This is a genomic window from Mesorhizobium australafricanum (assembly GCF_033977265.1).
Classification (GTDB): Bacteria; Pseudomonadota; Alphaproteobacteria; order Rhizobiales; family Rhizobiaceae; genus Mesorhizobium; species Mesorhizobium australafricanum.
Map to the genome: position 1 here is coordinate 54,848 of NZ_JAVIIT010000009.1, position 56,666 is coordinate 111,513.

The window sequence follows — 56,666 nt, forward strand, 5'->3', positions numbered from 1 at the left end:
CCGCCGGCGGCACGGTCTTGGAAGTCTCCGAAAAGGTGCTGGCGGCAATCACCCGCCGTGAAAACCCGCAAATGGTAGTCGGTGTCTTTGCGCAGCAGACCGTACCGCTGAAGGATATCCGCGCCAGGGACGGCGATGTCTGGGTCGCGCTCGACCGCGTGCGCGACCCCGGCAATCTCGGCACCGTGATCCGCACTGTCGACGCCGTCGGCGCCAAGGGCGTCATCCTGGTCGGCGACACCACCGACCCGTTCTCGCTGGAGACAGTGCGCGCCACCATGGGGTCGATCTTCGCCGTGCCGGTCGCCAGGGCGACCGAGCAGGCCTTCCTCGCCTGGCGGCGTGATTTTTCGGGTCTAGTGGCCGGCACACATCTCAAAGGCGCGGTAGACTACCGCTCCGTCGACTTCTCCAGAGGCCCGGTTTTGCTGCTGATGGGCAACGAGCAGCAGGGTCTGCCGGACAGCCTTGCTGAAAGCTGTGACCGCTTGCTCCGGATACCTCAGGCCGGACGCGCCGACTCGCTCAATCTGGCCGTCGCAACCGGCGTGATGCTGTTCGAGATCCGGCGCGGCGCGTTGAAGCTCGAGCCCGCCAACGACATGCGATGAGGACTGCCAATTGAAATCCTGGTCCCCTTACGTGGTGCTGGTCGTCATCGCCATTGCGCTCGACCAATGGATCAAGCAGCTGGTCGAGAACGGTCTCGCCTTTCAGGAGAAAGTCGACCTCCTGCCGTTCCTGGCGCTGTTTCGCACCTATAACACCGGCATCGCCTTCTCGATGTTCTCGTCCTTCGGCGATATTAGCCTGGTGGTCATCGCCGTGCTGGTCGTCGCCTTCGTGCTCTATCTCGCCACGCGCACGCCGGCCGGTCATATCGTCGCCCGCACCGGCTTTGCCCTGATAATCGGCGGCGCGCTCGGCAACCTCATCGACCGGGCCGTCTACGGCCACGTCATCGACTACATCCTGTTCCATACGCCCGTCTGGTCCTTCGCGGTGTTCAATCTCGCCGACGCCTTCATTTCGGTCGGCGCAGCGCTGGTCGTCTTGGACGAACTGATCGGCTGGCGGCGCGAAGTGAAACCCCAGGATCCAGGCAATTGACCTCAGCCGGCGACCGCCGCAAAGTCATTTCTGAAGCAATTCTAGGAAAAGTGTCCAGCGGTTTTCCGTCCGGAATTGCGTGAAAAACAAATCGCCATAGCGTGGAGAAAAAAGTGTCCGACACCTTCAAAGCCATCCTCGTTTCGCGCGATGCGGAGAAGAAGCAGTCGGTCGATATCGTCGACCTCACCGAGGCCGACCTGATGGAAGGCGATGTCACCGTCGCTGTCGAGGCAACGACGGTGAACTACAAGGATGGGCTCGCCATCACCGGCAAGGCGCCGGTCGTGCGGCGCTGGCCGCTGGTGCCCGGCATCGACTTCGCCGGCACGGTGATCTCCTCTTCGCATGACGACTGGCGCAAGGGCGATCAGGTTATTCTCAACGGCTGGGGTGTCGGCGAGACGCACTACGGCGCCTATGCCGGCCGCGCCCGTGTCAACGGCGACTGGCTGGTGCCGCTGCCCCAGGGCATGAGCGCGCATGATGCAATGGCCGTCGGCACGGCGGGCTACACGGCAATGCTGTCCGTCATAGCGCTGGAGCGGCATGGTATCGTGCCGGACCGCGGCCCGGTGGTGGTGACGGGCGCCGCCGGCGGCGTCGGCTCGGTCGCCATCTCGATCCTCTCCAGCCTCGGTTACCATGTCATCGCCGCGACCGGCCGCAACGCCGAAAGCCCCTATCTGATCGACCTCGGCGCGGCCGAGGTGATCTCGCGCGAGGAGCTCAGCCAGCCGGCGAAGCCGCTCGCCAAGGAGCGCTGGGCGGGTGGCGTGGACTCGGTCGGCAGCAACACGCTCGCCAACATCTTGTCGATGACCTCCTATGGCGGCGCGATCGCCGCCTGCGGCCTGGCCGGCGGGATGGACCTACCGTCGAGCGTCGCGCCCTTCATCCTGCGCGGCGTTTCGCTGCTCGGCATCGATTCGGTGATGGCGCCGAAGCCGATCCGGCTCGAAGCATGGCGTCGCATCGGCACCGATCTCGACCTCAAGAAGCTGTCGGCATTGTCGCGCACGATCGGCTTCGACGGCATTATCGCTGCCGCGCGCGACATCGTCGAAGGCAAGGTCAGGGGCCGCGTCGTCGTCGATATGTAGCTGGAGCAATGCCAGGAAAAGAGCCTGGCGGTTAGGCTCGGCGACTTCGCCGTGGCCTTCCGCCCGGAATTGCGTAAAACAACAAGCCAGAGCAGCCACCCTGGAGAACTCTGGTTTCGTCCATGCGGGCGACCAGAACCCGCGCAATCGCTAAAATTCGAACGATCCGCCGCAGCCTTCCATAATCTCTGTCTGGCATGGTCTGCGCATGGTCGCGGACTCCGACATCAGACAGGGCAGTAAAGCCGCGGACGCTGACAGGCTCATCCCGGATGCGCCGAAGCGGCAGGTCCTTGTCGCGCCGCCGTTGGCCCCCGAATTACCGGCCGCGAGCGCCAGCCATGAAGGCTTGCCATTCCTGACGATCGTCGCCATCGCCGTGCTGGCGGGGCTGGCGCATCTCACCGGAGCGCCGATCATCGTAACCATCGGCCTCGCCGCCGCGGCGCTTGCCGGCCTTGCCATGCATCTGCGCAGCCGTCGCGACGAGCGGCGCACAGCCGAGCTACTCCACGAGACCGCTGCTCGCAGTCGCGCCGAGATCGAGACCCTGGCCGACCGCATGTGGGAGATGCAGGAGAGCGAGGAGCGCTTCCGCGGCCTGATCGACGCGCTGGGCGACCTCGTCGTCCATCGCGATCGCGATGGCCACATCGCTTATGCCAACAACGTCTTTGCCTCGCTTGTCGAGATCGATCCGCGCGATCTCGCCGGCAAGACCTTGTCCGAGCTTGGTATCGATGTCGGCATCGTTCCCGATGCCGCCTTTTCCGATCATGAATGCCTGAGCTCCACCGACGTCGCGATCCGCACGCCGAACGGGCCGCGCTGGTTCTCCTGGATCGAATTGTCGGTGCGCGACAAGGACACAGGCGCGGTATCGCACCGGGCGATCGCCCGCGACATCACCGCCCGCAAGCGCGCCGAATCCTCGCTGATCAGCGCGCGCGAACGGGCCGAATATGCCAGCCAGGCCAAGTCACGCTTCCTCGCCACCGTCAGCCATGAGATCCGCACGCCGATGAACGGCATCATGGGCATGGCCAAACTGCTTGCGGACACCGACCTGTCGCCTGAACAGCGCACCTATGTCGGCGCTGTTTCCACCTCGGCCAGTGCGCTGCTCGCGCTCATCGAGGACCTGCTCGACTATTCCAAGATCGAGGCCGGCCGCTTCGAGCCCGAGCCGCAGCCGACTTCGCTGCGCGAAATCGCCGACAACATCATCGAGCTTCTGGCCGCAAAGGCCTTCGCCAAGAACATCGGCCTCGGCTGCCATGTCGAGCCCGACGTGCCGCAGATGATCACCGCCGATCCCGGCCGCTTGCGCCAGGTGCTGCTCAATCTCATCGGCAATGCGGTGAAGTTCACCGATACCGGCGGCGTTCTGCTGACCGTGGCGCGCGCCCGCACCGAAACCACCGACCGCATCTGCTTCACCGTCGCCGACACCGGCCCCGGGCTGCGTGAAGAGGACATGGAGCGCATCTTCGAGGAGTTCGAGCAGTCCGACGGAACCTCTACCAGGGTGCATGGCGGCGCGGGCCTCGGCCTTGCCATCTCGAAGCGGCTGGTGACGGCCATGGGCGGCACGATCTCGGTTTCGAGCCGGCTCGGCGAAGGATCCGAATTCGTCCTCGAGATCCCGGCGGTCGCGGCAACCGAACCACCGCCGCACCGTCACAACATCCTTGCCGGCCGGCGGGCGATGATCGTGTCGAAGAACGCCATCGAGTCCGATGCCATCGCCCGCGCGATCAGAGCCCATGGCGGCATTGTCGAGGTCGCGGCGACACCAAGCCAGGCCGCTCCGTTCGCTGCCGGCTGCAACGTGCTCCTGATCGACGCCGCGCTCGAAAACAGCGACGGGAGACTGCTCAAGCGGCTGCGTGACTCAGGCTTTGCCGATTGTGAGGCCATCACCCTGATTGCGCCGACGGACCGCGGCATGCTCGGCGAATTCCGCGCCGGCGGCTACGCCACCTTCCTCGCCAGGCCCGTGCGCGGCGAAACCCTTTTGCGGGTGCTGTTGACCAGCCATGGCTCCGCGCTTGCCCAGCCGCAGCCGAAGCCGCGCGGCGCCTCCTCGGTGCGCAGGCGCGATCAGGGCCTGTCGGTGCTGATCGCCGAGGACAACGATATCAACGCCATGCTCGCCCGCGCCACGCTGCTCAAGGCGGGGCATCGCGTCAAGGTTGTCGGCAACGGCAAGGCCGCGGTCGAGGCCGTTACCGATGCCGGCCTCAAGTTCCGCTTCGATGTGGTGCTGATGGACCTGCACATGCCTGTCATGGACGGCCTGGACGCGATTGCAGCCATCCGTCGTCATGAAGAGTCCTTGGCCATGCCGCCGATCCCGATCATGGTGCTTTCGGCCGACAGCCAGGAAAAGACCCGGCACGCCGTGCTTGCTCACGGCGCCAGCGGTTTCGTGACCAAGCCGCTCGACCCAGACGCGCTCGTCCAGGCGGTCGAGGGTCAGGTTGCCGCCTGAGGAAATTTTTAACGCTTGAAAGCCGTGGGTTGCTTGGCTTTCGCCGCCGTAAGATAGCCGGTTGAGGGTATTGTCCAGCCGACAAAGTATTGCCGGCCACGTCGTATCACGGTACTGTCACAATCCTGTTGCACCTACACCGTATCCCCGTGCCAAGAGGGATGGCTCGAAGGAGAATCACTCGTGCATACAGTCATGCCTGAATGTGACACTCGGCCGAATGCCGGCGGCGCCCTTCTCGCCGCCCGTAATGCCGACGCCGTCGCAACCGGCGCACCGCTGGGCCGCATCGGCAACCTCGAAGTGCGGCTCGCCCGCAACGAGGCCGAGATCGCCGCCGCCCAGGAAGTCCGCTATCGGGTATTCTACGACGAGCTTGGCGCGAGGAAGGACCTGTTCCAGGCGCAGGACCGGCGCGACGCCGACCGTTTCGACCCGCTCTGCGATCACCTTCTTGTGTTGGACACCTCCCTTCCCGGCCCTGAGCATCGCCGCATCGTCGGCACCTACCGCTTGCTGCGGCAGGAGATTGCCGCGACCGCCGGCGGCTTCTATTCCGAGGGCGAGTTTGAGCTCACCAAGCTGATCGCGCGGCACCCCGGCCAGCGCTTCCTCGAGCTCGGCCGTTCCTGCGTTCTGCCGGAATACCGCTCCAAGCGCACCATCGAGGCGCTCTGGCAAGGCATCTGGGCCTATATCAACCATTACAACATCGGTGTGATGACCGGCTGCGCCTCTTTCCACGGCATCGTGCCGGCGGCGCATGCCGAGGCGCTGACCTATCTCGCCCATCATTGCCGCACCAATTCCGCCTGGGATGTTCGCGCGGTTCCGGGACGCTACTGCTCCATGGACCTGATGCCGATCGAGGCGGTGAACACCAAGGCCGCGATCGCCGCCATGCCGCCGCTGGTCAAGGGTTATCTGCGCGTCGGCGCCCGCATCGGCGACGGCTGCGTCATCGACCACGAATTCTCGACCGTCGACGTCTTCGTCGTCATGCCGGTCAAGGAGATCGGCGCCCGCTACGTCAACTACTATGGCGGCGAAGGCCAGCGCTTCGCGGCGTGACGCCAGCGAATAGCGAATAGCGAATAGCGAATAGAACGCTATCTCGGGTAGTCCCTATTCGCTACTCCCTACTCGCTATTCGCTCATGGAATATCCTCCGGCCTTCGCCCGGGCCGGCTCTTATAGGCCGCAAACGACCAGCCGAATCTAAGCGCCCCGCCGCGCACGACGAATGCGCCCGCGAAGCCGAGCAGGCTGGACGCCAGCGCCGGCAGCCCGGCAAGATCGCCAAGGGTGAAGATGGTGGCACCGGCAAGGGCGGCCGTGACATAGATTTCGGGCCTGAGCAGCACCGAAGGCTCGCCGGCAAGCAGGTCGCGCAAAATGCCGCCGAAGGTCGCCGTCAGCACGCCCATGATGACCGACACGACGGGCGAGCCGGTGATCGCCAGACCCTTGGCCGCGCCCATGACCGCAAAGGCGGCGAGCCCGATGGCGTCGAGCCAAAGCAGCAATTTGTATCGGGATTCGACCCGGTGGGCGCTGAAGAAAACCAGCACGGCGACCACGGCGCAGATCAGCACATAACCGCTGTTGGCGACCCAGAACACCGGCAGGTTGAGGATGACGTCGCGCAGCGTTCCGCCGCCGATGCCGGTGACGCTGGCCAGGAAGAGGAAGCCGATGATGTCGAGCTGCTTGCGTGATGCGGCAAGCGCACCCGTCGCCGCAAAGACGGCGACGCCGGCATAGTCGAGCAACGCGATGGGATTCATGAGTGAGCGAATAGTGAGTAGCGAATAGTCAGTAGGGAAATAGCACGAAGCCGCGGATAAATATCAGTCCCCTACTCACTACTTCCTATTCGCTACTCACTATCACGCATCCTTCTCGGCCTGCTCGTTCACCGGGCCCGGCTCGACCTTCGCCTCGGTGGCCGTCTTCGGGCCACCCTTGGCAACGCCGACCATCGCCGGCCGCAGCACGCGCTCGCCGATCGAATAGCCCGGCTGCACCACCTGGACGACGGTGCCGGCCGGAACCTCCGGATTGGGCACCTCGAACATCGCCTGGTGGAAATTCGGATCGAACTTCTCGCCTTCCGGCGCGAGTTTCTTCACGCCGTGGCGTTCCAGGGCCGAAAGCATGGCGCGCTCGGTGAGATCGACACCTTCGATCAGCGACTTGAAGCCGGCGTCGCCGCCAGCCTTCGCCTCAGCCGGGATCGCGTCCAGCGCGCGACGCAGATTGTCGGACACCGACAGCATGTCGCGCGCGAAATTGGCGACAGCATAGGCGCGGGCGTCCTGCACGTCGCGCGCGGTGCGCCGCCGCAGATTCTCCATTTCGGCCGCGACGCGCAGCGCGCGGTCCTTTAGTTCCTCGTTTTCCTTCAGCAGCCGCACCAGCGCTTCGTAGTCGCCGTCGACGCCACCTTCCGCACGCTCGCCGGAAGCCTGGGTGGCTTCCATATCTTCGGGCGTGCGTTCGTCTTTTGTCTGGTCGCTCATCGCGTTTCCCGTCATTCGGATTGGTCTGGATTTGCGCCCGATATCGAGGTTTGGACGCCAAAAATCAAGGGGTAAGCGCAACCGCGGAATATCGATCATCGTTCCAAATTAATTCAAATTTTACCGTATCACGCAGCTTTGCTTGCCCTCGAACGCTTGTGCGGGAACCATGAGCCGCTGCAGGAGTTTCGAAGCCGACACAGGATTTTGGGACGATGAACGGCAACAATGGCAACAGGCGCGGCGAACTGGCCAACGATATCAGGCGGCAGGCGGGCAACGAAGCGACGAAGCGCTTTCTGCGCACGTTGCCGGGGTTTCGCCTGGAAAAGGAAGTGCCTCGGCGGCTGAGCGATCTGCTTGACCGCCTCGATGACGCCGAGGCGAAGACAGCGGGCGCGCCGCGGTAGAGCAATTCCAGGAAAAGTGCGTAGCGGTTTCCCCTCCGGAATTGCGCAAAAACAAATGCTGGAGCAGGCCGGCGATCATATCAAACACCGAACTGCTCCAGCGGAGCCTAAGCCGCCTTCCTGTCGTCGCGCATCAGCGCTTCGCCGTGGCGGATCTCGGTGCCGAGTACCTTAAGGCATTCCCGCATGAAGGCGGCAAGGCCCGGCCAGCCCTTAGCTGAAACCAGATTGCCGTCGACATGCGCTCCGGTCGGAGCGACATCGATATAGATGCCGCCGGCGAGCGTCACTTCCGGCTCGCAATAATGCAGCGCCGCGACTTCCTTGCCGCGCACCACGCCATCGACCGCGATCAGGATCTGGGCACCATGGCAGATGGTGAAGATCGGCTTGCCGGTTTCATGGAAATGCCTGACCAGCGCCTGCACGCGCTTGTCGATGCGGATATATTCCGGCCCGCGCCCGCCCGCCGCGTAGACCGCGTCGTAGTCGGCCGGGTTCACCTCGGCGAAGGTCTTGTTGAGGATGTAATCGTGGCCGAGCTTTTCCGTATAGGTCTGGTGGCCTTCGAAGTCGTGCAACGAGGTCTTTAGCACGTCGCCCGCTTTCTTGTCCGGGCACACGACATGGACGGTGTGGCCGACCGCGTGCATGGCCTGCTCAAAGACGAAAATCTCGTATTCCTCGCTGAACTCGCCAACGAGCATCAATATCTTCTTGCCTGCCATGCCGTTCCTCCCTTTGCTGGCTATTTATTTCGGAGCACGAAATAATAACCCTATCCTAAGGGCAAGACGATCGAAGGGGAAGCGTAAATCGCATAAGTGGTCTGACCAGACCGATTCAATCCGATCGGCAAATAGAATAACGCGGCGCCGCCGATAAAAAATCGATGAGGCTGGTCCGACCACGACAGCAAGATGAGGTCGCTGCCCGGCAAGCGTCGAGCCGGCGGAACCGCCGCTGGCGATGACATAGTCGTAGCGCATCCTCACCTCCGGCGGATGTTTCCGTCCCTTCTCCCGAGAGAATGCCTGCCGGCGTGCCTTGTAAAGATGCCGCGGCGTCAGCTGGGGCGCTTGCGCCGCCAGGAGTATTTCGGACCCTTGGGCTCCGGCTCCACGGCCGGCTGATAATAGACCGGCAGGCCGCCGGTGCGGCCCTGCTCCAGGCGCTTCAGCAGTACCGGATTCGAAACCTCGAACTCGTCGAAGCCGAGCCGCAGCATGTGCGGCAGTTGGTCGACCAGCACCTGGCCGGTGGCGCGCACCGGACCCTTGAAATGATGCCGAGCGCGCAGCAACTCGCCTTTCGAGAAGGAGCGGCCGTCATTGAACGCCGGGAAGGCCAACGCCACCAGCGACAGCTGGTCCAACAGCCCGGTTATCTTGTCGAGCTCGTCGCCCGGCTGCAGCAATACGCCGATGCGCTCGCGCGCCGACTTGCGAACCTCGTCGTCGAGGCCGAGAAAGGTCTGCAGCGGCAGGATGAAGCGGCCATTGCCGGCTAGCGCCTCGGCGCTCTCCGCATGGGTCCACTCATCCTCGCGAAAACCGTCTGGGGTCCAGAGGCGAGTCCCCGCTGTCGTCGATCCAGTCATCAAAAATTCCTAAAGTCCCAAATTGCCCAGCGAGCCGGCAGCCGTCAGCGACCGGGAGCCGCCGCTGGTGGGCGGCATCACGTGAACAGCGATATACCCTAAAGTGAAGCGTCGGTCAGCGACTTCTCCAAACCGGAGAGATGGATACCGCACTCGGTCTTGGCGTGCCCCGCCCAGCGGCCGCTGCGCGCATCCTCGCCCGGCTGCACGGGCTGCGTGCACGGGAAGCAACCGATCGAGAGATAGCCATAGGCGACCAGCGGATTTTCGCGCAGCGCGTGCGCACGCATGTAGTCGGCCTGGTCCGACGTCGTCCAATGCGCCAGCGGATTGATGCGGATGCGCGCGCCGACCGCCTCGAAGACCGGCAGTGCCGCCCGCGTCGAGGCCTGGAAGCGCTTGCGCCCGGTGAACCAGGCGCGAAACGGTTCGACGCCGCGCGCCAGCGGCTCGACCTTGCGCACGTTGCAGCAGGAATCGGTGTCGGCCTCGTGCAGTCTGCCGGTCGGATCGACGCGTTCGAGCGCGGTCTCGTCCGGCTTGATCACCCTGACATCGGTCAGGCCGAAATCGGCGACCAGAGCATCGCGATAGCCGAGCGTCTCCTCGAAATGCTTGCCGGTATCGAGGAAGATCACCGGCAGCGAGCGGTCGACCTTGGCGATCATGTGCAGCAGCACGGCGGAGTCGGCGCCGAACGAGGACACGGCGGCGATGCCGCCGTGAAAGAATTCTCGAGAAGAGCGCTCGATGATCTCGAGCGGGCTCAGGTGGCCGTAGAGCGCGTCGAGCCCTGCCGCCTCGGCGGCGACGCCGGCCTCGACATCGACGACCCGGTCAAGCGGCCTTGGTTTCGCCAGCATAAAGCGCCTCCTTGAACGGCGCGGGACCGACTCTGCGGTAGGCGTCGATAAAACGTTCACTAGGACTGAGCCGAAGACCGAGATAGGTGTCGACAATCTGCTCGATGGCATCGGTGATCTCTTCTGAACTGAAGCCACGGCCGATGATTTCGCCGACCGAGGTGTTCTCGTCGGCCGAGCCGCCAAGCGTCACCTGGTAGAGCTCGGAGCCCTTCTTCTCGACGCCAAGGATGCCGATATGGCCGACATGGTGGTGGCCGCAGGCATTGATGCAGCCGGAGATCTTGAGCTTCAATTCGCCGATCTCGCGCTGCCGCTCCAGCGAAGCGAAGCGAAGCGAGATTTCCTGCGCAATCGGAATGGAGCGCGCCGTGGCCAGCGCGCAATAATCGAGCCCGGGGCAGGAGATGATGTCGCTGATCAGGTTGGAATTGGCGGTCGCCAGACCGATCTCGACCAGCGCGTCATAGACCGCCTTGAGGTCGGCGCGCGCCACATGCGGCAGGATCAGGTTCTGTTCGTGGCTGACGCGCAATTCGTCGAACGCGTATTTCTCGGCGATGTCGGCGACGGCTTCCATCTGACTGTCGGTGGCGTCGCCGGGAACCTCGCCGATGCCCTTGAGCGAGATCGTCACCGCCGCGTAGTCGGGATGGCGATGGGTCACGACATTCTGGTCGAGCCATTCCGAAAAGCTCTTGGAATCGAGCCTGGCCTGTTTCACCGCATCATCGCCTTCGGGCCGGGAAACCAGGGCCGGCGGCGCGAAATAGGCGTTGATGGCCTCGATGTCGGCCTCCGGCAGTTTCAGCTCGGCGTCCTTGAGCTCCTGCCATTCGGCCTCGATCTGGCGGGTGATCTCCTCCACGCCGGTCTCGTGCACCAGGATCTTGATGCGCGCCTTGTACTTGTTGTCGCGGCGGCCATAGAGGTTGTACACGCGCAGGATCGCCGTGCAGTAGGACAGAAGATCGGCTTCCGGCAGGAAGTCGCGGATTTTTCTCGCCACCATGGGCGTGCGACCCTGGCCGCCGCCGACATAGACTGCGAAGCCCAGTTCGCCGGCCGCGTTCTTCTTCAGATGCAGGCCGATGTCGTGCGTCTGGATGGCGGCGCGGTCGCGCTCGGCGCCCGTCACCGCGATCTTGAACTTGCGCGGCAGGAACGAGAATTCCGGGTGCACCGACGACCATTGGCGCAGGATTTCCGCATAGGGGCGCGGATCGGCGACCTCATCGGCGGCGGCTCCGGCGAAATGATCGGCGGTGACGTTGCGGATGCAGTTGCCGCTGGTCTGGATGGCATGCATCTCGACGCTGGCGAGGTCGGCCAGGATAGCCGGGATGTCGGACAGCGCCGGCCAGTTGAACTGGATGTTCTGGCGCGTGGTGAAGTGGCCGTAGCCCTTGTCGTATTTGCGCGCGATATGGCCGAGCATGCGCAATTGCCGGCTGTTCAGCGTGCCGTAGGGCACGGCGATGCGCAGCATATAGGCATGCAGTTGCAGATAGACGCCGTTCATCAGCCGGAGCGGCCGGAACTGGTCCTCGGTGATCTCGCCGGCAAGCCGGCGCTGCACCTGGTCGCTGAACTCGGCGACACGGGCGTGAACGAAATCCTGGTCGAACTCGTCGTAACGGTACATGCTTCGTCTTTCAGGGCGCGTCCGCCCGCTCTTCAATTCTTTGTTGGAGCATGATCTTCTCCGAAAACCGGTTCCCGCCTTTTCGGGATCATGCTCAAAAACCTATGCCGCCCGGACGGTTTCCGGACTCGCCTGCTTGCCGAGATCGGTGCGGATGGTGGGCCCCGCGGCGCGGATCTTTTCGCGCAGCCGCACCGGCTCGACCAAACCATCGACTATCACGACGTCGATCAGGTTGACGTCGACCACCTCATTGTTGGCGGCGGCCGCGGCGCCGATCGCTTCGAGCCGATCCTCCGCCGCCTTGTCATGCGCGATATCGGCATGACCGACGGTTTCCGCCCAGCCGCCATCGGCGTGCCAGACGGCGATGCCATCCGAGAGCCTGTTCGCGGTCAGAACCTTCATTGCCCAACTCCTTCGGCGACGGCTGAAGCCGCGCCCTCATGCTTATGTGCCGCGAGCGGCTCGGATTGTTCAAAATTGGCGCCGGCGACCGCATCGCCGATGATCGTCATCACCGGACCGGTAAGGTCGGCGCGAGCCTCCAGCGACGGCAGGTCTGCGAGCGTCCCGTGGAAACGGCGGCGGTTGCCGAGGCTGGCATTCTCGACGACGGCGACGGCAGTGTCCGGCGACAGCCCCGCTTCGATCAGCCGGCCGGCGACTTCGGCAGCGACCGAACGGCCCATATAGACGGCAACGGTCGCGCCCGAGATGGCGAGCTTTGCCCAGTCGGGCAGCGAGTTGCCCTTGAGATCGTGCCCGGTGGTGAACACCATCGAGGACGAGACACCGCGCAGCGTCAGCGGCAGTTCGAAATCGGCGGCGGCGGCAAAGGCGGCGGTGACGCCAGGCACCACCTCATAGGCGATCCCGGCCTCGCGCAGTGCCGCCATCTCTTCGCCCGCCCGGCCGAACACCAGCGGATCGCCGGACTTCAGCCGCACCACGCGCTTGCCGGCGCTGCCGAGCTCGATGAGCAGCGCGTTGATTTCTTCCTGGCTCTTGGAATGGCAGCCCTTGCGCTTGCCGACCGGCAGGCGCTCGGCATCGCGGCGGCCCATCGCCACAATCGCTTCCGGCACCAGTGCATCGTATACGATCGCATCGGCTTCCATCAGCAGGCGGTGTGCGCGCAACGTCAAAAGGTCCTCCGCGCCCGGACCGGCGCCGACCAGCGCGATGTGCCCCTCGGCCGGAGCGCTCGAAGCCAAAAGGTCGAGCGCTGCACCACGCGCCTCGGCGAGCTCCCCGGCTTCAATTGCCCTGGCCGGCGCACCGGCGAAGAAATCGTTCCAGAACCGCCGGCGGCGATTGCCCCTCGGCAGCTTTTCGGCGGCAGCACGAAACGACGCGGCAAGTGCCGCCAGCCGGCCGAGCGACGGCGACAGCATGCGGTCGATGCGGCTGCGCAGCATCTGTGCCAGCACCGGTCCGGCGCCCTCGGTGCCGATGGCGATGGCGACAGGCGCGCGGTTGACCAGCGCAGGCGTGAAGAAATCGCAAAGCTCCGGCCGGTCGACGGCGTTGACCGGGATGCTCAGGCGGCGTGCGTCCTCGACCACGCAACGGTCAAGCGCCTCATCGCCGCTGGCCGCGAACACCAGGGCGGCACCTTGGAGATGAGCGGCCTCGTAGGCCGCCTTGATGTGAACGGCGCCCGTCGAGGCGATGAAGTCCAGCAGGCCGCCACCGGCATTGTCGGCAACGATGCGCAGCATCGCGCTCGACTGCGAAAGCAGCCGCGCCTTGGCAAGCGCCTCCTCGCCATTGCCGACGATGGCTACGGCTTCGCCGTCGACCCGCATGAAGACGGGAAAGGCATTGAGCTTGGCATTGGCTGGCGACATGGCGATCAGCAATATTGGAACAGTTTGGCAGTTTTACGCGGCCACGCCAAAAACCAGAAGGCAAGCACTCGCGCGCCGTCGAACAGCAGGCAATCGCTTTTTCGCAACCGCGAAGGACAAGGGAAAAAAATTCTACTTTGAGAATGAGGCGGCCAGCATCGCATTAGAAACCGCCTTGATCCGGCGTAATTTTTACCGCCGCGCAAGGAAAGCAGCAAAATAGTTTTTTCTAAATTCTACTAAGTTAGTAGATTAAAGCCGACCGTGGCGGTTCGGCGCCCGGCCCTGGCTGCCGGGAGCGATCGAGACGTCACCGCCGATCGGAACAATCATGCTTCGCGGCTCGTTTGGCTAGCAGTCCATTCTGTCGATCCTAAGCTCGACCGATCGGCAATCATGCAAGCAAGGAGGAACGCCATGAGCATCAGGCTGAAACACGGATTGTGGGTCGTCGTGGCCGACGGCGAGAAGGCGCTCTTCCTGCGCAACCAGGGCGACAGCAAGTTCCCGAACCTGGAAGTGGTGCACGAGATGGAGCAGGAGAATCCTCCCACACGCGAGCAAGGCACGGACAAACCGGGCCGGTACGCGGAAGGGCCACGCAGCGCCGTTGAAGACACCGATTGGCACCGTCTCGGCAAGGAGCGCTTCGCCGTCGACATCGCCGATCGGCTTTACAAGCTCGCGCATAGCGGCGAGTTCGACGCGGTCGTGCTGATCGCGCCGCCGCAGGTGCTTGGCGAGATGCGCCAGAAACTGCACAAGGAAGTCGGCGAGAAAGTGCAGGCGGAAATCCCGAAGACGCTCACCAACCACACGATTTCGGATATCGAGAATCTGCTGCAGGCGGCATAAGCGGGCAAAAACTTAGCGGCTTCGAGGCCGGATTGCGGCTCGACGCCGCCTCTTTGGCGGCGCAGCGCCGATTTTCCGCGCCGCGCCCGCCGTTCGGCGTCGATTTCTGCGCCGCGACGGTTGCATCATCACCGCCCCCTCCACCATATTGCCAAAGGCGACAGCCTTGGCGGGCGCCCATCAGACATCGCAATTTTCGAAAGGCGCTCCATAGACAATGCCGCATGACACGCCCCTTATCGCCACCATCGCCGCCGGTCTGGGGCTGGCTTTCATCTTCGGGGCTTTAGCCAACCGTTTCCGCATCCCGCCGCTTGTCGGCTATCTTGTCGCCGGCGTCCTGGTCGGGCCGAACACACCGGGCTTCGTCGCCGACGCCAGCCTTGCCACCGAACTCGCGGAAATCGGCGTCATCCTGCTGATGTTTGGCGTCGGCCTGCATTTTTCGCTGAAGGATCTTCTGTCCGTCCGCGCCATCGCCGTGCCGGGCGCCATCGTCCAGATGGGCGTTGCGACCCTGCTCGGCGTGGGGCTTGCCTGGCTGCTCGGCTGGTCGCTGGGTGCCGGCCTGGTCTTCGGCCTCGCGCTCTCGGTCGCCTCGACCGTGGTGCTTTTGCGCGCCCTGCAGGAGCGGCGGCTGATCGAAACCGAACGCGGCCGCATCGCCGTCGGCTGGCTGATCGTCGAGGATCTCGCCATGGTGATGGCGCTGGTGCTTTTGCCGGCGCTCGCCGGCGTGCTCGGCGGCCAGACGCCGGTCGCGGACCATGCGAGCCTGCTCTCGCTGCCCGCCAGCTACGGCATATGGGGCGTGGTCGGCATCACGCTGGCCAAGGTCGCGGCTTTCGTCGTCGTCATGCTGGTGGTCGGCCGCAGGGTCATTCCATGGATCCTGCATTACGTCGCCCATACCGGCTCCCGGGAACTGTTCCGGCTCTCGGTACTTGCCATCGCGCTCGGCGTCGCCTTCGGCGCGGCAAAGCTGTTCGGCGTCTCGCTGGCGCTCGGCGCGTTCTTCGCCGGCATGATCATGAGCGAGTCTGAGCTCAGCCACCGCGCGGCGGAAGAATCGCTGCCGCTGCGCGACGCCTTCTCGGTGCTGTTTTTCGTCTCGGTCGGCATGCTGTTCGACCCGTTCAGCCTCATCAGCAACGGCCTGCCGATCCTCGCCACCTTAGCCATCATCGTCATCGGCAAGTCGATCGCGGCTTTCGTCATCGTGATCGCCTTCCGCTATCCGATTGTGACCGCGCTGATGATTTCGGCGAGCCTTGCCCAGATCGGCGAATTCTCCTTCATCCTGGCCGAGCTTGGCGTCGGCCTGAAATTGTTGCCTGAGCAGGGCCGCGACCTGATCCTCGCAGGCGCCATCCTGTCGATCCTGCTCAATCCGCTGATATTCCTGATGGTCGACTGGATGAAGCCGTGGCTCGAGAAGCGCGCAGGCAAACCTGCCGCGCCCGAGGAGACCAGGCCTGTCGGCCCGGCGACCGAGCCCGGCCGGGTCGCTTCGGTCCAGGCAGTTCAGGGTGGGGAAGATGGCCCGCCGCCAAAGACAACGCTTGCCGGCCATTCCATCCTGATCGGCTATGGCCGCGTCGGCAGCCTCGTGGGCGTCGCGCTGAAGGAGGCCGCCCTGCCCTTCCTGGTCATCGAGGATGCCGACAAGACGCTGGCGAAGCTGAAGGCCGACGGCGTCGAAACCGTCGCCGGCAACGCCGCCAACGTGGACGTCTTCTCAGCCGCCAATCCGGAAGGCGCCAAGCGCCTGATCCTCGCCATCCCCAACGCCTTCGAGGCCGGCCAGATCGTGCTTCGCGCCCGCGCCGCCAATCCGGTGATCAACGTCATTGCCCGCGCCCATTCCGACGCCGAGGTCGAGCACCTGAAGGGACTGGGTGCCGACACCGTGATCATGGGCGAACGCGAGATCGCGCGAGGGATCTTGGAGGCGGTGACCGGCAAAACCGACGATTCGACCGGCCCCGCCGGGGAGATCATTCCGCAGCCCGCCTGATGCATTAGTGCATGTCGCCCAGAAGCGGTTCTGAGACAAAATCTAAAGCGCGTCGGCTGACGCGTTAGGCCATGAAAGCGGAACCACCGTGCTGCGTGATGTCGCTGAGGTATTTCGCCGGTGGCTTGCCCAGCGCCTTCTTGAACATGGTGATGAAGGCGGTGACGGATTCATAGCCGAGGCCGCCCGACACCTGCTGCACGCTGGCACCGGAAGACAGTTCCCGCAGAGCCACGATCAGATGCAGCTGCTGGCGCCAGCGCCCGAACGTCAACCCGGTCTCCTTGACCACAAGGCGCGCCAGGCTGCTCTCGCTGAGCGCGACATGGTCAGCCCATTGCGCCAAGGTGCGTCGGTCAGCTGGATCCTCGGCCAAGGTTTCGGCGATCCGGCGTAGCCGCGGCTCGGCCGAGATCGGCAGGTGCAATTGCTGAACCGGCATAAGCGGCAGTTCGGCGAGCAGGACCTTTCCCAGGAAATCGCACCGCGTATCGTCCGGCGCGCAGTCCGACAGTTCGATAATCAGCTCGCGCAGCAGTGGTGAGATCGAAAGCGTGCAGCACCGATCCGGCAGGTCGGCGGCGCCCGGCTCGACGTAGATGAAGAAAATCCGCGCATTGGCCGTCGCGATATTGCTGTGTCGCATGCCGCCGGGAATCCACACGCCGCAATGCGGCGGCACCATCCACAGGCCACCGGGAACGCGGCAGGTGACCCCGCCGCCGAGCGCGAAGACGAGTTGTGCCTTGCGATGCCAATGCTCGGGCACCTCGGCCCTGGTCTCGGTCACGTCGACGCGAACGGCGATCGCCGGCGAGAGCACGTCATCGACATCGAAGTCCAACCAGGGCCAGCGGAGCGGTTGTCTCATGATTGACTGCTTTTAGCGACTAAATGCCATGATAGCTAAATTCTTCGAACGGAGAAGTCGATAGACTCCGATTTGCGTATGACGAGCAGCAGTTCGTTGGCGCCGTGCAAACCAGCAAGAAGGTCCGACCCCATGCTCGCCCTGGTCACGTCTCCCGACAGCGCCGCCGGCCTGAGGCTCGCAGAGTTCGAGGAACCTCGGCCCGCGGCGAATGAGGCGCTTGTCTCGGTCCACGCAACCTCGTTGAACCGCGGCGAGCTGCGCCTGCTCGCCATCCGTCCGAACGGTTTTGTGCCCGGCCAGGACGTCGCAGGAATTGTCGAGCGCGCAGCGGCCGACGGCTCCGGCCCGGCCGCGGGCACACGCATTGCGGCTTTGATCGATCAGGCCGGCTGGGCCGAACGTGTCGCCATTCCGACCGACCGTCTTGCCGTCCTGCCCGATGGCGTCGGCTTCACCTCCGCCGCCACGCTTCCCGTGGCTGGCACGACCGCGCTGAGGACATTGCGCCATGGCGGCGACCTCGCCGGTCAGCGGGTCCTGATCACCGGAGCAAGCGGCGCGGTCGGTCGGTTCCAGGTCCAGATCGCCCGTGGACATGGAGGGTTGGTGACCGCGGTCGCCGCCTCCCGGCATAGCGAGGATCTCCGTGGGTTAGGAGCCGAACAGGTAGTCGAGTCGATCGAGCTGGCCGAGGGGCCGTTTTCGCTGATCACCGAGTCGGTCGGCGGCAAAAGCCTCGCCGACGCGATCGAACGCGTCGCGCCTGGCGGAACCATCGTCATGTTCGGTTCGAGCAGTGGCGAACTGACCCCAGTCGGATTCCGTCAGTTCGTTCCGGGTCACGAGGGCGCGAGGCTTCAGACCTTCGCCTATTACACGTCCGGTTCAGCCATTGGTGCCGACATCGCCTCGCTGCTCGCGCTGGTCGCGGCCGGCCGGCTGGAAAGCCGTGTCGCCTTGACCATGCCGTGGACGGAAATCGCCCAGGGCCTGGAGGCGCTGCGACAGCGCAGCATCAGCGGCAAGGCCGTTCTCACCATAACCGTATGAGAAATGCTCGGACCTGGATCGGCAGCTTAATGCATGTCGCCCAGACGTGTGCGCGGTTCTGGGACAACGACATGCATCAAGACAAAGACCTAAAGCGCGTCGCCTGAATCCGTTTCAGCGCGATGCGCTTTAGACGTGCTGGCCGCCATTGATGTGGATTTCCGAGCCGGTCACGTAGGACGACTGGCCGGAGCACAGGAAATAGATGATATCGGCGACTTCCGACGTGGCGCCCAGCCTTCTCAGCGGGATCGTCTCGACGATCTTGTCGGTGCCCGGCGAAAGGATCGCGGTGTCGATCTCGCCCGGCGCGATCGCGTTGACGCGGATGCCGTGCGGGCCGAAGTCATGCGCCATCTCGCGCGTCAGCGAGCCGAGCGCGGCCTTGGATGTCGCATAGGCCGTGCCGGCGAACGGATGCACGCGGGTGCCGGCGATCGAGGTGACGTTGACGATCGACCCCTTGGCGGCGGCGAGTTCCTTGAACAGCCCCCGTGCCAGCATGATCGGCGCGAAGAAATTGACCTGGAACACATCGCGCCAGACATGCATCGGCGTGTCGATGGAGTTCATCCGGCTGCCGTCTTTCAGCTTTGGCGAGATGCCGGCATTGTTGACCAGCGCATTCAATTGGCCGCCATGCTCCTCAAGCCGGTGACGGATTTCCGAAACGGCGATGCCGACATCCTCCTGGTCGGCGAGATCGACCTTGATATGGTCCTCAGGCCCGGCCGGCCAAGGGCAATCCTCGGCGAAAGCCTGGCGCGAGCAGGTGATGACCCGCCAGCCCTCGCGCGAAAAGCGCTTCACGGTCGCATGGCCGATGCCGCGGCTGGCGCCGGTAAGCACGATGGTTCTTCTGCTGTCGGTCTCGGCCATGGCTTTGATCTCCGGCCGGACATGTAGCCGAAGCCGGCCGTGGTGGCGAGAGGCGAGTTAGCCTCCGCCCAGAATGCTGAGGATCGAGGTCTGGCGCTTTTTGGTCGGACCGCCGACATTGCCGGGTGGCACCGGATGCTTGATCGAGCCGGTCTCTCCGCTGTCGCCAGGCATGTCGAAGCCGCCGCCGGCATCGACGGTTTCGGCCGGTCGTGTGGTCCGCACCTGGCGTGCGGGTGCCGGCGCCTGCGCGACCGGCGCCGACTGGCCGACGGCTGCGGGCGGCGCTGGCGGCGGCTGCGAGGCGTCCGCCGACGGGATCTCGTCCGGCACGATCGTATCGGACGGCGTCGACTTCCAGGTGCCGGGCAGCGGCCTGACCGGAACGCCTTCATGCGCGGCCACCATGAACTCATGCCAGGCCTGCGCCGGCAACGCGCCGCCGGTAACTTTCTTCATCGCGCTGCCGTCGTCATTACCGAACCACACGCCCGTCGTGAGATTGGCGGTGTAGCCGACGAACCAGGCGTCGCGCGAGTTCTGGCTGGTGCCGGTCTTGCCGGCCGAGGGCCAGTTGAACGCCGCCTTCTTGGCGGTGCCGACCTCGACCGTGCCCGTCATCATCGAATTCATCATGCCGACGATGTCGGCCTTGATGACGCGCGGCGCGCTGCCGCCATTATTCTCGTAGAGCACCTTGCCGGCGGCCGTGGTGATGCGCTGGATGAAGTGGATATCCGGCTTGTAGCCGCCATTGGCGAACGGCACATAGGCGGAGGTCAATTCCAGCGGCGTCACTTCCGATGTGCCGAGCGCGATCGAGGTGTTGGCCTGCAGGTCCGACTGGATACCCATGCGATGCGCGGCTTCGACCACGGCGTCGGGTCCGACCTCCATGGTAAGCTGTGCCGCCACCGAGTTGAGCGACTTGGCCAGCGCCGTCGCCAGCGTGACCTTGCCGTAATATTTGCCGCCGTAATTGTCGGGCGTCCATTTGCCTATCTTGATCGGCGCGTCGTTGCGTATGCTGTCGGGCGTGCGGCCGGCCTCGAGCGCCGCCATGTAGACGAAGGGCTTGAAGGCGGAACCGGGCTGCCGGCGCGCTTCCGAGGCCCGGTCGAACTGGCTGGTCGAATAATCATAGCCGCCCACCATGGCGCGCACGGCGCCGGAATCGTCGATCGACACCAGCGCCCCTTGCGTGACGTTGAGCTTCTTGCCGCTCTCGTCGATCAGCCGGCGGATCGACTGTTCGGCAAGCTTCTGCAGGTTCAGGTCCACGGTGGTGTTGATGACGATGTCGCCGCGCAGGTCGCCGACAAGGTCGGGAAGTTCGTCCATCACCGTATCGGCGACATAGTTCTCCGAGCCGGTCCAGTAGGAGGGCGCGCGCGTCGCCGGCGCGCTCAGCGCCACCTTGTATTCCTTGTCGCTGATCTTGCCTTCCTCGCGCATGGCCGCGAGCACGAGCTGCGCCCGTTCCTCGGCGGCCTTCGGGTCGCGCGCCGGCGAAAGCTTGGACGGCGCCTTGAGCAGGCCCGCCAGCAATGCGGCCTCCGAAAGGCTCACGTCGCGCGCGCTCTTGCCGAAATAGCGCCGCGACGCCGCTTCCACGCCATAGGCGCCCGAGCCGAAATAAACCCGGTTCAGATACATTTCGAGGATCTGGTCCTTGGTGTGCTTGTGCTCCAGCCATAACGCCAGGAGCACCTCCTGCACCTTGCGCTCCAGCGTGCGGTCCGGCGTCAGGAACAGGTTCTTCGCCAGCTGCTGCGTCAGCGTCGAGCCGCCCTGCGAGAAATGGCGCCCAAGCAGGTTGGTCACCATGGCGCGCGACAGGCCGATCGGGTCGATGCCGAAATGCGAATAGAAGCGGCGATCCTCGATGGCGACGACGGCCTCGGGGATATAAGGCGACATTTCATGCAGGCCGACGGCCTCGCCGCCCGACATGCCGCGATTGGCGATCAGCCCGCCATCGACCGAGACGATCTTGATATTGGGCGCGCGGTCGGGGATCGACCATGTCGTCGCCGCCGGCATCTTGGCGCCGTAATAGACGACGATGCCGGCCACCGCGATGCCACCCCAGATGCAGAGCACGAAGCACCAGTAGACCAGGCGGGTGGCAATGCCGAGCAGCCCGCGCCGGTTGCGATCGCGGCCGCGACCGCGTGATTTCGCCTTGGCGGACTTGCCTTTTGCAGCGGATTTGCGGGTGCGCGGCACGACGCGATCTTCCTCGCTCACCGAAAAGCCATCGGAGGGTTTCGCGCGCGGCGAGCCCTCGAAGCTTGGTTCGATGCGACTGTCTCTGCGGTTCGCCATGCGCTCTTGCTTGCCTGCCCCGGTGCCGATGGCGTTCGGGTTTAAGAGTAGATGCGGCGGTTTAAGGGCGGGTTAAGTGCGGAAAAATCGATGTGATTGAAAATCAAATGCTTGACGATCGCACGCGGCCGATTTCACGGTCGCATCGTGGTGACCTCAATTCTGCTGGATCGAAATACCCTTGTCGTCGATCTTGAGCTCAACACCTTTTGGCTTGGTCTGCTCGCGATAGACGTAGATGCCGAGCGTGATGACCACCACGACCAGCGCCCCGATGATGAGATAGAGCGTGTTCTGCCTCATTGCGTCCCCTCGTTTCGGTCGAGACCCGCTTTGGAGCTTGCAGGCCGCGGGCGCCTACTGGTCGTCGTCATCGGATGCCGGACGCCAGCTCGTCGGATCGACTTTCTTCTGCGTATCGCTGTCGGTGTAGACCCACCAGCCGCCGTCGCGATATTGCCCGACGGATTCGTTGACGACACCGTCGCCGTCCTTCCACATGATCGTGACTTTGGAGCCGTCCTTGGGCGCGCTCGTGATCGGTTTGCGTTCTGCCATCTCACTCCCTCCCCAATCCTACGCCTCATCGGGCTGGCGGAAACGTCCCGCGCGGCTCCGGGTTCCGTCAGCTATGCGCGAAGATATCTTCCTCCGCCCAGCCCATCAGGTCCAGCTTGGCGCGCGTCGGCAGGAAACGGAAGCAGGCGTCCGCCTCCTTGGTGCGGTTTTCGCGCGCCAGGCGCGCCGCAAGCACCTCGCGCAAGCGGTGCAGATAAAGCACGTCGGAGGCGGCATATTCGAGCTGTTCGGGCGACAGCGTTTCGGCTGCCCAGTCCGAGGATTGCTGCGCTTTGGACAGGCCGATACCGAGCAGTTCGTTGCAGAGGTCCTTCAGCCCGTGGCGGTCGGTGTAGGTGCGGGTGAGCCGCGAGGCGATCTTGGTGCAGAACACCGGCTCCGCCATCACGCCGAAGGCGTGGTAGAGCACGGCGACGTCGAACCGGCCGTAGTGAAACAGCTTGGTGACATTGTTGTTTCTCAAGAGGCTGACGAGATTCGGCGCCTCCTTCTGGCCCGGCGCGATCTGGATGACGTCGGCGCTGCCGTCGCCGGGCGAGATCTGCACCACGCAGAGCCGGTCGCGATGCGGGTTCAAGCCCAGCGTTTCGGTGTCGATGGCCACCGCCCCGACATTATAGAGGGACAGGTCAGGCAGATCGTTTTTGTGGAAACGGATATCGGTCATTCTCTTCTCCGGGTCGCACCTGCGGCGCCGCGCATCCTCGCGATGCGCAAAGGACGCCGCAGCACTCGCGCTAAAGCGCGTCGCGCTGAACCGGATTCAGGCGACGCGCCTTAAGTCTTTGTTTTGATGCAAGTCGTTGTCCCAGAACCGCTGCACACTTCTGGGCGACATGCATTAGCTAATTCGTCCTCGCCGCGATCCGGAGAAAAATCAACAGAAAGTTGAATCTCACTTCTTTCGTGATTTTCGTCTCAGCGGGTCAGCGCATCGAGAATGCGCGCCCAGGACCGCTGCCCCTTGTGGAAGGAGGACAGCTCGTATTTCTCGTTCGGCGAATGGATGCGGTCGTCGTCGAGGCCGAAGCCGACCAGCAGCGATTCCATGCCGAGATAGGTCTGGAAATCGCCGACCACGGGGATAGAGCCGCCGCCGCCGGTAGTGACCGCCTGCTTGTCCCATTCGTCGGACAGTGCGTCTTTCGCCTTGGTCAGGAACGGCGAGTCGTAGGAAAGCTGAATCGCCGGCGAACCGCCATGCGGGTGGAATTCGACCGAGCAGTCGCCGGGAATGCGTTCGCGCACGAAGGCCTGGAAGGCGGCGCGGATCTTCTTCGGATCCTGCTTGTGGACGAGCCGGAACGACACTTTCGCCGACGCTTCCGCCGCGATCACCGTCTTGAACCCCTTGCCGGTATAGCCGCCGATGATGCCGTTGAATTCCGCCGTCGGCCGCGCCCAGGTGAGCTCGAGCAGCGAGCGCCCCTTTTCGCCGGCCGGAATGGAGAGGCCGACCGGTCCGAGGAAGGTTTCAGCGGTCTCGCCGAGCCCTTCCCAGGACTTCAGCACCTGCGAAGGCGTCTCCTCGACGCCGTCATAGAAGCCCGGAATGGTGACGTGGCCATCCTTGTCGTGGACATCGGCCAGGACCTTGGCCAGGATGCGGATCGGATTGGCGGCTGGGCCGCCATAGAGGCCCGAATGCAGGTCGCGGTTGGCCGCCTTGACGGTGACCTCCTCGCCGACCATGCCGCGCAGCGACACGCAGATCGACGGCGTCTCGCGGTTCCACATGCTGGTGTCGCAGACCAAAGCGAAATCCGCCTTCAGCTCGGCGGCGTTCGCTTCCAGGAACGGCTTCAGCGACGGCGAACCGGATTCCTCCTCGCCTTCGAACAGGATGGTGACGCGGCATGGCAGATTGCCATGCACCTGCTTCCATGCGCGGCATGCCTCGACGAAGGTCATCAACTGTCCCTTGTCGTCGGCCGAGCCGCGGCCGGTGATCACCTTGCGGCCGGGCTCGATCTCCTTGATCGACGGCGCGAACGGATCGGTTTCCCACAATTCGATCGGATCGACCGGCTGGACGTCGTAATGGCCGTAGAACAGCACATGCGGCGCGCCCGCCGGTCCCTCGTGATGCGCCACCACCATCGGATGTCCGGGCGTGTCGCGCACGCCGGCGTCGAAGCCGATCAGCTTGAGCTCGGCGACCAGCCATTCGGCCCCCTTGCGGCAGTCGGCGGCAAAGGCCGGATCGGTGGAGATCGACTTGATGCCAAGCAGGCCGAACAGCCGCTCCAGGCTCTGGTCGAAATTCTGGTCGAGACGGTCGAGGACGGGGGAAATTCTGGACATCATGGGCCTTTCGATTTTCAGGCCGACCCTAAAGGTCCGGACCGGAAACGAAAAGCCGCGATCGTTAGACCAAGCGCGGGAATGCTACCGGAAGATAAAAGAAGACCGCCGTGGTGGAGGGGGAACCACGGCGGTCTCTACTCGAAACGATGCGGCAGCCCGGAGAGGGGGGATAGGCTGCCGCAGGTTGCCCGGGATAGGCGGGGGACGGGCCTTACTCCGGACTTCGGCGAAAACTGCCGATGAGGTGTATTTGGGTCTGTGAACATGGCGATTCAAGGGCACGAAAATTACACTTTTGTAACGTAGCTGTGATCGCCCAAAAGCCGGCGGTCAGCTTCTGTCAGGGTGTTGCCGGAGCAGCGTGGTTTGTTAAGCCTTTGGCATGGACCGCGAAGCCCGGCCGCGCTATCCCTGCCGGCATGAAAAAAGGCGATCACCTCTTCCTCGTCGATGGTTCCGGCTACATTTTCCGCGCCTACCACGCTCTGCCGCCGCTCAACCGCAAATCCGACGGTCTGCCGACCAGTGCAGTGCTCGGCTTCTGCAACATGGTTTGGAAGCTGGTGCAGGATGCGCGCAACACCAATGTAGGCGTCGTGCCGACGCATTTCGCCGTCATCTTCGACTATTCCTCGAAAACCTTCCGCAGCGATCTCTACCCCGAATACAAGGCGAACCGCTCAGCGCCGCCGGAGGACCTGATCCCGCAATTCGGGCTGATCCGCCAGGCGACGGTGGCCTTCAACCTGCCCTGCATCGAGGTGGAGGGTTTCGAGGCCGACGACATCATTGCCACCTATTGCCGACAGGCCTGCGAGGTCGGCGCCGATACCACCATCGTCTCCTCCGACAAGGACCTGATGCAACTGGTCGGCCCGACGGTCGGCATGTACGACCCGATGAAGGACCGCCAGATCGGTATTCCCGAGGTGATCGAGAAATGGGGCGTGCCGCCCGAAAAGATGATCGACCTACAGGCGCTGACCGGCGACTCGGTCGACAACGTTCCAGGCGTGCCCGGCATCGGCCCGAAAACCGCCGCTCAGCTCCTGGAACAGTTCGGCGACCTCGACGGGCTGTTGGCGCGCGCCGGCGAGATCAAGCAGGACAAGCGGCGCGAGACCATCATCGCCAATGCCGACAAGGCGCGTATTTCGCGCGAGCTGGTAACGCTGAAAAACGACGTGCCGCTGAAGGAGGGGTTGGACGACCTCGTCCTGCATGAGCCGGATGGGCCGAAGCTGATCGGCTTCCTGAAGACGATGGAATTCACCACGCTGACCCGACGTGTCGCCGAGGCGACCGCGACCGAGATCGGCGACGTCCAGGCTTCCGCCGTCACCGTCGAACGGGCCGATGCCGCGCATGGCCCCGATGTCGGCGCCGGCGCGCCGCCGTCGCAGAGGCCGGCCGCGCCCACGCAAAACGACGCGGCGAAGCCAGCCACAAGAGGCGAGGACGCTCCGCCGCAGGGCGACACCCCTTCCCTGCTCTCTGCGCTGCGGCTGGAACAGGCGGCGGCGCGCAAGATCGACCCTTCGGCCTATAGCGCCATTCGCGATGCGGCGGCGCTCAAGGCCTGGATTGCCCAAGCCCGCGAAGCCGGCATTCTCGCCCTCGACGCCGAGACCACTTCGTCCGACCCGATGCAGGCCGATCTCATCGGCCTCTCCATGGCGATCACGCCCGGCCGCGCCATCTATGTGCCGTTCGCCCACACGAGCGGCAATGGCGACCTGCTCGGTGGCGGCCTGCTGGAGAACCAGATGCCGGTCCGCGAGGCGCTGGCGCTGCTCAAGCCGCTGCTCGAGGACCGGTCGGTCCTGAAAATCGTCCAGGACATGAAATACGACATCGTCGTGATGAGCCGGCACGGCATCGATGTCGCGCCGTTCGACGACACGATGTTGATTTCCTACGTGCTGGACGCAGGCACCTCAGGCGGTCACGACCTCGCCTCGCTGTCGGAGAAGTGGCTCGGCCACGCGCCGGCCGCGAAAAAGGAACTCGCAGGTTCGGGCAAGAACGCCATCGGCTTCGACCAGGTCGATATCGAGCGCGCGACGCGATACGCTGCAGAACAGGCTGACATTGCGCTGCAGCTCTGGCAGGTGCTGAAGCCGAGGCTCGCCGCCAAGGGCCTGGTTTCCGTCTACGAACGGCTGGAAAGGCCGCTGGTGCCTGTGCTTGCACGGATGGAGCAGCGCGGCATTTCGGTCGATCGCCAGATCCTGTCGCGGCTGTCGGGCGAATTGGCGCAGGGAGCGGCCCGCGTCGAGGAAGAGATCTACGGGATTGTCGGTGAGCGCATCAATATCGGCTCGCCGAAGCAGCTCGGCGACATCCTGTTCGGCAAGATGGGCCTGCCGGGCGGTTCGAAGACCAAGACCGGCCAATGGTCGACCTCGGCGCAGCTTCTGGAAGACCTTGCAGCCGAAGGCCACGAGCTGCCGCGCAAGATCGTCGACTGGCGCCAGCTCACCAAGCTGAAATCGACCTATACCGATGCGCTGCCCGGCTTCATCAACCCCGGCACCAACCGCGTTCATACCTCATATGCGCTCGCCGCGACGACGACCGGGCGGCTGTCGTCCTCCGATCCCAATCTGCAGAACATCCCGGTGCGCACGGCCGAAGGCCGCAAGATCAGGACCGCCTTCATCGCCGAAAAGGGCCACAAGCTGGTCTCGGCCGATTACAGCCAGATCGAATTGCGCGTGCTTGCCCATGTCGCCGAGATCCCGCAGCTCAAGCAGGCCTTCGCCGACGGCGCCGACATCCATGCCATCACCGCGTCGGAAATGTTCAACGTGCCGGTCGAGGGCATGCCTTCGGAAGTGCGCCGGCGTGCCAAGGCGATCAATTTCGGCATCATCTACGGCATCTCGGCCTTCGGCCTCGCCAACCAGCTGTCGATCCCGCGCGACGAGGCCAGCGCCTACATCAAACGCTATTTCGAGCGCTTCCCGGGCATCCGCGACTATATCGAGGAGACCAAGGCCTATGCGCGCGAATACGGCTTCGTCGAAACCATTTTCGGCCGCCGCATCCACTATCCGGAGATAAGGGCATCCAACCCATCGGTCCGCGCCTTCAACGAGCGCGCCTCGATCAACGCAAGGCTGCAGGGCACCGCGGCCGACATCATCCGCCGCGCAATGGTGCATATGGAAGAAGCGCTGGACAAGGCAAAGCTATCCGCCCGCATGCTGCTGCAGGTGCATGACGAACTGATCTTCGAAACGGTGGAAGCGGAGGTCGAGGCGACGATCCCGGTGGTGCGGAGCGTGATGGAAAACGCGCCGATGCCGGCGGTCTCGATGTCGGTGCCGCTGCATGTCGACGCGCGGGCCGCCAACAACTGGGACGAGGCGCATTAGACCTGTCTTAGCTTCAGCTTCGAGCTATTCTTCCCAAAAAACACGCCAATTCGAATTATATGGATTTGCCCTCGAAGTTCCCATAAGGTTATTTCCTATATATGAAAGATCAATTCTGATCTGTAATAACCTTCATCGTCAATAGATCTGGAAATTCTCCGATCTCAAATTCATAGACATCGTCAGAATTCAGTGACTTTAAAGTCTCGCGCACCAAAAACGTCATAACCTGATATTCCACACCTCAAATGGGTGACGGGTTATCCCGTTAGCTCCGGAACCCCAATATTTTGTAGTTTACAGTCAGGCCTAGGCCGTTGCGGACATGCACTGGAGTATCCGAGTCGCGGAGGAGGGGGCACTTCGCGCTAGGGCGGGGACGTTAACGCTTTTTAAGATACGGCCATGTCACCACCGATTTCCGAGCGGAGGGCCGTGCAATGGCGCTGAGGATGGAGGGGCAGCCTCTCCTTTTGCAACTGGCTGTGTGGGCTTGCGTCGTCGTGTACGTCGTAAGCTTCCTTACGGTGCTCTACTCCATCTTCATCGTACTCTGGAGGACCAACGGACTTGTCGATCGGGCAGAAGATCGGGAACTTGGTTGGGGAGAACGGCAGGGGCGCAAGTTCAGCCGTGTCAGCAGGTTTCTTGTCGCTGACGAGTTCAGATCAGTGCGCATGTTAGCTTTCGGCGCGTGCGCAGGCGCAGCCATGTCCTTTGGGCTTCTCGTGTTGCTGGTCGTGTCGTTCGGGGAGCAGATGCCCAAGTAGGCTGTCACGATGCGAGGACCTACGGCTAGAGGGATAACCCATCATAACCCATAATGGGCAACGGCTCGACCCGAGTTTCAGGCCGCTTCCGCCCGACATTTGGCGCAAACCCCGCGAAATTCGATCACCGCTTTCTTCGCGGCAAAGCCCGTCGAGCGCACCCATTCGTCCAGCCGATGGTCGACATCGTGGTCGGACATCTCGGTGACCTGGCCGCAATTGTCGCAGATGGCGAAGGCGGTCATCGAATGGCTGTGGTCATGCGGCTCGGCGCAGGCGACGAAGGAGTTGAGGCTTTCCAGCCTATGCACGAAGCCCGACTTCACCAGCGTGTCGAGCGCGCGATAGACCTGCAGCGGCGCGCGGAAACCACGCTCGCGCAACTGGTCGAGCAGCGTATAGGCGCTGAGCGGCCCGCTGGACGCCTCGAGCTTCTCGAGCACGCAGAGCTGGTTCTTGGTCAGCGCATCTCTTGCAGTCATCTTGTTGGTCCGATCGACGCTCGCACGCGACCGCGCATGCGAAGGACTTTAATTTCCCCTGAGATAGCGACGAACGAGTGATTTTGCCACTGTTTCCGGAGCGCGTCGCCCTTGGCGCGCGGTGGATGGCAATGGTTCGCCGGCTCATCGCTACTTGCGCGGCGGCCCCTTGCGCTCGGCGGAAGCGGCCCACAGGTTGATGTCGGACTCGCGCGCGTAGCTGTCGATCTCGGCAAGCTCGGCATCGCTGAAGTCGAGCGCCTTGAGCGCGCCGACGCAATCCTCGACCTGTTCCGGCCGGCTGGCGCCGATCAGCGCCGTGGTCACGCGGCCTTTGCGCAGCACCCAGGCCAGCGCCATCTGCGCCAGCGTCTGCCCACGCCGGCCGGCGATGGCGTCGAGCGCCTTGATGTTGGCGATCGATTTGTCGTTGATGAAAGCCGGACGCAGCGACTTGCCTTGGGATGCGCGGCTGCCCTCCGGAATGCCGCCGAGATATTTGTCGGTGAGCATGCCTTGCGCCAGTGGCGAGAACACGATCGAGCCGATGCCCAGTCCCTCCAGCGTGTCGAGCAGCCCGTCTTCCTCGACCCAGCGGTTGAGCATCGAATAACTCGGCTGGTGGATAAGGCAGGGCGTGCCGAGCCGCCTCAATATGTCCGCCGCCTCGCGCGTGCGCTGCGAATTGTAGGAAGAAATGCCGGCATAAAGCGCCTTGCCCGAGCGCACGGCGTGGTCGAGCGCGCCCATCGTCTCTTCCAGCGGCGTCTCGGGGTCGAAGCGGTGCGAATAGAAGATGTCGACATAGTCGAGCCCCATCCGCTTCAGGCTTTGGTCGAGGCTCGCCAGCACATATTTGCGGCTGCCCCATTCGCCATAGGGGCCGGCCCACATCTCGTAGCCCGCCTTGGTCGAGATGATCATCTCGTCGCGATAGGCGGCGAAATCGGTGCGCATGATCTCGCCGAACGCGGTCTCGGCCGAGCCGGGCGGCGGGCCGTAATTGTTGGCGAGGTCGAAATGCGTGATGCCGAGGTCGAAGGCCTTGCGCACGATCGCCTGCTTGGTCTTGTGGGGCGTGTCGTTGCCGAAATTGTGCCACAGCCCGAGCGAGATTGCCGGCAGCTTCAGGCCGGACCGTCCGCAACGGTTATAGATCATTTTCTCGTAGCGGTTCTCGGCAGCGACATAGGGCATGTGAATCCTCGGGATCGGGCGGCGCAGCGATCGCCGCAAGAGAAATTGAATCGATGCTTGCCCCTCATCCTTACCCTCTCCCCGCCAAAACGGGGAGAGGGGTTGCCACCTACTTTTTGGCCAGCAGCGCCTTCGCATCCTTGATGCCGAGTGCGGCCGGCCGCTCGCAGGTCGTCTGCATAGCGATATATTTGCCGCTTTCGCCCGAACGCAGGATGCCGGTCATCACATCGACGGCGTGCAGCGCCAGTTCCATCGAACAGCGGTGCGGCCGCCCCTCGGCGATCGCGACCGCCATGTCGGCCAGGCCGGCGGTGCGGTAATTGGCCATCATGCCTTGGCCATGCATCTCGTTCGGCACACCGAACGGATGGTTCCACTTGGGCAGCTTCTTCACCGGCTTGGCGCTGTCGGTGAAGCGCATTTCGCCGCCGAAGAAATTCGGATCCGGCACAAAGACCGTGCCCAACTCGCCATAGAGCTCCATCGGCGCGTGGCCGTGGCTCCAGACGTCCCAGCTGGTGTTGAGCGTAATCACCGCGCCATTCGCGAACTCGAGCAGCGCATGGATGGTGGTCGGCGTGTTCACCGGGATTTTTTCGCCCGCGCGCGGCTTGGAGCTGATGATGCGTTCTTTCGCTGGCGTCGTCGCGAAAGCCGCCACCTGTTTCACCGGCCCGATCAGCTGGATCAGGTTGGTCACGTAGTAGGGACCGATATCCAGCACCGGACCGGCGCCCGGCTGGAAGAAGAAATCCGGGTTGGGATGCCAGTGCTCCATGCCGTGGCCCATCACATGACAGGTGCCGCTGGTAATCGCGCCCAGCTTGCCGCTGTCGATCAGGTCGCGGACCAGTTGGTGCGCGCCACCGAGGAACGTGTCCGGCGCCGAACCGATGCGCAGGCCCTTCTTCTCGGCGCGTTTCTTGAGATCGAGCCCTTCCGCGATCGACAAGACGAACGGCTTTTCCGAATAGACATGCTTGCCGGCGTCGAGCACCGCTTTCGACACCTCATAGTGAACCGCGGGAATCGTCAGGTTGACGATGATGTCGATCTCGTCGTCCTCGAGCAGGTCGTCGACCGTCTCGGCGCGCAGCTTGAACTCCTTTGCCCGCGCTTTCGCCGCATCCATGCTGATATCCGCGCAGGCGCGCATCTTGATGCCGCGGAACAGCGGCGCCAGCGAGAAATACGCCTTCGATATGTTGCCGCAGCCGATGACGCCGACGCCAAGTTTCTCTGCCATTTCGATTACTCCTGCCAGCTCTTGGCTGCGGCGATCGAGCGCCGGGCAAAGCGCTCGATGTCGTTCGGATTGTCCTGCTCCATGATGAAATACTGCGCGGCGCTTTTAGCCCGCAACGCCTTGAACAGACCAGGCCAGTCGATCGTGCCATGGCCGACATCCGACCAGCCGTCCTCGTCAAGCCCCTCGCCGGGCTTGGCTATGTCCTTGACGTGAACCGACGCAATGCGCTTGCCGTGCTTTTCGATCCAGGGCAGCGGGTCGGCGCCGCCGCGCACCACCCAGGCGACGTCCATTTCCCAGCCGATATCCGGCGCCGAGGCCAGGATGTGGTCCTGCGGCAGCGAGCCGTCGGCAAGCGCCTTGAACTCGAAATCGTGGTTGTGCCAGGCAAAGCCGTATCCGGCCTTCTTGGCGGTCTCGCCAACCTTGGCCAGCCTTTCGCCGAAGCCGCGCCAGCCGGCGGCATCGCCGGGGCGCTGATCGGGCATCAGATAGGGGCAGATCAAGAGCGTGATGCCGAGCGCGTCGGCTGTTCTGCGCACGCCATCGAAATCATTTTCCAGCGCGTCGATCGAAAAATGCCCGGTCGGCATCGCCAGCCCGTTCTTGTCGAGTTCGGCGCGGAACGCTTTCGGGTCGTCATAGACGCCGCCGAAACCCTCGACCTGGCTGTAGCTGAGCTCGCCGAGCATTTTCACCACGCCGTTCCATGGCTGAAAATTGCGGGCGCTGTAGAGTTGGAATGACCAGTTCATCTGTCCTGTCCGTTCTGCTTGGGGGATGATTTTTCGAGGTTAGAGGCGGCTGTCGGTCTCGGCGTCGAACAGCGAAGCGCGCGCCGGATCGAAGCCGATGCGGATCGCCTCGCCGTTGCGCAGCGTCTTGTCGGCTTCGACGCGGAAGGAAAGGATTTGGCCGCCGAGCGTGGTCCATACCAGTGTGTCGGAGCCCATCGGATCGACGATCTCGACGGTAGACTCGGCGGTGAACGGCATGGTCCTCGCCGCTTCGCCAAAAGCGATATGCTCGGGCCGGATGCCGAAGACGCAGGGCTTGGCTGTGCGCCCCCCGTCGCTGTCGAACTGATAGCGGCCGAGCGGTACCGACATGCCGTCGGCCTTGAACACCGGCGCCTCGCCCGCTTCGAGTCGTCCCTTGAGGAAATTCATCGCCGGCGAGCCGAGGAAGCCAGCCACGAAGCGATTGACGGGGCGGTTGTAAATGGTCTGCGGCGCATCGAGCTGCTGGATGACGCCGCCCTTCATCACCGCGATGCGGTCGGCCAGCGTCATCGCCTCGATCTGGTCGTGGGTGACGTAGATCATGGTGTTTTGGAGATTGCGGTGCAGCAGCTTGATCTCGACGCGCAACTCCGAGCGCAGCTTGGCGTCGAGGTTGGAAAGCGGCTCGTCGAACAGGAAGACGTCGACGTCGCGCACCAGCGCGCGCCCGATCGCCACGCGCTGGCGCTGGCCGCCGGACAGCGCCGAGGGCTTGCGCTGCAAGAGCGGCCCAATCTGCAGGATCTCGGCGGCGCGCGCGATGCGTTTGGCGATCTCCTCCTTCGCCACGCCGGCGACACGCAGGCCGAAGGAAAGGTTCTTCTCCACCGTCATCTGCGGATAGAGCGCGTAGGACTGGAACACCATGCCGATGCCGCGGTCCTTCGGCTCTTCCCAGGTGACGTTCTTGCCCTTGATGAAGATGCGCCCGTCCGAAATGTCGAGCAGGCCGGCGATGCAGTTGAGCAAGGTCGACTTGCCGCAGCCGGACGGTCCGAGCAGCACGATGAACTCGCCCTCGGCAACGTCCAGGTTGAGCGTTTGCAGCACCGACACCGCGCCATAATTGAGCGACAGGTCCTGGATCGAAACGCTGGGATTGGCGATTGCTGCTTCCATCATCATCCTTTCACCGCGCCGGCGGCGATGCCGCGCACGAAGAGCTTGCCGGAAATGAAGTAGACGATGAGCGGAACGAGACCGGTCAGGATGGTTGCGGCCATGTTGACGTTGTATTCCTTCACGCCCTGCACCGAGTTGACGATGTTGTTGAGCTGCACCGTCATCGGATAGGTGTCGGGGCGCGTGTAGACGACGCCGAACAGGAAGTCGTTCCAGATGCCGGTCACCTGCAGGATGATGGCGACGACGAAGATCGGCAGCGACATCGGCAGCATGATGCGCAGATAGATGCCCCAGAAGCCGGCGCCGTCGACGCGCGCCGCACGGAACAGCTCCTCCGGCATCGATGTGAAATAGTTGCGGAACAGCAGCGTCAGGATCGGCATGCCGAAGATCGAATGCACGATCACCAGGCCGGTCAGCGAACCGTAAATGCCGATCTCGCGCAGGATGATGACGATCGGATAAATCATCACCTGATAGGGGATGAAGGCGCCGACGATCAGGATGATGAAGAAGGTGTCGGCGCCCTTGAAGCGCCAGTTGGCCAAGGCGTAGCCGTTCACCGAGGCGATCGCGATCGACAGGATCACCGACGGCACGGTGATGCGCACCGAATTCCAGAACCCACGCGAGAGCCCATCGCAGTTAAGGCCGGTGCAGGCGGTCGCCCAGGCTTTCACCCAGGGCTCGAAGGTGATCTCCACCGGCGGCGAAAAGATGTTGCCGAGGCGGATTTCCGGCATGCCCTTCAACGACGTCACGATCATCACGTAGAGCGGCAAAAGGTAATAGAGCGCCACGACGATCAGTGTGCCGTAAAGGAAGATATTGCGGCGCGACAACACGTGCCGCGGCTTCGGCCCGCTCGGGCCGGCGGCGTCGCGCCGCAGCGCTTCGGCGCCGGTCGACAGGGAGGCGACGTCAACCACGCTTGCGGCCTCCGAATTCGAGATAGGCCCACGGCACGATGACGATCACCACCGAAAGCAGCATCATCGTCGAGGCGGCGAAACCCTGGCCGAGATTCTGGGCGAAGAACATGTAATCATAGACATATTTCGCCGGCACCTCGGAGGCGATGCCCGGGCCGCCGCTGGTCTGCGCCACGACCAGGTCATAGACCTTGACGATGCCGGCGGCGATGATCACCAGCGTGGTGATGAAGACCGGCCGCATCATCGGGATGACGATGAAGAGATACGTTTTCCACATCGGTATCCCGTCGACCCGCGCGGCCTTCCAGATGTCCTCGTCGATGCCGCGCAGGCCGGCAAGCATCAGGCACATGATGAGCCCCGTGCCTTGCCAGAGCGCCGCGATCGAGATGCCGTAGATGACGATGCTGGAATTATAGAGCGGGTCGAAGCTGAAGCTCGTCCAGCCGAGGTCGCGCACAACGCGCTGGACGCCGAAATCCGGATTGAGCAGCCATTGCCAGACCAGTCCGGTAACGATGAAGGACAGTGCGAAGGGATAGAGGAAGATGGTGCGGAACGTATCCTCGAAGCGGATCTTCTGATCGAGAAGAGCGGCAAGCAGGAAGCCGATCACCAGCGAGAACACCAGCGAGATCGCGCCGTAGATCAGAAGGTTCTCGATCGAGACCAGCCAGCGCGATGTCGACCAGAGCCGATGATACTGGTCGAGCCCGACGAAGTTGAGCCGCGGCAACAGCTTCGAGTTGGTGAAGGAATAGAGCACCGTCCACGCCGTGCCGCCGACAAAGACCACAAGCGCGGTCAGGATCATCGGGATCGACGCGATTTTCGCGTTGAGGTTACGGAAAATCTGGTTGGGGCGTTCGCTGTTGCTCATCTCGGCAGCCGGGCTGGGACAATGAGGACATCACGCTCCCGACCCCGGAAAGGCAGGGGCCGGGAGCTGGCGGGGGGTGCCGTTGATCAGTCGGCCGAGGCGATGATATCGGCGAAGCGCTTCTGCGCCTCTTCGAGCGTCATGTCGGGCTTGGCGAAGAATTCGGAGAACAAGTCCTCCTTCTGCTTCTGGCTATCTTGCGAGAGCAGCTGGTCCGTCCACGGGATGACCGCGCCCTTGGCAAGAATGGCGAGACCCTTCTTCATGCAGTCGTTCGCCGTGTTGAGATCGACGTCGCCGCGCACCGGCAGCGAGCCCTTCTTGAGGTTGAAGGCGACCTGGGTCTTCGGATCGAGCAGCGTCTCGGCCAGAACTTCCTGCGCCTTGGATTTGTCGGCATCCTTGAGCAGCGGGAAGTAGAAGGCGTCGCCGCCGGTGGCGATGACCTCGTTCAGGCCGAGGCCGGGCAGGCAGGCGTAGTCCTTGCCGGCGGTCTTGCCGGCGACCTGGAATTCGCCCTGTGCCCAGTCGCCCATGATCTGGCCGCCGGCCTTGCCGGTGATGACCAGATTGGTCGCCTGGTTCCAGTCCTGCACATTGGTGTTCTTGGCCATCTTGCGGGCATCGTCCGCCGCCTTGAACACTTTGGCGATCTCGGGACCGCCGGCGAATTTGGCGTCCTTTTCCTTATAGACCTTGAGGAAGGCGTCCGTGCCGCCGACCGCGGCGAGCAACACGTCGAAGGCGCCCGATGCCTGCCAGGGCTGCCCGCCGACCGCGAGCGGGATAATGCCGGCCTTCTCCAGCGCCGGAGCGGCGGCCACGAACTCGTTCCAGTCCTTCGGCATCGGCACGCCGGCCTTCTGGAAAGCCTCGCTGGAGAGCCACAGCCACTGCCAGGAATGGATATTGACCGGCACGCAATAGATCTTGCCGTCGATGGTGCACGAGTCGAGCAGGCTCTTCGGCCGCACGATCTCGGTCCATTTACCCTTGGTGGCGATATCGGTGAGATCGCGCATCAGCCCGGCCTGCACCAGTTCCTCCGCCTGGCGGCCGTGGTTGAACTGCGTGGCGCCCATCGGATCGCCGCCGGTGATGCGGCTGATCATGATCGGCCGCGCCGTGCCGCCGGAGCCGGCGATGGCGCCGTCGACCCAGTGATTGCCCGTCGCGTCGAATGCCTTGGCAAGCTCGGCCACCGCCGCCGCCTCGCCGCCCGAAGTCCACCAGTGGGTGACTTCCAGGTCGGTCGCAGCCGCCGGACCGGCGAAGTTGAGCGCAGCCGTCGCGGCAAACGCGGCGGTCAGGAATTTGTATCGCATTTCGGCTTCCTCCCAGAATCTGAAACGTTACAGATTTTCGATACGGCAAATGACCCGCACAAGCAACCCCTCGCCTCAAAGCCGATGAAGATTTTTTCGAGGCGCAAACAAAATCCTTCTTCCGTGGCGGCGATGTCAGCGTCGAAGCGGATGATTGGTGCCGAAAATAGGCCCAAACCAATATTTCTTTGTGATTCCAGCGACTTTCGGTTCTCTCCACACCCGCAACGCAAGGGTTCGCGGCCTTGCCGGCCACTCACCGATATTGGCAATCTGTAACGTTTCAGTATACTGGACCAGGCCGCAGGCCAAGGGTCGCGCAAATCTCAACGCCGCACGATTGCCGGTCAGCCCCGCGGCTGCTATGCGCCTGACGGGCGGGACGAATGGATAGACGGATAACGAAGAAGGACGATGACGCGTCGGGCAAGGAGCGGCCGACGCTGAAGACGCTTGCCTTCATGACCGGGCTTGGCGTCACCACCGTGTCGCGCGCCCTGAAGGACGCACCCGAGATCGGCGCCGAGACCAGGCGCCGCGTCCAGCTCGTCGCCAAGCAGATCGGCTATCGCCCGAACCGCGCCGGCGTACGCTTGAGAACAGGCAAGACCAACGTCATCTCCCTTGTGCTGAACACCGAGCACGAGCTGATGAGCTTCGTTTCGGACATCATCTACGGCGTCACCGAGGTGATCGCCGACACCCCCTACCACCTGATCGTCACGCCCTATTCGCGCTCGCAGGATCCGCTGGACCCGGTGCGCTATCTGGTCGAGACAGGCTCGGCCGACGGGGTGATCATCTCGCGCACCCAGCCCAACGACCCGCGGGCGCGCTACATGCTGGAGCGCGGCATTCCCTTCGCCACGCATGGCCGCACCGACATGGGGCTGGTGCATCCCTACCACGACCTCGACAATTACGCCTTTGCCGGCGAAGCCGTCCGCTATCTCGCCGGCAGGGGCCGCAACCGGCTTGCCCTTGTGACGCCTCCGGTTGGCCTCACCTATTACGGCCATACGGTGAACGGCTTTGCCGACGCGCTGAGCGAGGTCGGCGCCAGCGAAGTGCCGTTCAATACCGTCTCCATCGACCACACGATCGAGCAGATCAGGATGCGTACCGCGCAATTGATGCGCCGTGACAATCGCCCGGACGGCATCGTCAGCAGCGCCGCCGCCGCGACGCTCGCTGTCGTCGCCGGCATCGAGGATGCCGGGCTGAAGCTGGGCCGCGACGTCGACGTGGTGTCGAAACAATCGTCGGACCTGCTGCATCTGTTCCGGCGGGAACTGCTCGTCGTCAACGAGAACTTCCGGCTTGCCGGCTCCGAGCTCGCCCGCGCCGTGCTCGGCTGGATCGGCGGCAAGGAACCCGGCTCGCTGCAATCGCTGAGCAAGCCGAGCGAGGTTCTGCCTTATCGGGGTTAGAGCAATTCCAGGAAAAGTGTAAGCGGTTTTCCGTCCGGAATTGCGTCAAAACAAGGAGATAGAGCGGTTCGCCGTTTCCGTGAAACGGTGAAACGCTCTAGTGTCCTGCGCCGCTGCCCCACGGGCCGTGGAACGCCCCCTCTTCCCCGATGCGCTCAAAACCGTGCGCGCCGAAGAAATCGCGCTGCGCCTGGATCAGGTTCGAGGTGCCGCGGCCCTGGCGGTAGCTGTCGAAATAGGCAAGCGCCGATGACAGCGCCGGTACCGGCGAGCCGGCCTCGGAGGCGCGTGCTACGATCCGCCTGAGCGACGGATGCGCCTCCTTCATCATGGCGATGAAGGCCGGCGCCATCAGAAGATTGGTGGAAGCGCCGCCCGAACCGAGGGCCTCGGCCATTGTGTCCAGCATCTGCGAACGGATGATGCAGCCGGCGCGCCAGATCTTGGCGATGGTCGGCATCGGCAGGTTCCAGTTGAACTCCTTGGAGGCGCCGCTCATCACCGCGAAGCCTTGCGCGTAAGCCGCGATCTTGCCGGCGAACAACGCCAGCTCCAGATCCTTGAGCAGCGTGGCCTTGTCGCCGGCAATCTTTTCGACCCCGATATTGCCATAGGCCTTTTCCGCCGCCTGCCGCTCGTCCTTGATCGAGGACAGCACGCGCGCCGCGACCGCCGCCTCGATCGCCGTGGCCGGAATACCAAGCTGCTGCGCCTCGATGACCGACCATTTGCCGGTGCCCTTCTGGCCGGCGCGGTCGAGGATGATGTCGACCACCGGCTTGCCGGTCTTGGCATCGTCGGCGGCCAGCACCTTGGCGGTGATCTCGATCAGGTAGGAGTTGAGCCGGCCCTTGTTCCATTCCTCGAAGACCTTGCCGATCTCCTTCGGCACCATTCCGAGGCCGTCGCGCAGGATGCCGTAGATCTCAGCGATCATCTGCATGTCGGCATATTCGATGCCGTTGTGGATGGTCTTGACGAAATGGCCGGCGCCGTCGGTACCGAGCCAGGCGGCGCAAGGCTCGTCCTTGAACTTGGCCGAGATCGCCGTCAGCACTTGTTCGACGCGCTTCCAGGACTCTTCGGTACCGCCCACCATGATCGACGGCCCGTGCCGCGCGCCTTCCTCGCCACCCGACACGCCCATGCCGATGAAGGTCAGGCCCGAGCCGGAAAGTTCGGAGAAGCGCCGCATCGTGTCGCGGAAATTGGCGTTGCCGGCATCGATGACGATGTCGTTGTCGGAGAGCACGCCGCGCAGTGCCGCGATCTGCTCGTCGACCGGCTTGCCGGCCAGCACCATGATGATGATGGGGCGCGGCGGCCGGATCGCCGCGGCGAGTTCCTCCAGGCTGTAGCAGGGAACCACCATGTCCTTCAGCGAACCGGCGCTTTCGACGAAGGCGTCGGTGCGCGATGGCGTGCGGTTGAAGACGGCGATGCGGTGCCCGTGCTCGGCGATGTTGAGCGCCAGGTTGGAACCCATCGTGCCAAGGCCGATCAGGCCGATTTCGGCTTTTTCCATCGTTTCTTCCCTGCTTTGAATGCTTGTTATGGTCGCGTTTCGGGGCGATACCCGCTACTTCCCAAGATGAATGACGGGCCTTGGGGTCGGCGTCAACCGCTTCGCAGGGTTGTAACGCCGAAGGGACGTGCTGAGATTCAGGTCAGGCCGAGTCGAAAATGGTGATTTCCGAGAACCGGGGCGGAGCGTACTTGAAGTACGTGAGCACCGGAAGCGGAGGAGATCGCCATTTGCAGGCCGGCCTCACCTGAATATCAGCGCGTCACTCAGCCCGGATGTCGATCGGCGCTTCTATCTTCACCACCTCGAAGTCCGAGACGAGGATGTCAAGCCGGGCATTCCAGCGTCCGGGGATTGGGATGACCAGATTGTCGACGCGCCAGGTGCCGTCGCCGGGTTTGGTCGCTGGCCGCTTGATCGGCTCGATGCCGGAATCCGGCTTCGACAGCACCAACGTCACCTGCTTGGCGTCCAGCGGCCCGAAATCGCCGGTCATGATCACCATCGAAGCGGCGACCTCGCCGGCATGGCCGGGCGTGATGCTGAGATCGGCCATCGCCTTCAGCGTGTGGATATGGATCGACACCGGTTGCGCGGCGGCGATCGCCAGCGCGCGCGGCGGCGGCGTGAAGCGCCAGCCGGCAGCGACGCCGAAGATGGCGAGCACGATCAGCATCTCGATGCCGATCGAGCGCACCAGCCGCCGCTGCACTTCGGTATCGCCGGCCTCGGCGGGCGCTGTCAGCGTCCAGCGGTTGACCGCGGCAAGCGTGAAAAGAAATAGCAGCAAAGCGAGCTTCAGCAGCAGCAGGCGGCCATAGGCCGTGTGGACCAGCGCCGCCGGTTCCTGCACCTGGATGATTGCCAGCACGATGCCGCTGGCGGCGAGCACGGCGACGACGGGGAGGATCGCGCGCGAAAACCGGCTGAGGAACGTGCGCGCTTCAGCCGGCTGCTGCCGCAACGCAAGGCCGAGCGGCGCCAGCGCCCCGGCCCAGAAGGCGATTGCCGTGCCGTGCACAAACACCAGGGGCCGCGTCAGCCATTGCGGTTCGGCGGCGCTGGCGTGACCGCTCGCGGCAAGAGCGGCGCCGACACCGAGCAGCGCAGCACTTGCCGACAGCTTGCGAAGACCCTGTGGTCCGGCAAGCGAAAGCAGAGCGAGACCAAGCGCGATCAGGCCGACCAGCACCGTCCAGACGAAGCTCGTCTCCAGCGCGGTCTTCCAGGCCGTCGGTGTCGCAAACCGGGCGAGCGGCGCGCCAAGCCCATCCAGCCCCTGCAGGCCGAGCGACACGGGCGCCCCGACCAGGCCGAAAAGCAGTGCCGCGGCAACAAAGCGTTGGCCGCAGCGCCGGTCCTTGGCCAGGCAGGCGAGCGCGAAGGCGCCGCCGACGCCGAGAAAGAGGCCGGCATAGAAAAACAGCTTTGCGACCCAGATCGCCGTGCGCAGCGTCCAGTCGACGGCTTCGCCCGCCATCGGCGCTGCACTTGGAGCGCCTATGGAAAACAGCGCCGAACCGCCGACCGGATGACCGTCGAGCGACACCACCCGCCAGCTCAGCACATGCGTGCCGGATTTGAGCGTTTCGGGATTGTCGATCTCGACCGTCTGGTCGTTGAGGCGAAAGGATGTCAGCGCAAGCTGCGAGCCGTCGGGCCGCACAAGCGTGAGCACCAGCGGCGAGACCGGCTCGCTGAAGCTCAGAGTAAATCGCGCCGGGCTTTGCGCCAGCACGGCGCCGTCGGCCGGGTCGGTCGCGACAAGCGCCGCATGCGCGAAAGCGCGGCCCGGGACGGCCAGGACCGCAAGCGCCATAAGCGCCGCGAACAGCCAGGCAAGCGGGCCGACATATCGGCCTGCCGTGCGGATCGTCGAGGAAGACTGTGCTGCGTTCATGCTTTTGTAACAGGAAGTGACGGCGCGCCCGGATCGAGCGCGCCATCAAGAGATCATTTCTTCGGCAGCAATTTGATGCCGGGCGCCGGATTTTCCAACGCGTCTTCATCCTGGCCGACCGCCGGAATCTCGATCCAGCGATCGCTGGCGTCGCCGCATTCCTGCACGACAGGGACATAAAGCATCTGGCCGGCCGGCAGATCGGCCGCCAGCGAAGCGCGGAACACGAACTCGTCGTAGAACTCGTCGGGCAGGTTGCCGCCGCTCCAGGCCACCTCCTTCACGCCGGTGGTCAGCGTCTCGCCATAGAGTTGGTAGGGTTTCTCATACTTGCCCTTCTTGGTCTGCAGCGTCCAGCCGGGCTTGGGCATCGGCTTCACCCCAATGACGCCTTCGGGAATCTGCACGCGCACGGCTGTGGTTGCCTTACCCTCGCAGCCATGCGGCACGCGCAGGACGGCTTTGTAGGTCGAGCCGACAGGGGCTTCCCGGGTCTCCAGCGTAATATGGGCGGACGCGGCATTCGTGCCGAGCGCGAGAAGCGCGCCCGTGGCAAAAAGATGGTTCTTCATGAATTGTCCCTCTGATTTCTGTCTGGATGGCGGATCAGTCGGCGTGATCCATATCCATCTCGCCGGTCTCGCCCATGCCCTCGACGGCAAACTCGACGGTGACGCTGCCGGCCTTCTCGAAGGTCAGTATGGCGGGAAACTTCTCGCCTTGCTTCGGCTGCCGCTTCAGCCCGGTGAACATCAGATGATAGGCGCCGGGCTTCAGGGCGACCTTGCCGCCGGCCGGGATCTCCAGCCCGCCGCTTACCGGCCGCATGGTCATGACGCCGTCCTTGACGCCCATCTCATGCAGTTCCGCCTTGTCGGAGACGTCGGAGGAAATCGACAGCAGCCGGTCCGCCGTGCTGCCCTTGTTGATCACGGTGAAATAGCCACCGGCTACCTTGGCGCCGGGTGGTGTGGCCCGCGACCAGGGATGCTCGATCTCGAGATCGCCGACCTTGAATTCATGCGCGCGGGCGCCGGGAACGCAGGTAAGCAGGAGAAGAAGCACGAACACGGCAAGGCCGAGACCTTGCAGGCCGGGCGACGGCAGGTTGCGAAGGACATAGGCTCGCCCGCTGGGAAGAAGATTGGACATGGTTGCTCCATGAATACGAGGATCGCGCCGCTTTGCGGCCGCGAGCAGTTTGATCTTTGGATGAATGCGCCCGCGAAAAGGTTCCGCGGATCAGGCCATTGCCGGCGGCGCGCGCGGATTGGCCGGAGAACGCTCGCGGGCGAAGTCCTGGTGCCGGAAGGCCGGAAGCTGGAAGGCGACGGCCTCAAAAAACTGGGTTCTGGCCAGCGCGCCCGCTTCCGGCGGCGGCATGTGCGCGGGCGAAACCATGTTGCAGCCGAGCGAGCAGCAGGCCGGCAAATGCTGCTGGTGCGGATCGCCATCGGGGAGTTTTGCAGCCCCTTCATGGGTGCAGATGACGTTGCCGAAAGCATCGAGCTGTGACGGCGCGCTGAAGGCGAAAGCGCCGAGAGAGGACTGAAGCAACAAGAGCAGCGCCGCGACGAACGCGGCCGGCATGGTCCATCGTCTCAGTCCGATATCCAACGGAAAACCTCTCCCAGAACGCGGCGACCGTAGCACGGGGGATGCGGCCGGAAAATCGGCAAAACCGCTCTGCGGCAACGCCGCGCGATATCCGTCAAACGCGCCCTGGCAAATGCGCCGTCAGGCAGGCTGCACCTGCCGCCCTGCCTGCCGCCCTTCGGGAATGGAGCTCAGCAGCGTCTGGCGCGCCGACTTCAGGTGCTTGCGGCAGGCGGCGTCCACCTTGGCGGGATCGCGCGATTTGAGCGCCGCTATATAGGCGAGATGCTCCTGCACCGCGACCTCGTTGCGCTGGCGCTCCTCGGCCTTGTTCCACTGATAGTGGTAGTGGAAGATCATCGCGATCACGTCGTAGAAGTCGACGATGAAGCGGTTGTGCGAAGCGCGATGGATCAGCCGGTGGAAGCGCTCGTCGAGTTCGGAAAATTCGTTGAAGCGCGCGGCGATCTCGCTGGCGAGCTGCCGGTGTTGGACCTCCAGCATGTCGAGGTCTACCCAGACTGCGCTGTCTTCCGGCAGCGCGACGAAAGCCGCCGCGGAGCGCAGCTCGAACATCTCGCGGATCTCTGTCAGCTCCAGCGCGAAGGCGCGCGTGAAACCCTTCAGCACCCAATGGCTGTTGCGCCGCTTCTCGATCAGCCCGAAGCGCGAGAAGCGGATCAGGAATTCACGCACGCTGGTGGTGCCGACGCCGATTTCGCGCGCCAGCTCCAGCTCGTTGATCTGCATGCCGGCCTCGGCGCCCTCGGCAAGCAGCCGCCGCATGAAGGAGCGCTCGATGATCTCAGCCAGCGAGTCGGTTTCCTCCTCGGGGAAGAAATCCTCCGGCCGCGGCGCCCGCAGCACCGTCTTGTTGCGCTTGTTCCAGTCGATCAGCCCGGTCTCTTCCATGCGCGCAAGGATGCTGCGCACCGTGGTGCGGCTGACGCCGAGCAGCGTGCCGAGCTCAGGCTCCGATGGCAGGCTTTTGTTCTCGTCTAGCAGCCTGAGGCAGCGGTTGAAGGCGTCCTTGTAGACATTGTTGCTCTTCGACATGCCCCGTATCCCCCAACGCTTGCGGCGGCCTGCCGGAAGCGCGATATGATGGGTGTTCCTAGCGCAAGCCTCCGAAAATCGGAACGTTTTTCGCCGGCTTGTCAAACGGGCAATCGCGGACCTCCGAGCGGCACGCATTGCCCGCGATGAAAAAACATTTGACGCAAAAATGTTTTTTCCCGATAAAAGACATTACCTTTAAACGGGCGCAAGTCAATCCGCCCATCCTCCCAGGATCACCCCAGGACAGCCGGCCGTGAACGTTGCAAACACCATCCTTCTTTCTCCCGCCGACAATGTCGCCGTCGCCAACGGCCGTATCGAGATGGGCACCATATTGCCGGGCGGCGCTGCCGCCGTGGCGGTGATCGAACCGGGCCACAAGGTGGCGATCAAGCCGATCGCGGCGGGCGAAGCGGTGGTGAAATACGCGCAGGCGATCGGCCGCGCCACGCAAGCCATCGCGGCGGGCGAGCATGTCCATTCGCACAATCTGGTGTTCGAGAGCGGCCGCCTGCCGGTGGTGCCGCCGAGCGAGGCGGAGCACGCCACCGAGGCTGACCGCAAGCGTACCTTCATGGGCTACCGCCGCGCCGACGGCCGCGCCGGCACGCGCAACTTCATCGGCATCATCGCCAGCGTCAATTGCTCGTCGACCGTCTGCCATGCCATTGCCGACGAAGCCAACCGCACGCTGCTGCCGAAATATCCGGGCATCGACGGCTTCGTGCCGATCGTGCATGGCCAGGGCTGCGGCATGAGCGCCACCGGCGACGGCATGATGGTCCTGCACCGCACGCTCGCGGGCTATGCGCGCCATCCGAATTTCGGCGGCATCCTGATGGTGGGCCTGGGCTGCGAGGTCAACCAGCTCACCCTTTACGGCCAGAAAGGCGCGGCCGCGGGGAAACGCCATTTCAACATCCAGGAGGCCGGCGGCTCGCGTAAATCCGTCGAGCGGGCGATGGGCGTGCTGGCCGAGATCGCCGAGGAGGTCGGCCATTTGCAGCGCGAGCCGATCCCGGTCTCGGAGATCGTCGTCGGCCTGCAATGCGGCGGCTCTGACGGCATGTCCGGCATCACGGCAAATCCGGCATTGGGTGCCGCCGTCGATATCCTGGCCGGCTGCGGCGGCATCGGCATCCTGTCGGAGACGACCGAGATCTACGGCGCCGAGCATCTGCTCGCCTATCGTGCCGCCTCGCCCGAAATCGCCGCCAAGCTCGACGGCTTTGTGAAATGGTGGGAGGACCATACCGCCAAGCACGGCGCCTCGATCGACAACAACCCCTCGCCCGGCAACAAGCGCGGCGGCCTGACCACGATCCTCGAGAAATCGCTGGGCGCGGTCGCCAAGGGCGGCCAGACGCCGCTCAACGGCGTCTTCGGCTATGCCGAGAAGGTTTCGGGCAGCGGCCTGGTGTTCATGGACACGCCCGGCTACGACCCGGTCTCGGCCACAGGCCAGGTCGCGGGCGGCGCCAATGTCATCGTCTTCACCACCGGCCGCGGTTCCTGCTTCGGCTGCCGGCCGACGCCGTCGATCAAGGTCGCCACAAACTCCACCATGTACCACCAGATGGAAGAGGACATGGACGTCAATTGCGGCGTCATCGCCTCGGGCGAGAAGACCATCGCCGACATGGGCCGCGAGCTCTTCGAGCTGATCATCGAGACGGCGTCCGGCCGCAAGACCAAGAGCGAGGCGTTCGGCTACGGCGACAACGAATTCGTGCCCTGGCATCTCGGCGCGACGCTGTAGCCGACTGCGCAAGATCGGAGCCTGAAGACGCAGCCGGATAAGGAACCATCCCGCGATTGCGAAGGGAATAGATATTCCATGTTGACAGAATGATGGAATTAATGTTCCATATCTAAAAGGGAGGAACGGAAGCATCCGACTGTTGCCGGCAAGGAACCGGATGAGCTGAGATCGCCACCGGGCATCACGCAGACGGCACCAAGACGCCGCTTGCATCGGCCGCAGCGTTGCACTATCAAAACAGGGCAACTGTTTTTTATTGATAAAGTTCTGTTTGGGCCGCGCCTATCCGGATGGAGCTTCCGCAACCTCACCAGGCGACCTTAGGGAGGAACCTAATGAAATTCGTGACCAATATTCTCAATCGCCGTGCTTTCGTGGCTTTGGCCGCCGCTTCGATGCTTGCCGGCGCGATGCATTCCGCACCCGCCTCGGCCGCCGACGTGACCATTCCGATCATCGTCAAGGACACCACCTCCTTCTACTGGCAGATCGTTCTGGCCGGTGCCCGCAAGGCCGGTAAGGATCTCGGGGTCAAAGTGCCGGAACTCGGCGCCCAGGCCGAAACCGACGTCAACGGACAGATCTCGATCCTCGAAAATGCCGTCGCCGGCAACCCGGCCGCCGTCGTGATCGCACCGACCGAGGCCAAGGCGCTTGGCAAGCCGATCGACGAGGCTGCTTCGAAGGTCAAGGTTATCGGCATCGACTCCGGCGCCGACTCCAAGGCCTTCACCTCCTTCCTCACCACCGACAACGTCCAGGGCGGCCGCGTCGCGGCCGACGGTCTGGCCGCCGCGATCGGCGCGGCCAATGGCGGCAAGGTCGAGGGCAAGGTTGCGTTGATCACAGCGCTTCCCGGCGCCGGCTCGCTCGAGCAACGCGCCCAGGGCTTCAAGGAACAGCTCAAGGCAAAGTATCCCGGCCTCGAGCTCGTCGCCGACAAATATGCCGACGGTCAGGCCACCACCGGCCTCAACATCGCCACCGACCTGATTACCGCCAATCCGGACCTCAAGGGCATCTTCGCCTCCAACCTGATCATGGCGCAAGGCGTCGGCCAGGCGATCGCCGAGAACAACCTCGCGGGCAAAGTGGGGCTGATCGGCTTCGACAGCGACGAGAAGCTGATCAAGTTCTTGAACGACGGCGTCATCTCCGGCCTCGTCGTCCAGGATCCGTACCGGATGGGCTATGACGGCATCAAGACCGCACTCGCCGCTTCGAAGGGCGAGAAGGTCGAGGCCAATGTCGACACCGGCGCGAACCTCGTCACCAAGGACAACATGAAGGATCCGAAGATCGACGCGCTGCTCAACCCGAAGCTCAACTGAGCACCGTGATCTATCGTTTCCGGGGCGGCGTCGCCCCGGAAACGTCCGCCGCGGACGGCTTGGAAATCCGCCGGCTTGCTTTACCTTGCCGATCAAGATGCGCGTCAGACGCATCGCTGCGTACCCAACGGTTGAGACCAATCTGGGAGGATTGTCATGACGTCGACGGCGCAGGAACTGCACCCGGCCCCCACGCTGGAACCGGGCAGGACGATCCTCGAACTCAATGGCCTCGAAAAGCGCTATCCCGGCACGCATGCGCTGAAGCCCGTGCACCTTGCCTTCAAGGCGGGTGAGATCCACGCCATTGTCGGCGAGAACGGCGCGGGCAAATCGACCCTCATCAAGCTTCTGACCGGCGTCATGCCCCGCACCTCGGGCGAGGTCGTCTGGGAAGGCAAGCCGGCGGCTTTGGCGACGCCTCATGAAGCGATGGCGCTGGGCATCAACGCCGTCCACCAGGAGGTGGTGCTGTGCCGCCACCTCACCGTAGCCGCCAACATGTTCCTCGGCGAGGAGGAGTCCCGCTTCGGCATCCTGCAGCAGCGCGCCATGGTCAAGGACGCGCAGAAGATCATCGACGATCTCGGCTTCGACCTGCCGGCGCATGTCGTGCTCGGCGATCTCACCATCGGCCAGCAGCAGCTGATCGCCGCCGCCCGCGCCACCGTGCGCGGCACCAAATTCCTGATCTTCGACGAGCCGACCGCCTACCTCACCCGCAAGGAGGCCGACCAGCTGTTCACGCTGATCCGCCGGCTGAAGGGCGATGGCGTCACCATCATCTATATCAGCCACCGCATGGAGGAAGTGTTCGAGCTCGCCGACCGTGTCTCCGTTCTGCGTGACGGCACGCTCGTCGGCACCCGCAACATCGCCGAGACAAACGAGCCCGAGCTGGTCAAGCTCATGATCAACCGCTCGATCGAGCAGATCTACCACAAGGAGCACTACACCCCCGGCGCCACGATCGTCGAGACGAAGAACCTCTCGGGCAAAGGCTTCGAGAACGTCTCGCTGACTGTCCGCGCGGGCGAGATCGTCGGCCTCTACGGCCTGATCGGCGCCGGCCGCAGCGAGTTCGTCACCACGCTCTACGGCCGCCACAGGAAATCGGCCGGCCAGATCCTGTGGCAAGGCAAGGAGGTGCAGGTCAATTCCGAGCACGACGCGATCCGGCTCGGCATGGCGCTGGCGCCGGAAAGCCGTCGCGACCAGGGCCTGTGCCTCAACCTGCCCGTCGGCATGAACCTCACCCTGCCGATCTACAAGCGCATTTCGAGCAACCTGCTGATTTCCGGCGCCAAGGAGAAGGCCGAGGCCGACCGCCAGATCGCCGACCTGCGCATCAAGACGCCGACGCGCCATGCGTTGGCCTCGAGCCTGTCGGGCGGCAACCAGCAGAAGATCGTCATCGGCAAATGGCTGGCGCATGGCGCCAAGCTGTTCATCTTCGACGAGCCGACGGTGGGCGTCGATGTCGGCACCAAGGCCGAGATTTACCGGCTGTTCAGCGTGCTTTTGTCGAAAGGCGCCGGCATCATCCTGATCTCGTCCTATCTGCCCGAGGTCTATGAGCTCGCCGACACGCTGCATGTGTTCCGGCGCGGCAAGCTGGTCGCCACGCATGGCTTCCGCACCGCCGATCACGAGGAAATTCTCACGCAGGCGCTTGCCGAGAAACAAGAAAAGCAGGGAGGTCAGACATGAGCACCGAGGCCATCGCCGCCGAAAAGCCCAAGCGAAATTACAACGCCCTGTTCGGGCTGACGCTGCTGGCGCTGCTCGTTCTGCTGTGGGTCATCCTGTCGCTGGCGACGTCGAGCTTTGCCTCGGCCAACAACATCTCGAACCTGCTGCGTCAAGGTTCGATGATCGCCATCCTCGCAGTCGGCCAGACCTTCGTCATCATCACCGGCGGCATCGATCTTTCCGTCGGCGCGGTGGTCGGCTTCTCCACCGTCATCGCCGCAATGCTGATCAATGCGGGCGTGCCGGTCTTCGCCGCTATCCTGATCACGCTTCTGGTCGGCGTCGCCATCGGCCTGTTCCACGGTTTCGGCATCGTCAAGATGGGTCTGCCGCCCTTCATCATCACGCTGGCGACGCTGACATCGCTGCGCGGCATCGGACTGTTGATGACCAACGGCAATTCCATCTCGATCAACAACGACGCCTTCCAGGAGTTCTCGCGCAATTCCTTCGTCGGCGTCCCCAATCTTTTCTGGATGGTGATCCTTGTCGGCATCCCGGCCTACATCTTCCTGCATCACAGCCGCTGGGGCCGCTATCTGTTCTCGGTCGGCTCCAATGCCGAGGCATCGCGCCTGTCCGGCGTCAACGTGCAGCGCACCATCTACATGGCCTATACGCTGTCCGGCCTGTGCGCGGCCTTCGTCGGCGTCCTGCTGGCAGCCCGCATCGGCATCGGCAATCCGACCCAGGCTGAAGGTTGGGAGTTGCAGGCGATCGCCTCGTCGGTGATCGGCGGCACCTCGCTCTTCGGCGCGGTCGGGTCGGTGCACGGGCCGCTGCTCGGCGCCTTCATCCTCGCCACCATCAACAACGGCGCCAACCTGCTCAATGTCAACGCCTTCTGGCAGCGGATCATCACCGGCGTGCTGATCATTGTCATCGTCTACTTCGACGGTCTGCGCCGTCGCGGCAAATGAATCCTCCCTGAAACTCCGCGCCGGCCCGGTTCGACCGAGGCCGGCGCTCTTTTTTGGATTGCCCATGAAAGCCGTTGTCTGCCGCTCGCCCGGCGAGCTTGCCCTCGAAGACCGCGACGACCCAGGTACACCTCCGCCCGGCTGGGCGCGCGTCGCGGTCAGCCATGTCGGCATCTGCGGCACCGACTATCACATCTTCGAAGGCAAGCATCCCTTCCTTGCCTATCCGCGCATCATGGGCCATGAGGTTTCCGGCACCATCGTCGAGAAGGGGGAAGGGGTCGATCTCGCTGTCGGCGAGCCGGTCGTCATCAACCCCTATCTTTCATGCGGCAAATGCATTGCCTGCCGGCATGGCAAGCCGAATTGCTGCGTGAAGATCGAGGTGCTGGGCGTGCATCGCGACGGCGCAATGTGCGACGAGATCCTGGTGCCGGGACAGAACATTTATCCCGCAAACGGCCTGTCGCTGGCCGATGCCGCGGCGGTCGAATTCCTGGCGATCGGCGCGCATGCGGTACGCCGCTCGCTCGGAACGCCCGGCCAGCGCACGCTGGTCATCGGCGCCGGTCCGATCGGTCTCGGCACGGCGATCTTCGCCCGCATTGCCGGGCTGGAGGTCAGCCTGCTCGACATGAGCGCCGAGCGCCTCGGCTTCGCCGAAAAGGAACTCGGCTTCGCCGCGCTCGACGGTTCGATGGCACCGCCTGCCGAGCTGGTACGGCAGGCAACCGCCGGCGAAGGTTTCGACCTTGTGTTCGACGCGACCGGCAACACCCAATCCGTGCAATCGGCCTTCGCCCATGTCGCGCATGGCGGCACGCTGGTGCTGGTCAGCGTCGTCAAGGACGACATCACCTTCTCCGACCCCGAATTCCACAAGCGCGAGATGACGCTGATCGGCAGTCGCAATGCGCTGAGAGCCGATTTCGACCATGTCGCGGCCTCGATCCGCAACGGCGCCGTGCTGTTGAACAAGCTCGTCACCCATCGCACGACGCTTGCCCAAACGCCGCGCGACCTCGCCAGATGGGCGCATGAGAAGTCAGGGCTGATCAAGGCGGTTATCGAGGTCGGGTGATCCATCCCTTCGTCATCCACGGGCGGAGCAAGGAGCGTAGCGACGCAGCGCAGACCCGAGGATCCATTCCGTGACTTCGACGCGTTGCAGCGATCCGGAATTCTGCTCCGCTGCGCTCTACGATCAAGGTTACGGCATGGATCCTCGGGTCTGCGCTCCGCTTCGCGTCGCTCCGCCCGTGGATGACGACCTCTGGGGTCGTCCGAACATGACGCGTCGAACGCTAATCGTTGGCCAAGAGCCTCAGTTCCACCCGTTCCGCCGGGAACCTCGACTCCGCGAACTGGATCGGCTGGCCGTCGAGCGTGACGTTGACGGCGACGGTGACCAGCACGATGGCGCCCGGCTGCAGATCCAGCGCGGCGAGATCGTCGGCATCGGCATGGCGCGCCGACAGCACCGTCGAGTGCCGCAGATAATCATTGATGCCGAAGCGCTTGAGCGAGGTAGTGATCGATCCCGTTTCCGCCATTGCCGCCTCAATACCGGCGAAGCGTTTGGCGTCGAACCAGGTCGTTGCCCGCGACACGGGGTGGCCGTCGGCCTCGCCGCGCGTCTCCAGGCGGATGACGGCCGCGCCCTTCGCTATACCCAGCGCCTCGGCGATGCGCCGGCCGGCCGGTTCGGTCGATGACGACAGCAGCGCGATATGCCGCTCGGTCGTCTGCCCCTGCAGCCCGGTCGAGAAGCGCGTGCGCGCGCCGATCGGATAGGACAGCCGCTTGCGCGACAAGACGAAGGTGCCGCGCCCCTGCTCGGCCTTCAGCACGCCCTCCTGCACAAGTGCTGCAATAGCGCTGCGCACCGTATGGCGGTTGACGCCGTAGCGCTCCGCCAACGCCATTTCCGGCGGCAACGCCGCATTCTCAGCGAAATCGCCATTGGCAATCGCCTGCAGGATCCTGTCGGCGATCTGCCGCCACAGCGACACCCCGTTGCGCCTTTCGATACTCGCCGCCAGTCCAGTCACTTATCGCCCCCAAGCATTTTTCCCGCCCTTGTCATCCACCCGTCATGGACTCTCGGTACGAGGTAAGTATAATTTGTATAGTTGTCTATATCAATAGACAAATTTTATGCATGCAAGGAGCGGTGCCATGCGAGGACAGGAAGCGCGCGAGCAGGCCGGGCGAAAGGCCTTGATGGCGACGCTGGCACATGCCGCGGCCGATGACATCGCCCGTCTGTGGAACGAGTCCGGCCTGCCTTCCGAGGCGGAGCTTTTGCGCGGCCCCGAAACCGGACTGGTGACGGTGCGCGGCCGGATCGGCGGCGGCGGCGCGCCCTTCAATGTCGGCGAGGCGACGGTCACCCGCGCCACGGTGCGGCTGCCATCCGGGCAGGTCGGCCATTCCTATGCGCTCGGCCGGGACAAGGGCAAGGCGAAGCTCGCGGCGATCGCCGACGCGCTGTGGCAGGACCGAACCCATCGCGAGGCGGTCGAAACGAAGCTAGTCGCACCTCTGCGGGCGGCGCTCGATGCGGCGCGCGAGACGCGGCGCGTCGAGACGGCGGCGACGAAAGTGGATTTCTTCACCATGGTGCGCGGAGAGGACTGATGAATATCGCCACGCAATCGATCGACGGCGGTTTCGCCGAACCGGTCTTCAATGCCCAGGCCGTGTTCCGCGCCATCATGGACGCGATGGCGCGTCCCGGGACGGTCCAGGCCATGCCGCAACTCGCTCATCCGCCGGTGCCGTTGTCGGCAACGGCCGGCGCTGTGGCGCTGGCGCTCTGCGACAACGACACGCCGGTCTGGCTCGATCCGCCGCTGCAGGCGGAAGCCTCGGTCAAGGCCTGGCTCGGCTTTCACACCGGCGCGCCTTGGGCCAACACGCCGGCCGATGCGCATTTCGCCTTGATCGCCAATCCGAAGGAGATGGCGGCGCTCGACGGTTTCTCGCAAGGCACGCAGGAATATCCCGACCGCTCGACGACGCTGATCCTGCTCACCAGCGATCTCGCCTCCGGCCCGAAGCTGCTGCTCGAAGGCCCCGGCATCGAAAAGACGGCAATGATCGCGCCGACCGGCATGCCGCGCCATTTCGTCGAACAGTGGAAACAGAACAACCAGCGGTTCCCGCGCGGCGTCGACATCATCCTGGCGGCGCCCGGCAGCCTTGCCTGCCTGCCGCGCACCACCCGCGTCAAGACCATGGAGGCATGACATGTATGTCGCGGTAAAAGGCGGCGAAGCCGCAATTGCCAACGCCCATCGTCTGCTGGCCGATCGCCGCCGCGGCGACCGCTCGGTGCCGGCGCTGCGCCTCGACCAGATCGTCGAGCAGCTGGCGCTCGGCGTCGACCGGGTGATGAGCGAAGGCTCGCTCTATGATCGCGAGCTTGCGGCTTTGGCCGTCGTCCAGGCGCGCGGCGACATGATCGAGGCGATCTTCCTGGTGCGCGCCTATCGCACCACGCTGCCGCGCTTCGGCTATACCAATCCGGTCGATACCGGCGCCATGCAGGCCGAGCGGCGCGTGTCGGCCACCTACAAGGACCTGCCCGGCGGCCAGGTGCTCGGCCCGACCTTCGACTATACCCACCGCCTGCTCGATCCGGAGCTTGCCGCCGGCGCCGAAGTCGAAACGCCGGCGCAGCGTCCGGCCGAGGCCGAAGCCATGCCGCGCGTCTCCGCGATCCTCGCCCATGAAGGCCTGATCGAGGCCGACGGCGACATGCCGCTCGACCATGTGCCTGGCGACATCACGCGCGAGCCGTTGCAGTTCCCGATGGCGCGCGACATCCGCCTGCAGGCGCTGTCGCGCGGCGACGAAGGTTTTTTGCTGGCGCTCGGCTATTCGACGCAGCGCGGCTACGCCCGCAACCACCCCTTTGTCGGCGAGATCCGCATCGGCGAGGTCGAGCTGGAACTGGACGTGCCGGAACTGCCTTTCGCCGTGCCGCTCGGCTCGATCCGCGTCACCGAATGCCAGATGGTCAACCAGTTCAAGGGCTCGGCCAAGGCGCCGCCGCAGTTCACCCGCGGCTACGGCCTTGTCTTCGGCCAGAGCGAACGCAAGGCCATGGCGATGGCGTTGTGCGACCGGGCGCTGCGCGCCTCTGAACTTGGCGAGGATGTCGTCGCCGCGGCGCAGGACGAGGAGTTCGTCATCTCGCATTCCGACAATGTCCAGGCGACCGGCTTCGTCGAGCATCTGAAGCTACCGCACTATGTCGACTTCCAGGCCGAGCTCGGTCTGGTCCGCCGCATGCGCGCCGAGCACGACGCCCGCGAGCGTGACGGCACCGGCGAGGAGAAGCGGGAGGCGGCCGAATGATCGAAGGCCTCTCCCACATGACTTTCGTTGTGCGCGACCTCGACCGCATGAGCGACATCCTGAGCGGCGTCTTCGACGCGCGCGAGGTCTATGACAGCGGCGCCCGGAAGTTCTCGCTGTCGCGCGAAAAATTCTTCCTGATCGGCGATCTCTGGATCGCAATCATGGAGGGCGCGCCGTTGTCTGAGCGAAGCTACAACCACATCGCCTTCAAGATCGATGACGGCGATTTCGACCGCTATGCCGAGCGCGTGAAGAAACTCGGCCTCGACATGCGCACGCCGCGCCCGCGCGTCGAGGGCGAAGGCCGTTCGATCTACTTCCACGACGACGACAATCATCTGTTCGAACTGCACACCGGCACGCTGGCCGAGCGGCTGGCGCGCTACGCCAGGGAATTGGAGGTCGCGCAATGAGCTCAGCTGTCTCCGCCGTGACCGGCGTGCCCACCGCCATCGTGGGAGTGTCCACTGGGGCCCTCGTAGCCACCGCCGCCGTACCAACTTTCGGAATTGCCGGAACCTTCCCTTGGCGCCGGAAAAATCCTGCGCCGAAGAAAAAAGACGACGGCGCCGGCGAACGCCAGCAACACGATCCCGAGGTGCATCCATCCTGCAGAATTCATGTCGATCCGGTCCGGTCTCCACGCCTTGCAGGTAAATTCGGTAGCACGAAGCGGATGGTATCACCATGACTGACATCGCCACCTACAACTTCGCCTATCTCGATGAACAGACCAAGCGGATGATCCGCCGCGCGATCCTCAAGGGCATAGCCATCCCGGGCTACCAGGTGCCTTTCGCCTCGCGCGAGATGCCGATGCCCTATGGCTGGGGCACCGGCGGCGTCCAGGTCACCGCCTCGATCATCGGTCCGGACGATGTGCTGAAAGTCATCGACCAGGGCGCCGACGACACCACCAACGCCGTCTCGATCCGCGCCTTCTTCAGGAAGGTCGCCAAGGTCGCCGTCACGACGGAGACGGCGAAGGCCTCGATCATCCAGACCCGCCACCGTATTCCGGAACAGCCGCTGACTGCCGGCCAGGTGCTGGTCTACCAGGTGCCGATCCCCGAGCCGCTGCGCTTTCTCGAGCCGCGCGAGACCGAGACGCGCAAGATGCATGCGCTGGAGGAATACGGCCTCATGCATGTGAAGCTCTACGAGGACATTGCCAAGCACGGCCGCATTGCCACCACCTATGCCTATCCGGTCAAGGTCGAGGGCCGCTATGTGATGGACCCTTCGCCGACTCCCAAATTCGACAATCCGAAGATGCACCGCTCGCCGGCCCTGCAGCTGTTCGGCGCCGGCCGCGAGAAGCGCATCTATGCGGTGCCGCCTTTCACCGACGTCGTCAGCCTCGATTTCGAGGACCATCCCTTCGAGGTGCAGACCTTCGACCAGCCCTGCGCGCTGTGCGGCGCCGAGAATGTCTATCTCGACGAGGTCATCCTCGATGACCATGGCGGCCACATGTTCGTCTGCTCCGACACCGACCACTGCGAGAAGCGGCGCGCCGATCCTACCTCCCCCTCGCGGGGAGGTCGCGCCGAAGGCGCGGGTGGGGGGGACGGCCAATCTTCTCTTTCTTCAACCCGCACCCCGGCGCTGCGCGCCGACCCTCCCCACAAGGGGGAGGGTAAGGAGGCCGAATGACCGACGAACCGCTGCTGCGCGTCGCAGCACTTTCCAAATTCTACGGCTCGCGCGTCGGCTGCGAGGCGATCTCCTTCGACCTCTGGCCGGGCGAGGTGCTGGCGGTGGTCGGCGAATCCGGCTCCGGCAAGACGACGCTGCTCAACTGCCTGTCGACGCGGCTGCTGCCATCCTCCGGCACCGCCAGCTATCGCATGCGCGATGGCCAGTGGCGCGAGCTCTACAGGATGAGCGAGGCCGAGCGTCGCTTCCTGATGCGCACCGATTGGGGCTTTGTTCATCAGAACCCGGCGGACGGGCTGCGCATGACCGTATCGGCCGGCGCCAATGTCGGCGAGCGGCTGATGGCGGTCGGCGACCGCCACTACGGCAGGATCCGCGCCACCGCCGTCGACTGGCTGTCGCGCGTCGAGATCGACGAGGACCGCATCGACGACGAGCCGCGCGCCTTTTCCGGCGGCATGCGCCAGCGCCTGCAGATCGCCCGCAATTTGGTGACAGGCCCGCGTCTGGTGTTCATGGACGAGCCGACCGGCGGCCTCGATGTCTCGGTGCAGGCCCGCCTGCTCGACCTGTTGCGCGGGCTGGTCACCGATCTCGGCCTCGCCGCGATCGTCGTCACCCACGACCTCGCCGTGGCGCGGCTCCTGTCGCAGCGCATGATGGTGATGAAGGACGGCCGCGTCGTCGAAAGCGGCCTCACCGACCGCGTGCTCGACGATCCGCGCGCGCCGTACACCCAACTCCTCG

The 56,666-nt window shown here is 64.1% G+C and carries 54 protein-coding genes (2 of these 54 running past the window's edge); 23 read left to right on the forward strand and 31 right to left on the reverse strand.

The window, feature by feature from the left end:
• The 5 genes from RFM98_RS18595 to olsB form a co-directional block, all read left to right on the forward strand.
• Positions 1–611 carry the 3' portion of a TrmH family RNA methyltransferase gene (locus RFM98_RS18595; protein WP_320310241.1) on the forward strand. The gene continues 250 nt to the left of window position 1, outside the view, so only the last 611 of its 861 coding nucleotides appear in the window; its start codon lies beyond the left edge, outside the window; the stop codon is at positions 609–611.
• A gap of 10 nt (positions 612–621) precedes the next feature.
• Positions 622–1,110 (forward strand): signal peptidase II, encoded by a 489-nt coding sequence (gene lspA / locus RFM98_RS18600; RefSeq protein WP_320310242.1) that lies wholly within the window; start codon positions 622–624, stop codon positions 1,108–1,110.
• Between the two features lie 113 nt (positions 1,111–1,223).
• A complete protein-coding gene (gene acuI / locus RFM98_RS18605; protein ID WP_320310243.1) occupies positions 1,224–2,213 on the forward strand; it encodes an acrylyl-CoA reductase (NADPH) in 990 nt (329 codons plus the stop codon).
• A 208-nt stretch (positions 2,214–2,421) separates the two neighbouring features.
• Positions 2,422–4,707 carry an ATP-binding protein gene (locus RFM98_RS18610; RefSeq protein ID WP_320310244.1) on the forward strand — a complete coding sequence of 762 codons (2,286 nt, stop codon included), beginning with the start codon at positions 2,422–2,424 and terminating at the stop codon, positions 4,705–4,707.
• Positions 4,708–4,902: 195 nt separating this feature from the next.
• Positions 4,903–5,778, forward strand: a complete 876-nt coding sequence (olsB, locus tag RFM98_RS18615; protein WP_430682323.1) for a l-ornithine N(alpha)-acyltransferase — start codon at positions 4,903–4,905, stop codon at positions 5,776–5,778.
• An 83-nt stretch (positions 5,779–5,861) separates the two neighbouring features.
• Here olsB and RFM98_RS18620 read toward each other — a convergent pair whose 3' ends face one another.
• Together RFM98_RS18620 and grpE are read right to left on the reverse strand one after the other, a co-directional pair.
• Entirely contained in the window at positions 5,862–6,494 is a 633-nt protein-coding gene (locus RFM98_RS18620) for a trimeric intracellular cation channel family protein (protein WP_320310246.1), read from the reverse strand.
• Positions 6,495–6,596: 102 nt separating this feature from the next.
• On the reverse strand, positions 6,597–7,229 hold the full coding sequence (grpE, locus tag RFM98_RS18625; protein ID WP_320310247.1) for a nucleotide exchange factor GrpE: 633 nt from the start codon (positions 7,227–7,229) through the stop codon (positions 6,597–6,599).
• A gap of 215 nt (positions 7,230–7,444) precedes the next feature.
• Between grpE and RFM98_RS18630 the strand changes: the two genes are divergently transcribed.
• Positions 7,445–7,639, forward strand: coding sequence for a hypothetical protein (locus RFM98_RS18630; protein ID WP_320310248.1), 195 nt, complete (start codon positions 7,445–7,447; stop codon positions 7,637–7,639).
• 107 nt (positions 7,640–7,746) lie between these two features.
• On the opposite strand, the gene RFM98_RS18635 is transcribed toward RFM98_RS18630, so the two are convergent.
• From RFM98_RS18635 to cysG, 7 genes are all read right to left on the reverse strand, one after another.
• Positions 7,747–8,367: a DJ-1/PfpI family protein gene (locus RFM98_RS18635; protein ID WP_140644581.1), complete on the reverse strand. Its 621-nt coding sequence runs from the start codon at positions 8,365–8,367 to the stop codon at positions 7,747–7,749.
• 24 nt (positions 8,368–8,391) lie between these two features.
• Positions 8,392–8,628 (reverse strand): hypothetical protein, encoded by a 237-nt coding sequence (locus tag RFM98_RS18640; RefSeq protein WP_320310249.1) that lies wholly within the window; start codon positions 8,626–8,628, stop codon positions 8,392–8,394.
• A 77-nt stretch (positions 8,629–8,705) separates the two neighbouring features.
• Positions 8,706–9,239 carry a DUF934 domain-containing protein gene (locus RFM98_RS18645; RefSeq protein ID WP_320310250.1) on the reverse strand — a complete coding sequence of 178 codons (534 nt, stop codon included), beginning with the start codon at positions 9,237–9,239 and terminating at the stop codon, positions 8,706–8,708.
• A 98-nt stretch (positions 9,240–9,337) separates the two neighbouring features.
• Positions 9,338–10,102: a phosphoadenylyl-sulfate reductase gene (locus RFM98_RS18650; protein ID WP_320310251.1), complete on the reverse strand. Its 765-nt coding sequence runs from the start codon at positions 10,100–10,102 to the stop codon at positions 9,338–9,340.
• Positions 10,077–11,747, reverse strand: coding sequence for a nitrite/sulfite reductase (locus RFM98_RS18655; protein WP_320310252.1), 1,671 nt, complete (start codon positions 11,745–11,747; stop codon positions 10,077–10,079). Before RFM98_RS18655 ends, RFM98_RS18650 begins: the two co-directional genes overlap by 26 nt.
• Positions 11,748–11,849: 102 nt before the next feature.
• The gene (locus RFM98_RS18660; RefSeq protein WP_320310253.1) at positions 11,850–12,155 is read right to left on the reverse strand and encodes a DUF2849 domain-containing protein; all 306 of its coding nucleotides are present in this window, start codon (positions 12,153–12,155) and stop codon (positions 11,850–11,852) included.
• The gene (gene cysG, locus RFM98_RS18665; protein WP_320310254.1) at positions 12,152–13,600 is read right to left on the reverse strand and encodes a siroheme synthase CysG; all 1,449 of its coding nucleotides are present in this window, start codon (positions 13,598–13,600) and stop codon (positions 12,152–12,154) included. Before cysG ends, RFM98_RS18660 begins: the two co-directional genes overlap by 4 nt.
• Between cysG and RFM98_RS18670 the strand changes: the two genes are divergently transcribed.
• From RFM98_RS18670 to RFM98_RS18680, 3 genes are all read left to right on the forward strand, one after another.
• Positions 13,599–13,823 carry a hypothetical protein gene (locus tag RFM98_RS18670; RefSeq protein WP_320310255.1) on the forward strand — a complete coding sequence of 75 codons (225 nt, stop codon included), beginning with the start codon at positions 13,599–13,601 and terminating at the stop codon, positions 13,821–13,823. The genes cysG and RFM98_RS18670 overlap by 2 nt on opposite strands.
• 194 nt (positions 13,824–14,017) lie before the next feature.
• The gene (locus RFM98_RS18675; RefSeq protein WP_320310256.1) at positions 14,018–14,455 is read left to right on the forward strand and encodes a baeRF12 domain-containing protein; all 438 of its coding nucleotides are present in this window, start codon (positions 14,018–14,020) and stop codon (positions 14,453–14,455) included.
• A gap of 217 nt (positions 14,456–14,672) precedes the next feature.
• Positions 14,673–16,472, forward strand: coding sequence for a cation:proton antiporter domain-containing protein (locus RFM98_RS18680; protein WP_320310257.1), 1,800 nt, complete (start codon positions 14,673–14,675; stop codon positions 16,470–16,472).
• Between the two features lie 64 nt (positions 16,473–16,536).
• Here RFM98_RS18680 and RFM98_RS18685 read toward each other — a convergent pair whose 3' ends face one another.
• Positions 16,537–17,343, reverse strand: coding sequence for an AraC family transcriptional regulator (locus RFM98_RS18685; protein ID WP_320310258.1), 807 nt, complete (start codon positions 17,341–17,343; stop codon positions 16,537–16,539).
• A gap of 132 nt (positions 17,344–17,475) precedes the next feature.
• On the opposite strand from RFM98_RS18685, the gene RFM98_RS18690 reads away from it, so the two are divergent.
• Complete coding sequence (locus RFM98_RS18690) at positions 17,476–18,396, forward strand: zinc-binding dehydrogenase (protein ID WP_320310259.1); 921 nt, start codon at positions 17,476–17,478, stop codon at positions 18,394–18,396.
• Positions 18,397–18,525: 129 nt separating this feature from the next.
• On the opposite strand, the gene RFM98_RS18695 is transcribed toward RFM98_RS18690, so the two are convergent.
• From RFM98_RS18695 to RFM98_RS18720, 6 genes are all read right to left on the reverse strand, one after another.
• Entirely contained in the window at positions 18,526–19,275 is a 750-nt protein-coding gene (locus RFM98_RS18695; RefSeq protein ID WP_320310260.1) for an SDR family NAD(P)-dependent oxidoreductase, read from the reverse strand.
• 57 nt (positions 19,276–19,332) lie between these two features.
• Positions 19,333–21,603, reverse strand: a complete 2,271-nt coding sequence (locus RFM98_RS18700; RefSeq protein WP_320310261.1) for a transglycosylase domain-containing protein — start codon at positions 21,601–21,603, stop codon at positions 19,333–19,335.
• 156 nt (positions 21,604–21,759) lie between these two features.
• The gene (locus RFM98_RS18705) at positions 21,760–21,906 is read right to left on the reverse strand and encodes a hypothetical protein (RefSeq protein ID WP_320310262.1); all 147 of its coding nucleotides are present in this window, start codon (positions 21,904–21,906) and stop codon (positions 21,760–21,762) included.
• Positions 21,907–21,960: 54 nt separating this feature from the next.
• Positions 21,961–22,161 (reverse strand): hypothetical protein, encoded by a 201-nt coding sequence (locus RFM98_RS18710; protein ID WP_320215418.1) that lies wholly within the window; start codon positions 22,159–22,161, stop codon positions 21,961–21,963.
• Between the two features lie 67 nt (positions 22,162–22,228).
• Positions 22,229–22,849, reverse strand: a complete 621-nt coding sequence (locus tag RFM98_RS18715; protein ID WP_320310263.1) for a ribonuclease D — start codon at positions 22,847–22,849, stop codon at positions 22,229–22,231.
• Between the two features lie 251 nt (positions 22,850–23,100).
• Positions 23,101–24,486, reverse strand: coding sequence for a M20/M25/M40 family metallo-hydrolase (locus tag RFM98_RS18720; RefSeq protein ID WP_320310426.1), 1,386 nt, complete (start codon positions 24,484–24,486; stop codon positions 23,101–23,103).
• A gap of 422 nt (positions 24,487–24,908) precedes the next feature.
• On the opposite strand from RFM98_RS18720, the gene polA reads away from it, so the two are divergent.
• Complete coding sequence (gene polA / locus RFM98_RS18725) at positions 24,909–27,869, forward strand: DNA polymerase I (RefSeq protein WP_320310264.1); 2,961 nt, start codon at positions 24,909–24,911, stop codon at positions 27,867–27,869.
• Between the two features lie 847 nt (positions 27,870–28,716).
• Here polA and RFM98_RS18730 read toward each other — a convergent pair.
• From RFM98_RS18730 to RFM98_RS18765, 8 genes are all read right to left on the reverse strand, one after another.
• Positions 28,717–29,121 carry a Fur family transcriptional regulator gene (locus RFM98_RS18730; protein ID WP_041003614.1) on the reverse strand — a complete coding sequence of 135 codons (405 nt, stop codon included), beginning with the start codon at positions 29,119–29,121 and terminating at the stop codon, positions 28,717–28,719.
• A gap of 150 nt (positions 29,122–29,271) precedes the next feature.
• Positions 29,272–30,318 (reverse strand): L-glyceraldehyde 3-phosphate reductase, encoded by a 1,047-nt coding sequence (gene mgrA, locus RFM98_RS18735; protein WP_320310265.1) that lies wholly within the window; start codon positions 30,316–30,318, stop codon positions 29,272–29,274.
• Positions 30,319–30,427: 109 nt separating this feature from the next.
• Positions 30,428–31,567 carry a Gfo/Idh/MocA family protein gene (locus RFM98_RS18740; protein WP_320310266.1) on the reverse strand — a complete coding sequence of 380 codons (1,140 nt, stop codon included), beginning with the start codon at positions 31,565–31,567 and terminating at the stop codon, positions 30,428–30,430.
• 5 nt (positions 31,568–31,572) lie between these two features.
• Positions 31,573–32,325 carry a sugar phosphate isomerase/epimerase family protein gene (locus RFM98_RS18745; protein WP_320310267.1) on the reverse strand — a complete coding sequence of 251 codons (753 nt, stop codon included), beginning with the start codon at positions 32,323–32,325 and terminating at the stop codon, positions 31,573–31,575.
• A 39-nt stretch (positions 32,326–32,364) separates the two neighbouring features.
• Entirely contained in the window at positions 32,365–33,474 is a 1,110-nt protein-coding gene (locus RFM98_RS18750; protein WP_320310268.1) for an ABC transporter ATP-binding protein, read from the reverse strand.
• Positions 33,474–34,406 (reverse strand): carbohydrate ABC transporter permease, encoded by a 933-nt coding sequence (locus RFM98_RS18755; RefSeq protein ID WP_320310269.1) that lies wholly within the window; start codon positions 34,404–34,406, stop codon positions 33,474–33,476. The genes RFM98_RS18750 and RFM98_RS18755 overlap by 1 nt, the downstream gene beginning before the upstream one ends.
• Entirely contained in the window at positions 34,399–35,292 is an 894-nt protein-coding gene (locus RFM98_RS18760) for a carbohydrate ABC transporter permease (RefSeq protein ID WP_320310270.1), read from the reverse strand. Before RFM98_RS18760 ends, RFM98_RS18755 begins: the two co-directional genes overlap by 8 nt.
• Before the next feature lie 86 nt (positions 35,293–35,378).
• The gene (locus RFM98_RS18765; RefSeq protein WP_320310271.1) at positions 35,379–36,617 is read right to left on the reverse strand and encodes an ABC transporter substrate-binding protein; all 1,239 of its coding nucleotides are present in this window, start codon (positions 36,615–36,617) and stop codon (positions 35,379–35,381) included.
• A gap of 386 nt (positions 36,618–37,003) precedes the next feature.
• Between RFM98_RS18765 and RFM98_RS18770 the strand changes: the two genes are divergently transcribed.
• Positions 37,004–38,047 carry a LacI family transcriptional regulator gene (locus RFM98_RS18770; protein WP_320310272.1) on the forward strand — a complete coding sequence of 348 codons (1,044 nt, stop codon included), beginning with the start codon at positions 37,004–37,006 and terminating at the stop codon, positions 38,045–38,047.
• A 97-nt stretch (positions 38,048–38,144) separates the two neighbouring features.
• On the opposite strand, the gene gnd is transcribed toward RFM98_RS18770, so the two are convergent.
• The 6 genes from gnd to RFM98_RS18800 form a co-directional block, all read right to left on the reverse strand.
• Entirely contained in the window at positions 38,145–39,593 is a 1,449-nt protein-coding gene (gene gnd / locus RFM98_RS18775; protein WP_320310427.1) for an NADP-dependent phosphogluconate dehydrogenase, read from the reverse strand.
• A gap of 241 nt (positions 39,594–39,834) precedes the next feature.
• Positions 39,835–41,472: a copper resistance CopC/CopD family protein gene (locus RFM98_RS18780; RefSeq protein ID WP_320310273.1), complete on the reverse strand. Its 1,638-nt coding sequence runs from the start codon at positions 41,470–41,472 to the stop codon at positions 39,835–39,837.
• A gap of 53 nt (positions 41,473–41,525) precedes the next feature.
• A complete protein-coding gene (locus RFM98_RS18785; protein WP_320310274.1) occupies positions 41,526–42,044 on the reverse strand; it encodes a YcnI family copper-binding membrane protein in 519 nt (172 codons plus the stop codon).
• A gap of 34 nt (positions 42,045–42,078) precedes the next feature.
• Complete coding sequence (locus tag RFM98_RS18790; protein WP_320310275.1) at positions 42,079–42,624, reverse strand: copper chaperone PCu(A)C; 546 nt, start codon at positions 42,622–42,624, stop codon at positions 42,079–42,081.
• Between the two features lie 90 nt (positions 42,625–42,714).
• Positions 42,715–43,062: a DUF2946 family protein gene (locus tag RFM98_RS18795; RefSeq protein WP_320310428.1), complete on the reverse strand. Its 348-nt coding sequence runs from the start codon at positions 43,060–43,062 to the stop codon at positions 42,715–42,717.
• Between the two features lie 147 nt (positions 43,063–43,209).
• Positions 43,210–44,124 carry a GntR family transcriptional regulator gene (locus tag RFM98_RS18800; RefSeq protein ID WP_320310276.1) on the reverse strand — a complete coding sequence of 305 codons (915 nt, stop codon included), beginning with the start codon at positions 44,122–44,124 and terminating at the stop codon, positions 43,210–43,212.
• A 256-nt stretch (positions 44,125–44,380) separates the two neighbouring features.
• On the opposite strand from RFM98_RS18800, the gene RFM98_RS18805 reads away from it, so the two are divergent.
• The 5 genes from RFM98_RS18805 (at position 44,381) to RFM98_RS18825 (ending at position 50,973) form a co-directional block, all read left to right on the forward strand.
• Positions 44,381–45,886: a UxaA family hydrolase gene (locus RFM98_RS18805; protein ID WP_320310277.1), complete on the forward strand. Its 1,506-nt coding sequence runs from the start codon at positions 44,381–44,383 to the stop codon at positions 45,884–45,886.
• Between the two features lie 338 nt (positions 45,887–46,224).
• Positions 46,225–47,220: an ABC transporter substrate-binding protein gene (locus RFM98_RS18810; RefSeq protein WP_320310278.1), complete on the forward strand. Its 996-nt coding sequence runs from the start codon at positions 46,225–46,227 to the stop codon at positions 47,218–47,220.
• Between the two features lie 156 nt (positions 47,221–47,376).
• Complete coding sequence (locus RFM98_RS18815) at positions 47,377–48,930, forward strand: sugar ABC transporter ATP-binding protein (RefSeq protein ID WP_320310279.1); 1,554 nt, start codon at positions 47,377–47,379, stop codon at positions 48,928–48,930.
• Positions 48,927–49,892 carry an ABC transporter permease gene (locus tag RFM98_RS18820; protein ID WP_320310280.1) on the forward strand — a complete coding sequence of 322 codons (966 nt, stop codon included), beginning with the start codon at positions 48,927–48,929 and terminating at the stop codon, positions 49,890–49,892. Before RFM98_RS18815 ends, RFM98_RS18820 begins: the two co-directional genes overlap by 4 nt.
• 64 nt (positions 49,893–49,956) lie before the next feature.
• On the forward strand, positions 49,957–50,973 hold the full coding sequence (locus RFM98_RS18825) for a zinc-binding alcohol dehydrogenase family protein (protein WP_320310281.1): 1,017 nt from the start codon (positions 49,957–49,959) through the stop codon (positions 50,971–50,973).
• A gap of 223 nt (positions 50,974–51,196) precedes the next feature.
• Here the strand turns inward: RFM98_RS18825 and phnF are convergent, their stop codons facing one another.
• Entirely contained in the window at positions 51,197–51,943 is a 747-nt protein-coding gene (gene phnF / locus RFM98_RS18830) for a phosphonate metabolism transcriptional regulator PhnF (RefSeq protein WP_320310282.1), read from the reverse strand.
• 127 nt (positions 51,944–52,070) lie between these two features.
• On the opposite strand from phnF, the gene phnG reads away from it, so the two are divergent.
• The 6 genes from phnG to phnK all read left to right on the forward strand — a co-directional run.
• Positions 52,071–52,532 carry a phosphonate C-P lyase system protein PhnG gene (gene phnG, locus RFM98_RS18835; protein ID WP_320310283.1) on the forward strand — a complete coding sequence of 154 codons (462 nt, stop codon included), beginning with the start codon at positions 52,071–52,073 and terminating at the stop codon, positions 52,530–52,532.
• On the forward strand, positions 52,532–53,143 hold the full coding sequence (phnH, locus tag RFM98_RS18840) for a phosphonate C-P lyase system protein PhnH (RefSeq protein WP_320310284.1): 612 nt from the start codon (positions 52,532–52,534) through the stop codon (positions 53,141–53,143). The genes phnG and phnH overlap by 1 nt, the downstream gene beginning before the upstream one ends.
• A 1-nt stretch (position 53,144) precedes the next feature.
• Positions 53,145–54,257, forward strand: a complete 1,113-nt coding sequence (locus RFM98_RS18845; protein WP_320310285.1) for a carbon-phosphorus lyase complex subunit — start codon at positions 53,145–53,147, stop codon at positions 54,255–54,257.
• A complete protein-coding gene (fosX, locus tag RFM98_RS18850; protein WP_320310286.1) occupies positions 54,254–54,673 on the forward strand; it encodes a FosX/FosE/FosI family fosfomycin resistance hydrolase in 420 nt (139 codons plus the stop codon). The genes RFM98_RS18845 and fosX overlap by 4 nt, the downstream gene beginning before the upstream one ends.
• A 274-nt stretch (positions 54,674–54,947) precedes the next feature.
• On the forward strand, positions 54,948–55,916 hold the full coding sequence (locus RFM98_RS18855; RefSeq protein WP_320310287.1) for an alpha-D-ribose 1-methylphosphonate 5-phosphate C-P-lyase PhnJ: 969 nt from the start codon (positions 54,948–54,950) through the stop codon (positions 55,914–55,916).
• A protein-coding gene (gene phnK / locus RFM98_RS18860) for a phosphonate C-P lyase system protein PhnK (RefSeq protein WP_320310288.1) crosses the window boundary here: on the forward strand, positions 55,913–56,666 show its 5' portion. It continues 23 nt past the right edge of the window; 754 of the gene's 777 nt are visible here — the first part of the coding sequence; it begins with the start codon at positions 55,913–55,915; the stop codon falls past the right edge of the window. Before RFM98_RS18855 ends, phnK begins: the two co-directional genes overlap by 4 nt.

Bases quoted from the DNA above. Each gene is read 5' to 3' on its own strand.
- RFM98_RS18795 (WP_320310428.1), bottom strand. From the start codon at position 43,062: ATGCCGGCCGCGTTCGTCGCGGCGCTGCTCTTGTTGCTTCAGTCCTCT.
- RFM98_RS18790 (WP_320310275.1), bottom strand. From the start codon at position 42,624: ATGTCCAATCTTCTTCCCAGCGGGCGAGCCTATGTCCTTCGCAACCTG.
- RFM98_RS18700 (WP_320310261.1), bottom strand. From the start codon at position 21,603: ATGGCGAACCGCAGAGACAGTCGCATCGAACCAAGCTTCGAGGGCTCG.
- RFM98_RS18815 (WP_320310279.1), top strand. From the start codon at position 47,377: ATGACGTCGACGGCGCAGGAACTGCACCCGGCCCCCACGCTGGAACCG.
- mgrA (WP_320310265.1), bottom strand. From the start codon at position 30,318: ATGCCCTATGTCGCTGCCGAGAACCGCTACGAGAAAATGATCTATAAC.
- RFM98_RS18745 (WP_320310267.1), bottom strand. From the start codon at position 32,325: ATGAACTGGTCATTCCAACTCTACAGCGCCCGCAATTTTCAGCCATGG.
- RFM98_RS18765 (WP_320310271.1), bottom strand. From the start codon at position 36,617: ATGCGATACAAATTCCTGACCGCCGCGTTTGCCGCGACGGCTGCGCTC.
- grpE (WP_320310247.1), bottom strand. From the start codon at position 7,229: ATGAGCGACCAGACAAAAGACGAACGCACGCCCGAAGATATGGAAGCC.
- RFM98_RS18760 (WP_320310270.1), bottom strand. From the start codon at position 35,292: ATGAGCAACAGCGAACGCCCCAACCAGATTTTCCGTAACCTCAACGCG.
- polA (WP_320310264.1), top strand. From the start codon at position 24,909: ATGAAAAAAGGCGATCACCTCTTCCTCGTCGATGGTTCCGGCTACATT.
- RFM98_RS18750 (WP_320310268.1), bottom strand. From the start codon at position 33,474: ATGATGGAAGCAGCAATCGCCAATCCCAGCGTTTCGATCCAGGACCTG.
- RFM98_RS18740 (WP_320310266.1), bottom strand. From the start codon at position 31,567: ATGGCAGAGAAACTTGGCGTCGGCGTCATCGGCTGCGGCAACATATCG.
- olsB (WP_430682323.1), top strand. From the start codon at position 4,903: ATGCCTGAATGTGACACTCGGCCGAATGCCGGCGGCGCCCTTCTCGCC.
- RFM98_RS18685 (WP_320310258.1), bottom strand. From the start codon at position 17,343: ATGAGACAACCGCTCCGCTGGCCCTGGTTGGACTTCGATGTCGATGAC.
- RFM98_RS18630 (WP_320310248.1), top strand. From the start codon at position 7,445: ATGAACGGCAACAATGGCAACAGGCGCGGCGAACTGGCCAACGATATC.
- RFM98_RS18635 (WP_140644581.1), bottom strand. From the start codon at position 8,367: ATGGCAGGCAAGAAGATATTGATGCTCGTTGGCGAGTTCAGCGAGGAA.
- RFM98_RS18730 (WP_041003614.1), bottom strand. From the start codon at position 29,121: ATGACTGCAAGAGATGCGCTGACCAAGAACCAGCTCTGCGTGCTCGAG.
- cysG (WP_320310254.1), bottom strand. From the start codon at position 13,600: ATGTCGCCAGCCAATGCCAAGCTCAATGCCTTTCCCGTCTTCATGCGG.
- RFM98_RS18640 (WP_320310249.1), bottom strand. From the start codon at position 8,628: ATGCGCTACGACTATGTCATCGCCAGCGGCGGTTCCGCCGGCTCGACG.
- RFM98_RS18720 (WP_320310426.1), bottom strand. From the start codon at position 24,486: ATGTCCAGAATTTCCCCCGTCCTCGACCGTCTCGACCAGAATTTCGAC.
- RFM98_RS18705 (WP_320310262.1), bottom strand. From the start codon at position 21,906: ATGAGGCAGAACACGCTCTATCTCATCATCGGGGCGCTGGTCGTGGTG.
- RFM98_RS18690 (WP_320310259.1), top strand. From the start codon at position 17,476: ATGCTCGCCCTGGTCACGTCTCCCGACAGCGCCGCCGGCCTGAGGCTC.
- phnH (WP_320310284.1), top strand. From the start codon at position 52,532: ATGAATATCGCCACGCAATCGATCGACGGCGGTTTCGCCGAACCGGTC.
- RFM98_RS18650 (WP_320310251.1), bottom strand. From the start codon at position 10,102: ATGCTGGCGAAACCAAGGCCGCTTGACCGGGTCGTCGATGTCGAGGCC.
- RFM98_RS18675 (WP_320310256.1), top strand. From the start codon at position 14,018: ATGAGCATCAGGCTGAAACACGGATTGTGGGTCGTCGTGGCCGACGGC.
- RFM98_RS18715 (WP_320310263.1), bottom strand. From the start codon at position 22,849: ATGACCGATATCCGTTTCCACAAAAACGATCTGCCTGACCTGTCCCTC.
- RFM98_RS18855 (WP_320310287.1), top strand. From the start codon at position 54,948: ATGACTGACATCGCCACCTACAACTTCGCCTATCTCGATGAACAGACC.
- RFM98_RS18810 (WP_320310278.1), top strand. From the start codon at position 46,225: ATGAAATTCGTGACCAATATTCTCAATCGCCGTGCTTTCGTGGCTTTG.
- fosX (WP_320310286.1), top strand. From the start codon at position 54,254: ATGATCGAAGGCCTCTCCCACATGACTTTCGTTGTGCGCGACCTCGAC.
- RFM98_RS18800 (WP_320310276.1), bottom strand. From the start codon at position 44,124: ATGTCGAAGAGCAACAATGTCTACAAGGACGCCTTCAACCGCTGCCTC.
- RFM98_RS18610 (WP_320310244.1), top strand. From the start codon at position 2,422: ATGGTCGCGGACTCCGACATCAGACAGGGCAGTAAAGCCGCGGACGCT.
- RFM98_RS18670 (WP_320310255.1), top strand. From the start codon at position 13,599: ATGGCGATCAGCAATATTGGAACAGTTTGGCAGTTTTACGCGGCCACG.
- RFM98_RS18710 (WP_320215418.1), bottom strand. From the start codon at position 22,161: ATGGCAGAACGCAAACCGATCACGAGCGCGCCCAAGGACGGCTCCAAA.
- RFM98_RS18695 (WP_320310260.1), bottom strand. From the start codon at position 19,275: ATGGCCGAGACCGACAGCAGAAGAACCATCGTGCTTACCGGCGCCAGC.
- RFM98_RS18780 (WP_320310273.1), bottom strand. From the start codon at position 41,472: ATGAACGCAGCACAGTCTTCCTCGACGATCCGCACGGCAGGCCGATAT.
- RFM98_RS18770 (WP_320310272.1), top strand. From the start codon at position 37,004: ATGGATAGACGGATAACGAAGAAGGACGATGACGCGTCGGGCAAGGAG.
- RFM98_RS18785 (WP_320310274.1), bottom strand. From the start codon at position 42,044: ATGAAGAACCATCTTTTTGCCACGGGCGCGCTTCTCGCGCTCGGCACG.
- RFM98_RS18845 (WP_320310285.1), top strand. From the start codon at position 53,145: ATGTATGTCGCGGTAAAAGGCGGCGAAGCCGCAATTGCCAACGCCCAT.
- RFM98_RS18655 (WP_320310252.1), bottom strand. From the start codon at position 11,747: ATGTACCGTTACGACGAGTTCGACCAGGATTTCGTTCACGCCCGTGTC.
- RFM98_RS18820 (WP_320310280.1), top strand. From the start codon at position 48,927: ATGAGCACCGAGGCCATCGCCGCCGAAAAGCCCAAGCGAAATTACAAC.
- RFM98_RS18680 (WP_320310257.1), top strand. From the start codon at position 14,673: ATGCCGCATGACACGCCCCTTATCGCCACCATCGCCGCCGGTCTGGGG.
- RFM98_RS18825 (WP_320310281.1), top strand. From the start codon at position 49,957: ATGAAAGCCGTTGTCTGCCGCTCGCCCGGCGAGCTTGCCCTCGAAGAC.
- phnG (WP_320310283.1), top strand. From the start codon at position 52,071: ATGCGAGGACAGGAAGCGCGCGAGCAGGCCGGGCGAAAGGCCTTGATG.
- RFM98_RS18660 (WP_320310253.1), bottom strand. From the start codon at position 12,155: ATGAAGGTTCTGACCGCGAACAGGCTCTCGGATGGCATCGCCGTCTGG.
- RFM98_RS18620 (WP_320310246.1), bottom strand. From the start codon at position 6,494: ATGAATCCCATCGCGTTGCTCGACTATGCCGGCGTCGCCGTCTTTGCG.
- RFM98_RS18645 (WP_320310250.1), bottom strand. From the start codon at position 9,239: ATGACTGGATCGACGACAGCGGGGACTCGCCTCTGGACCCCAGACGGT.